General features: G+C 41.7%; 48 protein-coding genes. 28 read left to right on the forward strand and 20 right to left on the reverse strand.

The genetic code is table 11. The features are described from left to right. Window positions 1–8,512 (reverse strand): non-ribosomal peptide synthetase (locus AACX38_RS06385; protein WP_228863790.1); only part of this gene is annotated, 8,512 nt, incomplete at its 3' end. A gap of 545 nt (window positions 8,513–9,057) precedes the next feature. Beyond that, window positions 9,058–9,939 (reverse strand): DMT family transporter, encoded by an 882-nt coding sequence (locus tag AACX38_RS06390; protein ID WP_228863791.1) that lies wholly within the window; start codon window positions 9,937–9,939, stop codon window positions 9,058–9,060. Window positions 9,940–10,240: 301 nt separating this feature from the next. Between AACX38_RS06390 and AACX38_RS06395 the strand changes: the two genes are divergently transcribed. The 3 genes from AACX38_RS06395 to AACX38_RS06405 all read left to right on the forward strand — a co-directional run bounded on the left by AACX38_RS06395 (window position 10,241) and on the right by AACX38_RS06405 (window position 13,066). Next, window positions 10,241–11,578 carry an aminotransferase-like domain-containing protein gene (locus AACX38_RS06395; protein ID WP_228863792.1) on the forward strand — a complete coding sequence of 446 codons (1,338 nt, stop codon included), beginning with the start codon at window positions 10,241–10,243 and terminating at the stop codon, window positions 11,576–11,578. A 179-nt stretch (window positions 11,579–11,757) separates the two neighbouring features. Beyond that, window positions 11,758–12,507: an SDR family NAD(P)-dependent oxidoreductase gene (locus AACX38_RS06400; protein ID WP_228863793.1), complete on the forward strand. Its 750-nt coding sequence runs from the start codon at window positions 11,758–11,760 to the stop codon at window positions 12,505–12,507. A gap of 91 nt (window positions 12,508–12,598) precedes the next feature. Next, window positions 12,599–13,066 (forward strand): MarR family winged helix-turn-helix transcriptional regulator, encoded by a 468-nt coding sequence (locus AACX38_RS06405; protein ID WP_228863794.1) that lies wholly within the window; start codon window positions 12,599–12,601, stop codon window positions 13,064–13,066. A gap of 73 nt (window positions 13,067–13,139) precedes the next feature. Here the strand turns inward: AACX38_RS06405 and AACX38_RS06410 are convergent, their stop codons facing one another. Beyond that, window positions 13,140–13,643, reverse strand: a complete 504-nt coding sequence (locus AACX38_RS06410) for a GNAT family N-acetyltransferase (protein ID WP_228863795.1) — start codon at window positions 13,641–13,643, stop codon at window positions 13,140–13,142. 155 nt (window positions 13,644–13,798) lie between these two features. Here AACX38_RS06410 and AACX38_RS06415 point away from each other — a divergent pair, with 155 nt between their 5' ends. Then, entirely contained in the window at window positions 13,799–14,383 is a 585-nt protein-coding gene (locus tag AACX38_RS06415; protein ID WP_099122049.1) for a TetR/AcrR family transcriptional regulator, read from the forward strand. Between the two features lie 55 nt (window positions 14,384–14,438). Then, the gene (locus AACX38_RS06420; RefSeq protein ID WP_228863796.1) at window positions 14,439–15,554 is read left to right on the forward strand and encodes an alkene reductase; all 1,116 of its coding nucleotides are present in this window, start codon (window positions 14,439–14,441) and stop codon (window positions 15,552–15,554) included. Window positions 15,555–15,614: 60 nt separating this feature from the next. On the opposite strand, the gene AACX38_RS06425 is transcribed toward AACX38_RS06420, so the two are convergent. Next, window positions 15,615–17,036 carry a Na+/H+ antiporter NhaC family protein gene (locus AACX38_RS06425; protein WP_228863797.1) on the reverse strand — a complete coding sequence of 474 codons (1,422 nt, stop codon included), beginning with the start codon at window positions 17,034–17,036 and terminating at the stop codon, window positions 15,615–15,617. A 238-nt stretch (window positions 17,037–17,274) separates the two neighbouring features. Between AACX38_RS06425 and AACX38_RS06430 the strand changes: the two genes are divergently transcribed. From AACX38_RS06430 to AACX38_RS06445, 4 genes are all read left to right on the forward strand, one after another. Further along, the gene (locus AACX38_RS06430; RefSeq protein WP_228863798.1) at window positions 17,275–18,147 is read left to right on the forward strand and encodes a hypothetical protein; all 873 of its coding nucleotides are present in this window, start codon (window positions 17,275–17,277) and stop codon (window positions 18,145–18,147) included. Window positions 18,148–18,372: 225 nt separating this feature from the next. Then, window positions 18,373–19,554 (forward strand): DmpA family aminopeptidase, encoded by a 1,182-nt coding sequence (locus AACX38_RS06435; protein WP_228863799.1) that lies wholly within the window; start codon window positions 18,373–18,375, stop codon window positions 19,552–19,554. 62 nt (window positions 19,555–19,616) lie between these two features. Further along, window positions 19,617–20,468 (forward strand): SMP-30/gluconolactonase/LRE family protein, encoded by an 852-nt coding sequence (locus AACX38_RS06440; RefSeq protein WP_099122053.1) that lies wholly within the window; start codon window positions 19,617–19,619, stop codon window positions 20,466–20,468. Window positions 20,469–20,527: 59 nt separating this feature from the next. Further along, a complete protein-coding gene (locus AACX38_RS06445; RefSeq protein WP_228863800.1) occupies window positions 20,528–21,406 on the forward strand; it encodes an alpha/beta fold hydrolase in 879 nt (292 codons plus the stop codon). 45 nt (window positions 21,407–21,451) lie between these two features. Here the strand turns inward: AACX38_RS06445 and AACX38_RS06450 are convergent, their stop codons facing one another. Beyond that, window positions 21,452–22,390: an alpha/beta hydrolase family protein gene (locus AACX38_RS06450; protein WP_228863801.1), complete on the reverse strand. Its 939-nt coding sequence runs from the start codon at window positions 22,388–22,390 to the stop codon at window positions 21,452–21,454. Window positions 22,391–22,470: 80 nt separating this feature from the next. Between AACX38_RS06450 and AACX38_RS06455 the strand changes: the two genes are divergently transcribed. The 3 genes from AACX38_RS06455 to AACX38_RS06465 all read left to right on the forward strand — a co-directional run bounded on the left by AACX38_RS06455 (window position 22,471) and on the right by AACX38_RS06465 (window position 23,868). Next, window positions 22,471–22,875 carry a DUF1801 domain-containing protein gene (locus AACX38_RS06455; protein ID WP_228863802.1) on the forward strand — a complete coding sequence of 135 codons (405 nt, stop codon included), beginning with the start codon at window positions 22,471–22,473 and terminating at the stop codon, window positions 22,873–22,875. Between the two features lie 17 nt (window positions 22,876–22,892). Continuing rightward, the gene (locus tag AACX38_RS06460; RefSeq protein WP_228863803.1) at window positions 22,893–23,258 is read left to right on the forward strand and encodes a DUF7079 family protein; all 366 of its coding nucleotides are present in this window, start codon (window positions 22,893–22,895) and stop codon (window positions 23,256–23,258) included. Between the two features lie 73 nt (window positions 23,259–23,331). Next, a complete protein-coding gene (locus AACX38_RS06465) occupies window positions 23,332–23,868 on the forward strand; it encodes a metallophosphoesterase (RefSeq protein WP_228863804.1) in 537 nt (178 codons plus the stop codon). A gap of 94 nt (window positions 23,869–23,962) precedes the next feature. Here AACX38_RS06465 and AACX38_RS06470 read toward each other — a convergent pair whose 3' ends face one another. Further along, window positions 23,963–24,862 (reverse strand): LysR substrate-binding domain-containing protein, encoded by a 900-nt coding sequence (locus tag AACX38_RS06470; RefSeq protein WP_228863805.1) that lies wholly within the window; start codon window positions 24,860–24,862, stop codon window positions 23,963–23,965. Between the two features lie 130 nt (window positions 24,863–24,992). On the opposite strand from AACX38_RS06470, the gene AACX38_RS06475 reads away from it, so the two are divergent. Beyond that, entirely contained in the window at window positions 24,993–26,171 is a 1,179-nt protein-coding gene (locus AACX38_RS06475; protein WP_228863806.1) for an MFS transporter, read from the forward strand. Between the two features lie 64 nt (window positions 26,172–26,235). On the opposite strand, the gene AACX38_RS06480 is transcribed toward AACX38_RS06475, so the two are convergent. Next, window positions 26,236–26,685, reverse strand: coding sequence for a carboxymuconolactone decarboxylase family protein (locus AACX38_RS06480; RefSeq protein ID WP_228863807.1), 450 nt, complete (start codon window positions 26,683–26,685; stop codon window positions 26,236–26,238). A gap of 132 nt (window positions 26,686–26,817) precedes the next feature. Beyond that, window positions 26,818–27,648, reverse strand: a complete 831-nt coding sequence (locus AACX38_RS06485) for a PhzF family phenazine biosynthesis protein (protein WP_228863808.1) — start codon at window positions 27,646–27,648, stop codon at window positions 26,818–26,820. Window positions 27,649–27,849: 201 nt separating this feature from the next. On the opposite strand from AACX38_RS06485, the gene AACX38_RS06490 reads away from it, so the two are divergent. The 6 genes from AACX38_RS06490 to AACX38_RS06515 all read left to right on the forward strand — a co-directional run bounded on the left by AACX38_RS06490 (window position 27,850) and on the right by AACX38_RS06515 (window position 32,205). Next, window positions 27,850–28,818: a methyltransferase gene (locus AACX38_RS06490; RefSeq protein WP_228863809.1), complete on the forward strand. Its 969-nt coding sequence runs from the start codon at window positions 27,850–27,852 to the stop codon at window positions 28,816–28,818. 250 nt (window positions 28,819–29,068) lie between these two features. Then, window positions 29,069–29,710 carry a type A chloramphenicol O-acetyltransferase gene (catA, locus tag AACX38_RS06495; RefSeq protein ID WP_228863810.1) on the forward strand — a complete coding sequence of 214 codons (642 nt, stop codon included), beginning with the start codon at window positions 29,069–29,071 and terminating at the stop codon, window positions 29,708–29,710. A gap of 231 nt (window positions 29,711–29,941) precedes the next feature. After that, the gene (locus tag AACX38_RS06500) at window positions 29,942–30,379 is read left to right on the forward strand and encodes a GNAT family N-acetyltransferase (protein ID WP_228863811.1); all 438 of its coding nucleotides are present in this window, start codon (window positions 29,942–29,944) and stop codon (window positions 30,377–30,379) included. Window positions 30,380–30,434: 55 nt separating this feature from the next. Beyond that, window positions 30,435–30,695 (forward strand): hypothetical protein, encoded by a 261-nt coding sequence (locus tag AACX38_RS06505; protein ID WP_228858750.1) that lies wholly within the window; start codon window positions 30,435–30,437, stop codon window positions 30,693–30,695. Window positions 30,696–30,743: 48 nt separating this feature from the next. Then, window positions 30,744–30,884, forward strand: coding sequence for a hypothetical protein (locus AACX38_RS06510; protein WP_228863812.1), 141 nt, complete (start codon window positions 30,744–30,746; stop codon window positions 30,882–30,884). Window positions 30,885–31,266: 382 nt separating this feature from the next. Then, a complete protein-coding gene (locus AACX38_RS06515) occupies window positions 31,267–32,205 on the forward strand; it encodes a helix-turn-helix transcriptional regulator (protein WP_228863813.1) in 939 nt (312 codons plus the stop codon). Between the two features lie 79 nt (window positions 32,206–32,284). Here the strand turns inward: AACX38_RS06515 and AACX38_RS06520 are convergent, their stop codons facing one another. The 4 genes from AACX38_RS06520 to AACX38_RS06535 form a co-directional block, all read right to left on the reverse strand. Next, window positions 32,285–32,581 (reverse strand): hypothetical protein, encoded by a 297-nt coding sequence (locus AACX38_RS06520; protein WP_099122067.1) that lies wholly within the window; start codon window positions 32,579–32,581, stop codon window positions 32,285–32,287. A gap of 292 nt (window positions 32,582–32,873) precedes the next feature. Continuing rightward, window positions 32,874–33,161 carry a hypothetical protein gene (locus tag AACX38_RS06525; RefSeq protein WP_099124995.1) on the reverse strand — a complete coding sequence of 96 codons (288 nt, stop codon included), beginning with the start codon at window positions 33,159–33,161 and terminating at the stop codon, window positions 32,874–32,876. Between the two features lie 237 nt (window positions 33,162–33,398). Further along, a complete protein-coding gene (locus AACX38_RS06530; RefSeq protein WP_228863814.1) occupies window positions 33,399–33,692 on the reverse strand; it encodes a hypothetical protein in 294 nt (97 codons plus the stop codon). 195 nt (window positions 33,693–33,887) lie between these two features. Continuing rightward, complete coding sequence (locus AACX38_RS06535; protein WP_228863815.1) at window positions 33,888–34,184, reverse strand: hypothetical protein; 297 nt, start codon at window positions 34,182–34,184, stop codon at window positions 33,888–33,890. A 419-nt stretch (window positions 34,185–34,603) separates the two neighbouring features. Between AACX38_RS06535 and AACX38_RS06540 the strand changes: the two genes are divergently transcribed. From AACX38_RS06540 to AACX38_RS06555, 4 genes are read left to right on the forward strand one after another with little or no spacing between them, the layout of a single operon-like run. After that, complete coding sequence (locus tag AACX38_RS06540) at window positions 34,604–35,287, forward strand: ABC transporter ATP-binding protein (RefSeq protein ID WP_228863816.1); 684 nt, start codon at window positions 34,604–34,606, stop codon at window positions 35,285–35,287. Continuing rightward, a complete protein-coding gene (locus AACX38_RS06545) occupies window positions 35,280–36,488 on the forward strand; it encodes an ABC transporter permease (protein WP_228863817.1) in 1,209 nt (402 codons plus the stop codon). Before AACX38_RS06540 ends, AACX38_RS06545 begins: the two co-directional genes overlap by 8 nt. Further along, entirely contained in the window at window positions 36,481–37,914 is a 1,434-nt protein-coding gene (locus AACX38_RS06550; RefSeq protein WP_228863818.1) for a TolC family protein, read from the forward strand. Before AACX38_RS06545 ends, AACX38_RS06550 begins: the two co-directional genes overlap by 8 nt. Then, window positions 37,907–39,187, forward strand: a complete 1,281-nt coding sequence (locus AACX38_RS06555) for an efflux RND transporter periplasmic adaptor subunit (protein ID WP_228863819.1) — start codon at window positions 37,907–37,909, stop codon at window positions 39,185–39,187. Before AACX38_RS06550 ends, AACX38_RS06555 begins: the two co-directional genes overlap by 8 nt. Before the next feature lie 67 nt (window positions 39,188–39,254). Here the strand turns inward: AACX38_RS06555 and dkgB are convergent, their stop codons facing one another. Next, entirely contained in the window at window positions 39,255–40,061 is an 807-nt protein-coding gene (gene dkgB / locus AACX38_RS06560) for a 2,5-didehydrogluconate reductase DkgB (RefSeq protein ID WP_228863820.1), read from the reverse strand. A 278-nt stretch (window positions 40,062–40,339) separates the two neighbouring features. Between dkgB and AACX38_RS06565 the strand changes: the two genes are divergently transcribed. Beyond that, window positions 40,340–43,345 carry a non-ribosomal peptide synthetase gene (locus tag AACX38_RS06565; protein ID WP_228863821.1) on the forward strand — a complete coding sequence of 1,002 codons (3,006 nt, stop codon included), beginning with the start codon at window positions 40,340–40,342 and terminating at the stop codon, window positions 43,343–43,345. A 78-nt stretch (window positions 43,346–43,423) separates the two neighbouring features. Here the strand turns inward: AACX38_RS06565 and AACX38_RS06570 are convergent, their stop codons facing one another. From AACX38_RS06570 to ydeE, 4 genes are all read right to left on the reverse strand, one after another. Further along, window positions 43,424–44,413, reverse strand: coding sequence for an aldo/keto reductase (locus AACX38_RS06570; protein ID WP_228863822.1), 990 nt, complete (start codon window positions 44,411–44,413; stop codon window positions 43,424–43,426). Window positions 44,414–44,529: 116 nt separating this feature from the next. After that, on the reverse strand, window positions 44,530–46,308 hold the full coding sequence (locus AACX38_RS06575; RefSeq protein ID WP_228863823.1) for an ABC transporter ATP-binding protein: 1,779 nt from the start codon (window positions 46,306–46,308) through the stop codon (window positions 44,530–44,532). 158 nt (window positions 46,309–46,466) lie between these two features. Continuing rightward, complete coding sequence (locus AACX38_RS06580; RefSeq protein WP_228863824.1) at window positions 46,467–47,576, reverse strand: NAD(P)/FAD-dependent oxidoreductase; 1,110 nt, start codon at window positions 47,574–47,576, stop codon at window positions 46,467–46,469. A 21-nt stretch (window positions 47,577–47,597) separates the two neighbouring features. Next, window positions 47,598–48,794, reverse strand: coding sequence for an efflux MFS transporter YdeE (ydeE, locus tag AACX38_RS06585; protein ID WP_228863825.1), 1,197 nt, complete (start codon window positions 48,792–48,794; stop codon window positions 47,598–47,600). A 519-nt stretch (window positions 48,795–49,313) separates the two neighbouring features. Here ydeE and AACX38_RS06590 point away from each other — a divergent pair. Next, complete coding sequence (locus AACX38_RS06590; protein ID WP_228863826.1) at window positions 49,314–49,670, forward strand: hypothetical protein; 357 nt, start codon at window positions 49,314–49,316, stop codon at window positions 49,668–49,670. 81 nt (window positions 49,671–49,751) lie between these two features. Here the strand turns inward: AACX38_RS06590 and AACX38_RS06595 are convergent, their stop codons facing one another. Together AACX38_RS06595 and AACX38_RS06600 are read right to left on the reverse strand one after the other, a co-directional pair. Continuing rightward, window positions 49,752–51,380 carry an FGGY-family carbohydrate kinase gene (locus AACX38_RS06595; protein WP_228863827.1) on the reverse strand — a complete coding sequence of 543 codons (1,629 nt, stop codon included), beginning with the start codon at window positions 51,378–51,380 and terminating at the stop codon, window positions 49,752–49,754. A gap of 19 nt (window positions 51,381–51,399) precedes the next feature. Continuing rightward, entirely contained in the window at window positions 51,400–52,143 is a 744-nt protein-coding gene (locus AACX38_RS06600; protein WP_370630606.1) for an SDR family oxidoreductase, read from the reverse strand. A gap of 545 nt (window positions 52,144–52,688) precedes the next feature. Here AACX38_RS06600 and AACX38_RS06605 point away from each other — a divergent pair. Both AACX38_RS06605 and AACX38_RS06610 read left to right on the forward strand, forming a co-directional pair. Then, window positions 52,689–53,132, forward strand: coding sequence for an aegerolysin family protein (locus AACX38_RS06605; RefSeq protein WP_099122085.1), 444 nt, complete (start codon window positions 52,689–52,691; stop codon window positions 53,130–53,132). A gap of 183 nt (window positions 53,133–53,315) precedes the next feature. Next, entirely contained in the window at window positions 53,316–54,080 is a 765-nt protein-coding gene (locus AACX38_RS06610) for a DUF4184 family protein (RefSeq protein ID WP_228863829.1), read from the forward strand. An 80-nt stretch (window positions 54,081–54,160) separates the two neighbouring features. Here the strand turns inward: AACX38_RS06610 and AACX38_RS06615 are convergent, their stop codons facing one another. Next, a complete protein-coding gene (locus tag AACX38_RS06615) occupies window positions 54,161–54,382 on the reverse strand; it encodes a hypothetical protein (RefSeq protein WP_153043664.1) in 222 nt (73 codons plus the stop codon). Window positions 54,383–54,903: 521 nt separating this feature from the next. On the opposite strand from AACX38_RS06615, the gene AACX38_RS06620 reads away from it, so the two are divergent. Next, the gene (locus AACX38_RS06620) at window positions 54,904–55,356 is read left to right on the forward strand and encodes a YaiI/YqxD family protein (protein ID WP_228863830.1); all 453 of its coding nucleotides are present in this window, start codon (window positions 54,904–54,906) and stop codon (window positions 55,354–55,356) included. Window positions 55,357–55,548: the final 192 nt, after the last annotated feature.

Genomic DNA, 55,548 nt, shown 5'->3' on the forward strand with positions numbered 1-55,548 from the left:
ACCTCGCCTGTGTCGCTGCCAGCAGTCGGGTGACATTGGTATGTTCTACCATCACGCCTTTAGGCTGGCCGGTGGAGCCGGAGGTATAAATCACATACGCCAGATGGTGTGGAGTGAGTCCCTGCACTGTGGCCAGCGGATTGGTTTCCGGTACGTTTGCTAGCATGGATGAGGGCAGGTCATCAAGTCTGACAGTAGGTAATGCAAAATTGCCAGTGATTTCGCCCAGTGCGGTTTGCGTCAGCAACACCACGGGTTCGGCATCGGCCAGCATATAAGTTAATCGGTCAGCGGGATAGGCCGGATCAAGGGGCACATAAGCACCGCCAGCCTTGAGAATAGCCAATATCCCCACGATCATGTCTAAGCTGCGTTCGACACAGATAGCCACACGATCATCCGGTTTTACGCCCAATTCCATCAGATAGTGGGCCAACTGGTTAGCCTGACGATTCAGTTCGCCATAACTGAGCGTTTCCGCCTCCCACACCACGGCAATCGCTTCCGGCGTTCGAACAACCTGTTGTTCAAATAGTTCGTGGATCAAGGTATCTGGTGGGAAATCAGCCTGTATAGCATTGAAATTCTCCAACAGTAGCTGACGTTCAGCCACAGGCAGAATAGATAAATCAAGCGCAGGCCGCTGAGGTTCAGTCGTCAGCGTGTTAACTAATTCACTCAGGGCAGTATGCAGATAATTCACCAATCGGCAGGGGTCGGCATCCGCCACACTCTGAGCAATCAACGTGAAACCGTCCTCTGTATCATTCACTGAAAGGGTGATGGGATAGTTTGTCCTCTCTGCGGATGCCAGCAGGCGTATTCCTTCCCAGACAGTTTTCTCTGCCTCTGCGGGAGTTGATGAGCCATGACGATAGTTGAACAATACACTGAACAGCGGCATCGGCGGGATAACACCACTGCAATTCTGCGCCAGTGCCAGCGGAGCTTGTTCATGCTCCAGTAGGTTTGCCAGATTTTTGGCTGTCGCCTGCACGACTTCCAATGCACTGAAATTACTCAGGGAGACCCGGATCGGCAGGGTATTAATCATCATCCCCATCACCTGATCTGCACCGGCAGAACCTTGTAATCGTCCCAATAGCACTGTGCCGAATACCACATTTTCTTGTCCGCAGATTTTAGCCAGCACTTGTGCCCAGGCGACATGGAACAGCACACTCGCACTGATCCCTAAATACCGAGCCTGCGCGCGCAGAGTATGAGCCAGCGTTTTATCCAGTGGTAAACTGAATTCCGTCACATCAGTGCCATTGCCTTGCACATTAAGCAAACCAAAAGGCGCGGTGGGTTCATCAATATCCGCAAGCTGTTGACGAAAATAGTCTTCATGTACCGAAGCCGGTACGCTCAGGGCCTGAGCAATAAAGTTGCGGTATGGCAGTGGTGAAGTCAGTGCAATCGGCTGTCCCTGTACCCTCTGTTTCTGTAGTAGCTGTTGAACTTCATTCATGATCAACGACAGTGTTACATTATCGCAGACCAGATGATGGAAACTCAGAGCCAACAACCATTCCTCAGAAGCGGGAGCATAGGTAGTACAGGCAGTAAATAACGGAGCCTGACTCATATCCAACCGGTTAGTGATGTGGGACTGTAATTGCGACGGAATATTTTCTGCCGATGTGGGAACAAACGATGTCACCGGCAGTTTCGCTTGTCGCCAGACCACCTGTACCGGCTGGCTCAGTCCCTGCCAGCAGAAAGCTGTTCGCAGAATATCATGGCGGTCTATCACCTGTTGCAGAGCATTCAGAAAGGTATCCAGACGGGAACGGGTATCAAAAGCCAGCAGGCTATTTGATAGATAGGCATCACCATTTTCCTGTAACTGGTGGTGGAACAGAATACCTGTCTGTAACGGGGAGAGCGGGTAGATATCCTGTACATTAGCCATCCCCCCCGCCACAGTTGCAACAATCGTGTTAATTTCAGTTTGTGACAGCGTCACCAACGGCAGCATATCGGGGGTAATATGTGTGCAACCATCGGGAATACGATTGGCGGGAACAAAAATATCGGAAGTATCGTGTTGTGCATAGATTGCTTGCGCCATCTCTGAAAGCAATGGTGTGGCAAAAATGCTGCGCACCTCCAGTAAATATCCCCGACTGCGTAACTGTTCAATCAGACTGACGGCAATCAGGGAGTGTCCCCCGAGTTCAAAGAAATGGTCGTGACGACCGACCCGTTCCACGCCCAGTAATTCCTGCCAGATGTGTGCCAGTGCAATTTCCACGTCACCTGTTGGCGCTACATAATCCCGGGTGATCACTGCCGACAAATCCGGCGCGGGCAGCGCCTTGCGGTCGAGCTTGCCGTTGGGGGTCAGCGGGAAGGTATCTAACATGACAAAGGCATTGGGCAACATATAATCCGCCAGACTACTTTTCAGCTGCTCGCGCAGATCGGCTGCTTCCAGTGTCACATCAGGTTGTGGCACCAGATAAGCCACCAGACGTTGTTCACCCTTATCAGTCTTATGAGCGATAACCACCGCATCCCTGACACCTTGACAGGCGACTAACTGTGCTTCAATTTCCCCCGGCTCGATGCGGAAACCCCGGATCTTGACCTGAAAATCATTACGACCCAGATATTCGATATTACCGTCCGGTAGCCAGCGCCCCAGATCGCCGGTTTTATACATTCTGGCATCCGGCTGGGAACTGAACGGGTCAGCAATAAAGCGCTCAGCAGTCAAGTCAGAACGATTCAGGTAACCCCGGGCGACGCCAGCGCCACCGATATAGATTTCCCCCGTCACACCCAGAGGAACAGGTTGTTGTGTTTTATCAAGTAGATAAATTCGACAATTGGCGATTGGGCGACCAATGGACAACGTTTCAGCCGCATCGTGTAAGGCGCCACCATTGAGTGACAGAGAGGTCACAATGACAGTCGCTTCTGTTGGCCCATAGGTGTCTGTCCATTGACAGTGTTGAGTTTCAGGCAGGGATTGCCAGTCGGTAAGAGAGTGAAGGTTAGTTTTTTCCCCGCCAACCGTAATTGAACGCAGGGTCGGGCTGAGCTCACTGCGACCGGCTTTTATTTCCTGTCCCCACTGATGCCAGAAAGCGGTCGGTATATCGACAACGCTGATGGCTTTTTCTTGCAGGAAGTGGCCGAAAGCGGCATCCGGTATCTGAAGGTGAGGGGGTCGCAGAATTAAGGTGGCGCCCGTTGCCAGTGTCGGGAAAATTTCGGCCACGGACGCATCAAAGGCGATTGTGGCAAATTGCAGGACGCGATCTGCTGCATTAAGAGCGGTTATCTGACACTGGGCATGAATAAAATTCACCACATTACGATGTTCAACCATCACGCCTTTGGGTAGCCCCGTCGAACCCGAGGTATAGATCACATAGGCCAGATGGTGACTCTGTAATCCCAGTTGTTCCAGTTCAGGGTTAGCGACAGCGTATTTGGCGGCTCGATTCAGATAATCCGCCTTATCCAAGAACCAGACAGGGATATCATGGTTCAGAACCTGTGCCTGTAAATGCTGTTGGGTGAGCAGTAATTTAGGCGTACTGTCAGACAGTATATAAGCTCGTCGCTTATCCGGGTGATTCGGATCAAGCGGTACATACGCGGCACCGGCTTTTAAGATACCCAATACACCAATAATCATATCTGGGCTGCGTTCGATACACAGAGCGACCCGATCATCCGGCTGGATACCTGCCGCAATCAGGGCATGGGCCAACTGGTTGGAACGCTGGTTCAGTTCATCATAACTCAGTGTGTGTTCTTCACCCACCACGGCAAGGGACTCTGGTGTTAGCGCAACCTGCTGTTCAAACAGTTCGTGAATAAGGACATGCTGCGGAAAATCAGCTTGTGTGGCATTGAAATCCACCAGTAATTGTTGGCGTTCGGCTACCGGCAGAATGGGCAGCGACAACACAGGTTGACTGGGATGGTTTTGCAACGCCTCAGTCAGCCCACAAAGAGCGGTATACATATAATTCACCACCCGATTGGGGTCAACGCTGTTCACAGTTTGGGCAACCAGAGTAAAACCGTCCCCATGATCGTCCACTGACAAATCCAGTGGATAGTTTGACCACTCTTCAAAAGACTGCAGACGAACACCTTTCCAGCGGGGTTTATCCGTAGCATTTGATGGAGAATGGCGATAGTTAAACAGAGCACTGAACAAAGGCTGGGGAGGTGTCACACTACTGAAACGCTGGGCGAGAGCAAGTGGAAATTGCTCATGTTCCAGCAGGTCAGCCAGATCTTTTGCCGTTGCCCGAACCACTTCAAGTACAGTGTGATTATTCAGGGATATTCTGACCGGCAGGGTGTTGATAAACATCCCCATCACCTGATCGGCTCCTGTAGTGCCTTGCAACCGTCCGGACAGTACTGTGCCGAACACCACGTCATCACGTCCGCTGGTGTGGGCCAATACCTGTGCCCACGCGACATGGAACAGCACACTCGGACTGATCCCCAGTTGACGAGCCAGTGCGCGGAGGGTTTGTGCCAACGTGATATCCAGACACAATTGGGCTTCCGTCACATCTGTACCATCTCCCTGTACATTGAGCAGGCCGAAGGGGGCTGTGGGTTCGTCAATCTCAGCGAGCCGCTCGCGGAAGTAACCTTCATGCACTGAAAGCGGTATGTTCAGCATTTGGGCAATAAAGTTGCGGTATGGCAGGGGCGCGGGCAGGGACTCGACTTCTCCTTGTAATAATTGCTGGATCTCATTCATGATTAATTCCAGTGTCACATGGTCACTAACCAGATGATGAAAACTCAGCGCCAACAGCCACTCATTACTGGCCGGATCGTGGGTGGTACTGGCGGTAAATAAGGGTGCCTGACTGATATTCATTCGTTGAGCGATGTGCGCTTGTAATTGAGACGGAATATTCTGTACGGACGTGGGGATAAATGGTGTCACGAGTAACGGTGCCTGTCGCCAGACTACCTGAACGGGATGGCTCAGGCCCTGCCAGCAGACGGCAGTTCGCAGAATATCATGGCGATCTATTACTTGTTGCAGAGCGTTCAGAAAAGTATCCAGATGAGCGCGATTATCAAAAGCCAGCAGACCATTTAACAGGTAGGCATCCTCGTTTTCCTGTAACTGGTGATGGAACAGAATGCCTGTCTGTAACGGGGAGAGCGGATAGATATCCTGCACATTAGTTACGCCACCAGCCACAGTTGCAATAATCGTGTTAATTTCGGTTTGTGACAGCGTCACTAATGGCAGCATATCTGGGGTGATGGTTGTGCAGCCATCGGGAATAAGGTTCGGTGGGATAAGCATATCCAGCGTATCTTGCCGGGCCTGTATCGCCTGTGCCATCTCTGCCAGCAGCGGCGTAGCAAAAAAAGTGGGTATTTCCAGTGAATATCCTTGATTACGCAATTGTTCAATCATGCTGACCGCAATCAGCGAATGCCCGCCCAATTCAAAGAAATGGTCGTGACGACCGACCCGTTCCAGTTTCAGTAAATCCTGCCAGATTTCAGCCAGCATGGTTTCTACTTCACCCACCGGTGCCGCATAGTCACGGGTGATCACGGAGGATAAGTCCGGAGCGGGCAGCGCCTTACGATCGAGCTTACCGTTAGGAGTTAGTGGGAAAGTATCTAAAATGACAAACGCACAGGGGAGCATGTATTCTGCCAGATGTTGTGCAAGCTGTCGGCGCAGATCAATAGGCACCAGTTTCGTACCCGTTTCAGCACAGAGATAGGCTACCAGACGGGTATCGCCTTTGGTATCTTCACGGACCATTACGACTGCGTCCTGTACACCGGGACACTGCATCAGGCCTGCTTCAATTTCTCCCAATTCAATGCGGAAACCCCGCAATTTCACCTGAAAATCATTACGTCCGAGGTATTCCAGACTGCCATCTGGCAGCCAGCAGCCCAGATCGCCGGTTTTGTACAGACGGGCATCAGGCTCAGTGGAAAATGGATCGGGCAGAAAACGTTCGGTAGTCAGTTCAGGCCGATTCAGGTAACCCCGGGCAACACCTACACCGCCGATATGGATCTCACCACTGACACCAATAGGTACAGGATTACCCTGTTTATCTAGAACATACATTTGCGTATTGGAGATCGGATAACCAATCGGCACAAAATGGCGTTTATCATCACGCTGACAAGCCCAATAAGTAACGTCGATGGCGGCTTCAGTCGGGCCATATAAGTTGTGTAATTCCGTATTAAAACGAGAAAAAAAGCGTTGTTGCAATTCTGCGGGCAGAGCTTCACCGCTGCACATGACCCGCCGGAGGGAGGGCAAGGAATGTTGTGGTTTAACCCCCTGCACAAACTGCTGCAACATGGACGGCACAAAGTGCAGGGTGGTGATCCCTGTTTGTTCAATCAACTGGGCGAGATAGTCGACGTCTTTATGGCCTTCCGGCCGGGCCATCACCAGACAGGCTCCATATAGCAGGGGCCAGAAAAACTCCCAGACAGAGACATCGAAACTGAACGGGGTTTTCTGCAACACCCGATCTTCAGGAGTCAGTTGATAGGTGTTCTGCATCCACACCAGCCGATTACACAGGGCACGGTGGCTGTTCATTACCCCTTTGGGCTGTCCGGTCGAACCGGAAGTATAAATAACATAGGCCAGATGCTGTGAATTCAGCCCCTGCATGGTGGCAACCGGATTGGTTTCCGGCAGGGTCGCGAATATGGGCGAGGACAGTTCATTAAGTTTGACAGTAGGTAATGGAAACTCCCCAACGATTCCATTCAGTGTTGTTTGAATCAGTAACGCCACGGGATCGGAATCAGCCAGCATATAAGCCAGCCGCTCAGGTGGATAAGCTGGATCAAGAGGCACATACGCGCAGCCAGCTTTGAGGATCGCCAATAATCCCACCACCATCTCTAAACTGCGCTCGGCACAGATAGCGACGCGATCATCCGGTTGCACCCCCAATCCAATCAGATAATGGGCCAGTTGATTGGCCCGTCGGTTAAGCTCGTTATAACTGAGGGACTGTTCTTCAAATACCACAGCGGTAGCTTCTGGGGTAAGGGCTGCTTGTTGTTCAAACAACTCGTGAATGAGCGCATCCTGCGGAAATTCAGCTTCGGTATTATTGAATGTGAACAACAGGTTATGCCGTTCCATCTCAGGTAAGAGAGGAGCATGTTTAACCTTTGTATCCAGTGATATCACTGCGGCTTCAGTTAACAGTGCCAGCCGGGATTGAAGGGTGATAACTTCTTCATAACTCAGGTAATTACTGTCGTAGCTGAATGAAATGGTGAAGGGTTTATTTTCCTTTGCAGTTTTGGGGTTTGTAGAGACTGAATATTGGTGAATCGCAATTGAAAGAGGAAACATTACGCCACGATAGGTGCCTTTTAACGTTGTAGCTATATTTTCCATACTGACACAGACATCGAATGGCTCAAATGACAGGACGATATCAAAAAGTTGGCTACGCCCGGTTTTTTGTTTGATTTGTGTATGCTGATTGATTTCAGTAATAGGGAATCGTTGATGTTTATAGCAATGATGCAGCTCAGCCGCCGCTTTATTCATAATATCAAGAACAGAATCATCCGCATGAATAGTCACTCTGATAGGGATGACTGACGAAAACATACCGGGTGTCGATTTTTGTTTTTTATTTTTTCGGTTGTGGACGGGGATGCCTATAACAATCTCTTCGGTACCGTTAATACGAGCAAAATAGCAAGCTAAAATGGCATACATAAAATGAAGGACAGATAATCCATGAGTGGTTGCGATATTTTCTATCTGCTGAGAAAGTGTTTTATCCAGTTGCCAAAAGACGGGTTTAACAAATTCACTCGTGGCAGGCTTCCTTGAATGCGACAGTGGAAGCAGGGCTGATGGCAATGTTTCATAGCGCTTCTGCCAGAACTGCAAGTCTCGCATGTACAATTTAGAATTAAGATAGGCTTGATCTTCAGTAATAAAATCAAGATAAGAAGGAGCTATATCAGGCAAATTTTCCCCGATCGCTAAATGCCTGTAGTGTTCTAAAAGCGCCTTGATAATCAGTTTTAATCCCATGCCATCTGAGATCAAATGATGACAGCAGAATTGCCAGTACCAGCGGTTCTCACTGACCCTAAATAATCCGGTATGCCACAATTCATTATATAAACAAAACGGGCGTATAAAATTAGCGTGTATCTGCTGTTCGGCGCGGAATTCAGCATCAGTTTCCTGTGAAAAATCGTATACCGTTAAGGGAAGCGGGAGAGTCTCAACAAATGTTTGCCGAGACATCCCGTAAGTCTCAATGAGTTTTAAACGTAAAGCATCATGATGAGAAATGACGGCTTCCAGCGCCTGAATAAATAATGATTCGTCCAGCTCCCCCTCAAGAAAAATTAATGTACTGAGATTGTAATCGGAGGAGTTAGGGCGAGTCATTTGGTCTAACCAAATAACTTGTTGAGTAGAGCTTAGTGAGAATTCACCACATGATGGTTTGTGGTTACGTTGTGTATGCATTTTATAGCTCCAGAATCTCATAGATTAATCTGCCAGCTAAAAAACCTGGTATAATTCTTGCAATTACGAAATAACTCCTGCATTAACAGGTACAGATAGAGCGTTGTATTTTGTATACAAGTGCTTCATTCAGAACAAAAAGGTATCTAGGTTATTTCTTCAAGCGCGAGGATAGTGCTTAACTTGCATATCAGGATGCCAACGTAGGTGGCATTAATAAGACGTTATCAAAACTAAACCAATGAACTTAAACAGAAACAAAATAATAAAAAAATTATTATGTTTATTTTGTTTTACCCATGTATTCCGTAAGTCCAAAAAGGTAAAAGAATGAAGCTTGATCGGCAGTTTAATGTGGCAGGAGTAACGAGTGGTTATAATAAAATTACTTAATGTTTATAGGTAACGTTAACGTCTTATCAAAGCAGAGGGGAACTAAACGGCTGAATGTTCTATTGAGCCGAGTGTGATCTGACGGAAGGAATTCCAACACGATGAATACCACCTTCCCAAGAGGTAAGAAGATGGTTTCACCTTATCGGAGGCTATCTTGCAAATCGTCGGGAGCCAAAGACACAGAAAACTACACCAATCGTGACAATAACCATAAGGAAGCTTACAGATTCACCCAGCAAACTCGCAGCTAAAGCCAGCCCTAAAAAGGGTTGAAGTAATTGAAGCTGGCCGACAGCAGCAATTCCTCCTTGTACTAAACCGCGATACCAGAAAATAAACCCGACCAGCATACTGAAGAGTGAAACATACCCAAGGCTTATCCAGGCAGGCATACTGACGTTTTGAAATGTATCCGGCATATATATCAATGCCAGAATCAGCATTATGGGTAATGAGATGAGTAAAGCCCAGCATATCACCTGCCAGCCACCCAGTTCTCTGGAAACCTTTGCACCTTCCGCATAACCGAGCCCGCATACAATGACAGATGTCAGCATTAATAGATCTCCGGTCAGTGAAGCACTTGAATCCTGAGTAAATGCGAACCCCACAACCAGTGCACTGCCGATGACAGAAAATACCCAGAAAGCAGGCCGGGGACGCTCTCCTCCACGCCATACACCAAAGATGGCTGTTGCCAGAGGCAGTAAACCCAAAAATACAATGGAGTGAGCTGAAGTTATATATTGTAGTGCCAGTGCGGTGAGAAGAGGGAAGCCAACGACCACACCGATAGAAACGATAACCAGAGAAGCGATTTGTTCTAACTTAGGGCGCTTTTCTTTTAGAGTTAATAAGATGACCAGAGCCAATAAACCGGCAATGGATGCCCGGGCAACGGTCAGAAACACAGGGTCAAAATCCATTACTGCTACTTTTGTTGCAGGTAAAGAGCCACTGAAAATCAATACACCAAGAAAGCCATTAAACCATCCGTTCGTTCTATCCTGTTTCATGGTTAAACTTTTCATGTTTGTTCTGAAACCTCATGTAATTAGATTCTATACCAACTCAACTTCAAGATAGGTGTCTATCTCCCCGCACCGTGAGGCAATATAAGGACTCACCTCATATACCCGTTGTAACCTGGAGTTTATCGAGTATCTAACTGAAGCCTATAAATAAAATACTGACCAATCTGTGATAACGATAAATCATGATATTGCTCACATTCATGACAATCAAATTATTGTCATGAATACATTTTCGTACAAATCGCATATAAATCAGGCGTTATCATGAGAAATGCACTGCAACCGGAGGCTTTTTTTAATGGCACAATCTAGATATAAATTTATAGTTGATAAATTTGCTGCTGATATACGGATGGGCCGTTTGCCTCCCGGAACACGCCTGCCTACTCACCGACAGCTGGCTATCGATGAAAAGATGTCTTTAGTCACAGCAACCCGGGTTTATACCGAACTTGAAGCGATGGGACTCGTGAGTGGGGAGACAGGGAGAGGGACATTTGTCCGTGAAATATCATTACCTGCGGATTTGGGTATAGAACACCATGTAGCTTCAGATATGGTTGATTTAAGTTTTAACTATCCCTCTTTTCCCTCCCAGACAGAATTGTTACGAAATTCCCTCCGCCAACTGGCGACTTCCGGCGATCTTGAGGCGTTACTTCGTTACCAGCCACATGGCGGGCGTTTGCATGAAAGAACGGTGATAGCGCAATATCTGAAAACAAGGGGATTAAAGAGTATCACGACAGATAATACCCTTATTGTGAGCGGTGCTCAGCATGGTTTAGCCACAACAGTTATGGCTATGTTGAAACCCGGTGATGTAGTTGCAGTAGATACTCTGACTTACCCGGGTTTTAAAGCGCTGGCAAAGACTTATCATCTGGAACTAGTTTCAGTTCCTGCGGGTAACGAGGGGACTGATCTGGATGCACTGGAAAAGCTATGTCAGCGTCGGCATGTCCGGGCGTTCTATACCATGCCTACATTACACAATCCATTAGGATGGGTGATGAGCCGGCAACATCGGCAACGTCTGGTGGCGCTGGCCCGACAATATAACCTGCTGCTGATTGAAGATGGTTCTTACGCTTTTCTTGCTGAGAATGCACCGCCGCCCCTAGCGGAACTGGCTCCTGAATCCACAATTTATGTTTCTGGTTTTTCGAAAAGTATTGCGACCGGCTTACGCGTTGGTTTTATTGCTGCTTCGGTAGAAAAGATCCCCGCACTTGAAAGGATAATCAGGGTAACAACATGGAATACCCCTGCTTTAATTACCGCCATTACCTGTGAGTGGATCACTAACGGAATGATCACCCAGTTAGAAGAAGATAAACGTCATGATGCACAGGCACGTCAACTCATTGTTAAACGGGTCTTTAAAGGAATGAAATATATCAGCCATCCATCATCCTATTTTGTCTGGCTTCCGCTGGATGAGGGAGTAAGGGCAGATCAGGTTACAATGGCTTTAATGAAGGAGCATATATCAGTATCCACAGCCGAACCGTTTGCTACATCTTCATATGTGCCACATGCAATCCGTCTGGCTATTGGTTCGATAGAACAAAAATCCCTGCAAACGGTATTGGAAAAAGTAAAAAACATTATCAGCCTGTATTCGTGCTTATGAAATCCTGATTTTTAGTTTCCAAATAGAAACCAATATCCTGAAAACGTGGATATCATCCCCGAGAATTTTTTAATAAACACCAAAGATACTTTCCAAATGGAAACTATCTTGCTGACAAAAATTGTCACTATCGGCTGTTAAAGTCAGATAAATCCAGTAAAAATGATACGGAGGGATTTATGAGTTTTAACAGTCGGGTAGCTATTATTACTGGTAGCACTGATGGGATTGGAGAAAAAGTCGCGGACGTTTTATATGCAAAAGGAGCCAGTGTTGTCATTGCATCCAGATCTAAGCTTTCAGTTGAAAATAAGGCTAAATCCTTATCACCTGATGGTAAACGTGCTCTGGGTATTCAGTGTGATGTATCTGATCCAGCCCAAGTTCGCCGTTTAATTGATAACACAGTGAGTTATTTTGGCAGGCTGGATTTTGCAGTCAATAGTGCCGGAATAACAGGTGAACATAATAAAACTATACCAGAGCAAACACTGGAGAATTGGGATAGGGTTATTTCCACCACATTGAGCAGTGTTTTCTATTGCATGAAATATGAAATACCCGCGATGCAGAAATCAGGAGGAGGGGCGATAGTTAATTTGTCAGCCGTTAATGGATTAGCTGGTATTGCTGGCTTATCGCCTTACACCGTAGCAAAGCATGGTGTGATTGGTTTAACGAAAACCGCTGCGCTGGAATTTGCGTGTAAGAATATCCGGGTAAATGCAGTTGCCCCCGGTTATGTTAGTACTCCAAAGATAAATGAACTTCCAGAAGAAGTATTACACCGCTTTTCAGACTGCCACCCAATGAAAAGAATGGCTAAAATGGAAGAAGTTGCTGAATTTATTTCATTTCTTTTATCAGAAAAATCCAGCTTTTGCACAGGGGGGATTTATCCTGTTGATGGCGGATATTTATCACAATAATGGGGCGACTTGAGTCAAAACTTTAGACAGTGGCGGGATGATTTTCTCCTGCCATTTACCGTTAGCTGAATCACAGAAAGAAAAGCGTTATATGAAAACGGATAATCAGAACACTCATGATGTTGCGATAACACCTTTTGGAGATGCATTGAGCAGGCTCCAGTGCGTTCTTGTTGCAAGAAGAACGATGGTAAACCCTGAAGGCGTTTCCTGGGCTCAATATGATGTATTACATTTACTCCGGCAGCATCAATCCATGAACCCCGGTGTTATTGGTGAAAAGCTCGGTTTTACCCGCTCAAAAACATCAAAGATTTTACGCTCACTTAAAGATAAAGAGCTGGTTAAACAAGAATCGAGTGAGCATGATAAGCGCGAACTGGTCACTAAATTAAGCCCGAAGGGATTGGTATTCTTGCAGCGAACCGAAGCAAGTAGACACAATATGGCTGATATTGTCACATCGCATATGTCTCAGGGCGAAATTGCTATATTTACAGAGCTATGTCATCGGGCAGCAGATCTTTTATCCGCGAATACACTCATTCGTGAAGACTAAATCTTATGATGCAAAAATCACGTTTCGCTGTAAAAAACGGTTTGAAACGTGATAATTGGCTTTGAATTAACATTTAGATGAACAGACACATCAAGATATTATTGACGTATTTTTCTTCATTAATTTTTAATGAGATAGGTTCCGTCCCATATACCTTGAATCCCATTTTTTCATATAAATGAATCGCTGAGACATTCTCTTCAACAACAGCTAATGATAGCTTTTTAACGTTACTTTTTTTCAGCAATGTTATTAAGTTATCCATTAGTTTTTCGCCAATTTTCAAACCCCGATAATCCGGTTTGACATAAAAACCCCAGATAATTCCTTTATGTAAGGTTTTATAGTTGCTATTTTGCTGAAATCCAATCGTACCAATTAACTCATTATTTAAATAAGCGCCCAAAATCAAAGAACCCGTTATTCTGGTGATAAACTCCTGCTCACTTTTAGTTGATTCCTCTTGATACGTCGAACCAAAAGATTCGGGATTGATGTACAAAGATTCAAGCCGAAGTTCTCGGTAATCTTTAACGTCACTTTTTCCTAATACTCTGATAAGTGGTAACGATTCCATACCTGACACCTCAAATAGAAAAGGAAGATATGTGATAAACAAAATTTACCAGTCACGCATAAGAAACAGACCAATGCTATTTCATAATCAGTTGTGAAATTTATAAGACAAATAACTAGACGACCAGTCAGTATTGTGATTATGATAAAAGCATTATGAAAAAATCTGCATCAGACACAAGACAACATATTCTGGATGTTGCCAAATCAATTATCGCTCACAAAGGTTACACTGCCGTTGGGTTGGCCGAACTGGTCACCGCTGCCGGTGTCCCCAAAGGTTCATTTTATTACTATTTCAAATCAAAAGAAGAGTTTGGACAGATCTTGTTGAAGGAATATTTCAATGAATATTTGTCCAGGGCCAGAACGCTTTTATCCTCAACCGAAGGCACCGCTCGTGAGCGTTTGCTCAACTATTTTCGTGTCTGTTCTGAAATACAGACAACAGGCCAGCCTGAAGACAAATGCCTGACTGTTAAATTAGGAGCGGAGGTTTGCGACCTTTCTGAAGGAATGAGATCCATTCTTTGTCGAGGTACTGTCGACATTATCGATCAACTGACTCAATGTATTGAGTCAGGGCAGAGTGATAACTCTATCTCAGCGGATGTATCGCCTCGCGTACTAGCTGAATCACTATATCAATTATGGCTGGGGGCATCTCTTGTCGCTAAAGTAGCTAAAGATACTGCTCCATTTGACTCTGCCATAGAGATGACCCAGCGGCTACTATCGTAGCCGCATTTTTTTATCTTTTTTATAGACGACTGGTCAATTATTAAAAGGAAATGTTATGGCTGACAATAGTATTCGTACCGACCTTTTTTCACCGGTTAAGTTAGGAGAGATCGAGCTTGCTAACCGTATTGTTATGGCACCATTAACACGAACGCGTGTTAATGAAGAAGGTGTGCCGAACGAAATGATGGTGACTTATTATACTCAGCGCGCCAGCGCCGGTTTGATCATTTCGGAAGCAACCAATATTTCAGCACAGGGACGGGGATATGCCATGACCCCCGGCATCTGGACTGAAGAACAGATGACTGAGTGGAAAAAAGTCACTGATGCCGTTCACGCAACGGGTGGAAAAATAGTGATGCAATTATGGCATGTCGGCCGCTGTTCTCATGTTGATCTGCAACCTAATGGTGAATCGCCTGTAGCACCTTCAGCAATACAAGCAGGGGGAAACATTTATGTTGTAAAAGATGTCGCAGCAGGGTTGAAGGCTCCTTCTATGCCACGTGCCCTGAATACGGACGAAATCCCCGGCATTATCGAGCAATACAGGCACGCAGCAGAATGCGCCAAACGAGCAGGATTCGACGGTGTAGAAATTCATTCAGCCAACAATTATCTCTTGGAGCAGTTCATACGCGATTCAACCAACCATCGAACCGATCAATACGGTGGCTCAATTGAAAACCGGGTTCGTTTGGTTCTGGAAGTGGTTAAAGCTGTCACCGGAGTATGGGGAGATGGTCGGGTTGGCATCCGGTTATCACCAGTCACTACCGAAGTCGGCGAAACTCCACGTGATAGCAATGTTATGGCGACTTATAGCTACCTGATCCGACAGCTAAACTCATTCAAACTGGCTTACCTGCATTTTGTGGAAGGAACAACAGGAAAAGATCGTCTGATTCCTGAAGGTGTTGATTTGGATGCTCTACGTTCTCTGTTTGAAGGAGCTTATATCGGTAATAATAACTATGACTTCGAAATGGCTATTTCCCGCCGTTCGGAAGGAAAAGTTGATGCAGTTGCATTTGGACGTCCGTTTATTTCTAACCCTGATCTGGTAAACCGCCTGCGTTATAATATTGAACTGACTGGTCTGGATCGTCATACCCACTACGGTTCTGGAGCAGAAGGCTATATTGACTGGCCGACCGCAAATTATTAATTAGTTATCTGGCGGCTGGCTTATAAAGTAAAGCCGCCAGATTTTTGCCCGAAAAAGTACTCAGTAAGTAAACCCTAAATAGAGATAGATACTCAGTACAATACTGGCTGTCACAAGAGCGTAGGGCATTTGTGTACGGATATGTTCGATATGATCACAATCTGTTGCCATTGACGCCACTATCGCATCACCAGAAATGGGTGAAGTCATATCACCGAAAATGGAGCCGGAAATGGCTGCTCCAATCATATATTCCACCGGCATCCCGACCGAAAGGCCAAGTTGCACACCAATCGGGATCATAATCGCAAACGTTCCCCATGATGTGCCGGTTGCCAGTGACATAATAGCGCTGATGATAAAGATAAAACCTACAGAGAATCCGACAGGGAGTACACCATGTGTGATCTGCGCAATATAAGCCCCCGTATTCAGATCAGCCGAAACTGTTCCCATTAAAAATGCCAGAATCATAATAGAACTGATTTTCAGCATACTGGCATAACCAATATAAAGTTCTTCGAAAAAGGTATTAATAGATAAAATTCGGCGGCCTAAGAACCAAAAGAAAGAAATAACCGTACCAAACATCACTCCCCAATAAACGGATGTTGAGCCACTGCCTTTGCTGAAATCACCTTCGCCAGTAATATAGAGAGCGACAGGAACCATCAGCACAGTTGACAGAATAGGGATAAAGAAATTCAGAACACTGTTGCTGTTAGGGTGCTCAATAACTTCATCAGATTCTGTTTCCTTGCGGTTCAGTACTGGCGTCTTGTGTTGATGCAAAGCATTCTGCTCTGCTTTTTTCATGGGGCCCCAGGAAACATTGGTAAAAATATAAAATAATATGCTGGCAAGTGAGAGCCAGGCCATCAAATTATATCCCAGAGAATGTATAACAATATCAAAAGGCTCACCTGAAATTAGCCCATTGGAAATTTGCACTCCGACTATTCCCATCATGACTGCGCCCCAGCCATTAATCATTGCCAGCGAGCAAACAGAAACACCGGCAGTCTGAATCAGATAGGACATTTTTTCAGGGGAAACAGCATACTTTCTGGCAAGGTTTTTGGTCGATGCACCGGCCACTAATTGGTTGATGGAACTTTCGATAAAAATAAGAGCAGAAATAATAATCGCCAGAAATTGTACGTTTTTCTTACTTTTAATAATTTTAGTTCGGTCAGTTAATAGCTGAACCAAAGCCTGTACACCACCCGTGACAGTAACCAGCCGCATAATACCGCCAATCATTATCATAAAAATAACCGTTTTGGTATTTCCCGATGACGTAAAAGTATTAATTACCCCCTCGAGCGTACTTTTTATTCCCAATATAATGTTGTGATCGTGTATTACCGTGAACCCAACCAGAATCCCCAGCATCAATGACAACATCACTTGTCGGGTTAGAATGGCTAATATGATGGTCACGACAGGTGTAACAATCGTCCAGATTCCGTAGTCATGCATTTGTATTCTCTGATGTTTTTTTGTTGGTTAATGGATAAGGTAGGTTAAATATTAATGTAGATAGTGCTCTAATGTGAAGCCTAGCAATACAGAACAAGAATACCAGCTAATCGATATTTTTTTCTGTTAATTCAATATGATTGTGTAATTTTTTCTAATGGCCTATATTAATCCCGCAAAATAATCATAAGTAAAATTTATGTTTTTATCTGACTAATGGGATAGGAGAAAAGAAAAAATGATATCGCAGAAAAGATCGGATTTTAAGAATATAAATAAAACTCTGGGTATGTGTATAGCAGCCTTATTTTTCACGACAATCTCTGCTAAAACTGCAAAAGCAGATATCACAGCCCCAATTGTTTACCTTGATCGCCAAACACCTTCCGTATCACTTAATATCAATGGTAAAGAAATTGATAAAATTGAAATTGATACAGGTGCATCCAGTGCTCTTTATCTGCCCCAATCTGTCTTTGATTCTATTTTTACATCGCGAGACCATAACATTGAAACATCTCGTTCTGTTGATATTTTTGGTAATGAAACATTGGATAATGTAGTAGCAAAAGCAGTTGATATTACTGTGAATGGTAAAAAACTTTCAGGCATTGATGTTGAAGTATTAAAGCCGTGGGGAAACGGTATGTTAGATGATAATGGGCAACTTCGTATTAATGGCTTATTGGGGCTGGGTGTTGTCAAAAACAATACGCTGATTATCGACTATCCTTCAAAGATGCTCACAATTACCGATAATGCTCAAAACCTTCCTGACGGTTATCACTGGAAAAACATTCCATTCACTCGTAAAAATTACGGAATAGAGGTGAGTGTATCGTCCGGTAATAAAAAGTTAAATCATATGGTTATTGATACGGGTGCCAGCCATACTGTACTTTTTACCCGTTCAAAGGAGGGCTGTGTTGATTTTTCATTATTATGCCCAAAACGAACGATTATGACACCTGATGGCATTGAATTATCTGCATTTATTTTTCAGGTCCCTGATGAAAAAATAAATTTTGATGGAGTACTGGGTGATGATTACCTTTCAAATAAGGCTCTTGTTATATCTGATGATCAATTACTGATAGGTTCACCAAAATAATAAAAATTTACCTCTATTTTCTTATTGATTTCAAATTATCGTGTAATTTGAAATCAATTTATTACACCTTTAAAATTAAATAGTAATATAATGACATTATCAAATAGTATCAGCCGCATGATTATTTATAGCACTGTGCGTTGATATAAATCATGATTTAATTAAATGCTTCCATAAGTTAATAATGAAATAGTGATAACTAATTAATCACAACAAGGAGTATTTATGATAAAAACCATAAAAATGGTAACGTTATTTATCTCAATAATAATCATTTCAAATTCCTTCGCCAATAGTGAAACCAGAGCCAGAAATTTTGGCATTCCTTTTTCTGGCACAACCGGAAAATATAATGCAATTACCGATGTTAATGGTGTAACTGTTGGGTATTCAACCATGATCAAAGGTAATGGAAAACTGGAAGTGGGGAAAGGGCCGATAAGAACCGGCGTAACCGCAATATTACCCAGAGGGAAAAAATTCAGCCCAGTATTCTCCGGCATATTCTCTTTAAACGGGAATGGGGAAATGACAGGCAGCCAATGGATTCAGGAAAGCGGCTTTCTGGAAACACCAATATTAATCACTAATACGCACAGTGTCGGTGTTGTCAGAGATTCAGCCATCAGCTGGCTGGTTGATAACCATCTGGTATCACCGCTTAAGGATGATTTATTTTGGTTACTCCCCGTAGTTACAGAAACATGGGATGGGATATTAAATGATATAAATGGTATGCATGTAAAAAAAGAACATGTCTATCACGCATTGGATAGCGCTAAATCAGGAATGATAAAAGAAGGTAATGTCGGTGGTGGAACAGGCATGAACCTGTTTGATTTCAAGGGAGGCACAGGGACTTCATCGAGAGTTTTAGATAAAAAAGACGGCGGATATACTGTCGGGGTACTGGTTCAGGGAAATTTCGGATTCAGAGATGATCTCATTATTGCCGGGATTCAGGTTGGTCAAGAGATAAAGGATCTCATGCCGATATATCATGGAGATAAGAAAAAAATAAAGGATGCGGGTTCTATCATCGCTGTCGTTGCTACAGATGCCCCATTAGCACCTCATCAGTTAGAAAAAATCGCCAAAAGAGTCTCTCTCGGGCTTGCCAGAGTAGGTGGAGTGGCCAGAAATACCAGCGGGGAAATATTTATTGCATTCTCCACCGCGAATAACGATGCATTTTCCAGAGAAGATATAAAAACAATTAAAATATTACCCAATGACAAACTTGATCCTTTATATGAGGCAACGGTTAGTGCCACAGAAGAAGCCATTATTAATGCCATGTTTGCAGCTGAAACCATGGTTGGTAGAAATGGAAATACATCTTATTCCATCCCTAAAGACAGAGTTATAAAAATATTAAAACGCCATAACTTACTTAGTCGAAACTGAATCATTAATATTTAATTTCTGTGTTTTTATTTAAAAACTGCGAATATAAAGGAATAATAATAATGAAACCATACTTAGAATTACTCTGTTCTCCGGCTATTTGGGCGGAAGGCCCAGTTTGGCTACCAACAGAAGATGCAGTTATTTTCAGTGACGTAAAAGGGAATAAAATGTTTCGCTGGTCAGAAAATGATGGTGTTCATTTATGGCGAAAATATTCACATTTTGCCAACGGTAATACACTGGATAGAGAAGGGAGGATCATCAGCTGCGAACATGGCAGAAGAGGTATTTCCCGCACAGAAAAAGACGGAAGTGTTAACCTATTGGTTGAAAAAATTGACGGTAAAAGATTCAATTCACCCAATGATGTTATTGTACGTTCTGACGGGACAATTTGGTTTACTGATCCGCCCTACGGAATTATTAACGATAATGAAGGATATAAATCAGAAAGCCAGATTATCGGGTGCTACGTATATTGTTATGATCCTGCTGATAACAGTATTTCTATCGCAACCAGTGATACTCAACGACCAAACGGTTTAGCATTTTCTCCTGATGAAAAATATCTGTACATTGCCGATATGTCTATCGTCGATTTTCCCAGACATGGCAGACATGAACTACGTATCTATCCGGTACGGGATAAAGTATTGGGGATAGGTAAACATTTCGCGACTATCTCTCCAGGTTTTCCGGATGGTTTTTGTATTGATAAATCAGGTAATATTTATTGTAGTTGTGAAAACGGCGTTATCATTTTCGATAAATTTGGTACGAAAATAGATAAGATTGAAGTGCCAGAACGTGTATCAAACTGCACTTTGGGTGGCATTAAAGGTGACCAGTTATATATTACAGCGACTACGTCACTATATCGGATATCTGTAACTCAATTCATTAAAGGATGATGGAAGGGAAGAGTTAAGTTACTCCGAAATAGCAATTGGTAATTTATTTTGAGGGAAAAATGACAACATATAATGTAAATCCCGCGACAAGAACCGGTAACTTATCTCTTCCTGATGCTCGTACGCTTCACTGGTACGAGTGGGGGCCAATCACAGGTAAACCGCTTATTTTCTGCACCGGTGCTGGAATGAGTGGCTCACTGGGTTTCGGGGAACAAGAGCTGGAAAGATTGAATATCAGATTAATCGTGCCGGATCGCCCTGGGCTTGGGAATTCATCTCTACATTCCCATAAGACTTTAGTGAATTTTGCCCAGGATGTTGCTGAGATACTGAAGCTCTGCGGGTTACAAAAATGCATGGTTTTGGGTTTTTCTCAGGGAGCGGTATTCGCACTGACACTGGCAAAAATCTGTAAAGCGACAGGGCTGGCAATTGTAGCTGGGCAGGATCAGTTCAATTATCCCGCTACGCAGCAACTGTTAAATCAGGATGTTGTTAATATGGTGAAGCAAAGAAATGCCGAACCGGAAATGTTAAAACAGTGGGTTTCTCAGAATATCACTGCCGACTGGCTAATGAATTTTATTATGGCTCACAGTTCAGAAGTGGATTTGTCTTTGTACTCCCAGCCCGATTTTCTACAGGCTTATCGTCAGTGTTTAAATGAAGGTTTCTCCCAAGGGGCAGAAGGGTATGCTCAGGATCTACTGCTTACATTTGGGCAATGGCCTTTTGATCCTGAAGATATCACCTGCCCGGTACATTTATGGTATGGGAAGCAGGATGCCAGCACCGTTCACTCACCAGACTTTGGTGAAATTTTATCAAAACGGTTCCCACATGCAGAACACACTGTTTTCGATAATGAAGGAGGCTCTTTACTCTGGCGGCAATCAAAAGACATTCTTGAAAAACTGGTCTTAACATATGTATAAAATTGAGACAAGCAGCGCTTTTCGCGCTGCCTATGGCATTCATAACTACGAAGAAGAGCGGTTATTTTGCAACTGATACCAGTTTTGAATATCGTTAATAATCATGGCAGCATGATAGTTTCCATCTTTATCAATGAAATAATGGTCCAAACCATCATAGGCCTTGAAAGAAACCTTTGGATTATTAATATCAGCCATCATTTTTCTCGCCCCAGCTGCATCCACATTATTATCACCCATAGTCTGGATAACCAATAACGGTACTTTACTGGACTGGATCAAATTCTGATTATCAATTGACAATGACTCATACCACCAATTTGCCCCATGACCACTAACATTCATGCCTACTGGCATGTTCTGTTTTTTTACTTCTTTTGCAAATGTTTTAAAACTATCAACTTCTTTATCAAACATTTCTGCCGAAGTTTGATGCCTGATGCTACGAATAACATCATCAATAAAAAAACGTCCACCGCCATTCATGGCAATCGCCGCAGTAATAAAATCTGTATTTTTCTCTGAAACTATTAGATTGGTAACAATAGCACCCTCACTTCCACCCAGCAGAATAATATGACGATACTTGCTTTTTAATTTGTTTAATACAGCAAGATAATCTTTAACTCGTTTTAAGGGGGAGTCGTTCTGAATATAGGCTGGTGGACATTCTGAATCACTAACTTCAGCACCGTCTTTTCCAAAACTGCTATCAAGCCCTGTTTTTTCTAAAAGAAGAATATCGTTGGCAGGAAAAGCCGCACCAAAATTTTCTATCATTTTCTTATTATTGATAACACTACCACAATCAGAACCTTGAATCAGGACAAGAAGATCTTCAGAGTTTATACTATTTTTCTGTATCAAATAGTAAGTAATCTCTTTACCGTCATTTCCTTGTAAACTATAGCTTCTCTCTTCAGCCACGGACTGCATAGATATTGAGGTTAAAACAAGTACGATACAAATAAATATTTTTTTCATAATGTTCCGACCATTCTAATTAAGATAGGGTTGTATGAGGCAGGCCCAATATACGAATTAACAGATAAGGTAGCAATCTTATGGCAGCATTTCAGAGTCACGAAGTTCGTTCGGTATTTGAACATTATCCTCAAGAATATCAGCTGCCATTACTGAAGATAAGAGAGTTAATATTTGATGTCGCGTCAAAAACAGAAGGGATTGGCGTGATTACTGAAACTTTGAAATGGGGTCAGCCCAGTTACCTTACTCTTGAGACAAAGGCTGGAACTACAATCCGGCTGGACCGTTTCGGAGATACCCATGTGGCTATCTTTTTTCACTGCCAGACAACATTAATTGATACATTCAGAACACTCTTTCCTGAGTTAATTTATTCAAAAAACCGGGCAATAATTTTAGACCCTTACGCCGATTTACCAGTAAATGAGTTAAGCATATGTATTGAGATGTCACTCACTTATAAACTGAGGAAAAAGAGATAAAAATCAGGAGATACCCGTTGAATAATCAACTCACGGATATAGATTTGTGCGAAGCGCTATCAACTATCTTCGTAGAAAACGAAGTTGATTATGAAGAAATTGCTTCTGTCGTAAAATATTTTTCTGTTGAACATGTAGAAACTGTCTTTTTCGAATGGGTCGCGCCTGTATGTTACACCAATGGCTTTACTCCCGTGCCTTATATATGGACCTTTTTTGAACGCAAACAGCTTTGGGAAGACATTCAGTCTTTTCATAAAGAACGGGCTATGGCGGGGATAGTGAGTAAAATAAAAACAAATATAAAATTATTTTTATTACGTAAATATTTTGAAGATGATTGGAGAAAATTACAAAAATCACTGGCGGTTTTAAATCGTTAACTTATAAAATAAATGGGTAAATTAATATCTTTTGTTAGACTATAGCTCTTACTATAGTTAAAAGAAGATTTTTATGATTTATTTTACTTCCGATACCCATTTTTGCCACTCCAGCATCATAAACCTATGCGGTCGACCATTTGAAACTGCAAACCATATGAATAACTCCCTGATACACAACTGGAACGCGTGTGTTACTGACCGGGATGAAATTTATATTTTAGGTGATTTTCTTTATCGTGGCACCGGAGCAGATGCTAATAAAATACTCCGTCGACTTAATGGTAAAAAATATCTGATCCGCGGTAATCACGATAAATTTTTGAACGATCCAGACTTTGATATTTCGATGTTTGAATGGGTAAAAGACTACTACGAAATGGATTATCAAAAACAAAAAATTGTGATGTTTCACTACCCAATTCTCGAATGGCAGGGCTATTTTCGTAATGCGATTCATCTTTATGGTCACGTTCATAATGCAGGTAAAGATCCTGACCAATACAAACGATTAAGCATACTCGGACCCAGAGCTATTAACGTTGGTGTTGATGTTAATAATTTTTTTCCTATCAGTATTAACCAAGTACTGAAAAAAGCTCAAGAATAAGTATTCTATACTTTCAAGTTGTCTCTTTGCTGGCTGCGCTCGTTCACCCCAGTGTAAACATACGATTATCTATGTCCCTAGGGGTTAACGAATATCATAGCCGATTAAGGCACAAGCTATTATTTTTAATAAAATCAATAAAACAGCGTAACCGGGGTGAAAGCGTCTGGTTACGATAATAAACTGCATTAATCGGCTGTCTTTGCTCAAAAGTGACATGAGAAAGAACTTGTTTAAATTCACCGGACTCTCTCATCTCATGTGTCATAAAATCAGACATACATACGATACCAACTCCTTTTCGGGCCAGATTACATAGTACTTCACCACTACTTGCAGAAATAGTCGGGGTAATTTTGATCCCCTTTTTATCACCATGAAAGAGTGGCCATTCGTTGAGATTTTCTGGTGCAGTAAACCCGAGCAGACAGTGCTGTTGTAATTCGTCAACAGTTTTCGGTTCGCCAAAACGTTCCAAATAAAGAGGGCTTGCCAGAACTCGCAGCTTACTGTGACCTAACAATGTCGCGTGCAGAGAAGAATCACTCAGCGTTCCAATGCGAAAGGCAATATCAGTCTGTTTTTCCAGTAGATCCGTCACACCTTCGTAATTCGTCAGTTCCAGCGCTATCTGTGGGTATATTTCGTGAAATGGAGCAACCAGTGGTGTAATGACATGTAGTAGAAAAGGAGTTGCGGCATCTACTCGTAACGTTCCGGAAGGAATATCTTTGTGACTCAGCAAGACTTCTTCCGCTTCTTGCGCAAGTTTCACCACTTCCCGTGCTTTTTGTAGAAATGCAGCGCCTTCCTCGCTTAATTTTATACGCCGGGTAGTACGGTATAACAAAGTACTGTCCACTTTTTCTTCAAGCCGCAACAACGCTCGGCTGGTGGCAGAAATAGTGGACCCCAGCCATTCAGCCGCTGCGGTTATTGAGCCGCTGTCCACTACAGCAATAAACACCCGCATCTCTTCCAGAGTAATTTTCATTTTCGCCTTTCAGTCAAAAGTTTTTCTCATATTAATCAGTGTTTCTGCAAATATCAAACTGACATAATCACCCTCACTTACAGTGATGTCGTGTCAGCAATAACGCTGAGATTAAAGATATGAGGAAATTATGCGAACGAGCACCGCTCTGTTATCACTTTCTGTTGGGGCATTTGCTATCGGGGCTACCGAGTTTTCACCAATGGGTATGTTGCCGGAGATAGCTTCAGATCTGGCAATTTCTATCCCCACCGCCGGTATTCTGGTGATGGTCTATGCAATTGGTGTGATGTTGGGTGCGCCGGTAATGACCTTGTTACTGATTAAACGTTCCCCGAAAGCCGCTCTGATTTTTTTAATGAGCATTTTTACCGTAGGAAATATTTTGTCGGCGTTATCACCTGATTTCTCCCTATTACTTATTGCCCGTTTTGTCACCAGCCTAAATCATGGCGCATTTTTTGGCATAGGCGCCTTGGTAGCGACCCGAGTAGTCGAGAAGGGGAAGGAGGCCAGCGCAATTGCCAGCATGTTTATGGGATTGACTATCGCTAATCTCGGCGGTGTTCCGGCGATTACGCGTTTATCGCAGGTATTGGGCTGGCGAGAGGCTTTTTTCCTGATCAGTGTATTGGGATTCATTACCATGATTTCTCTGTTATTGGCGCTCCCACGAGGAATGCAGGGACAGCCGCTCAATTTACGCCGTGAACTACAGGTTTTATTGAAGCCTTCCGTATTGACGACGCTATTTTGTACGGTGCTTGGGGCCAGCGCTATGTTCACTTTCTATACTTATATTGTGCCAATGTTAATGACTCTCTCTCATGTCGCAGAAACACAGGTCAGTATAATGCTGGTGCTGGTTGGTGTGGGTTTTACCGTCGGGAATTATATCGGTGGTATTCTGGCTAATCGTTCCGTATCCAAAACGCTTTATGGATTATTTGCATCACTGTTCCTGATTATGATGTTATTTCCACAAATCGCGAAAGACACGATTACTGGCGGTATTATATTAGTGCTTTGGGGAGCGGCCAGCTTTGGTGTTGTCCCGCCATTACAGCTAAAAGTAATGCAGGTTGCATCTGAAGCCCAGTCATTAGCTTCTTCTGTCAATATTGGTGCATTTAATCTGGGTAATGCCATCGGTGCTGCATTGGGCGCAACTGTTTTATCACTGGGGCTAGGTTATGAAATGGTCAGTTATTCGGGTGGTTTTGTTGCGCTCGTTGGTCTGTTATTACTGCTGATAACAGACCAAAAAACACAATCACTGACATTATCGATTAACAAAAGAAAAGGGTAGTTTACTGTCTGCATACCCGCCTGAATCAGGCGGGTAGTACCATAGAAAAAGTACCATGGAAAAACTACGGAGCAACATGATATCTTCCGGCTATTCCTAACCTATTCAAGGCATTCATCATAATAGCCAACCACTCAATTGCCGCAACCTGTTTATCGCTCCATATCGATGCTGCTTTTTGATAAACATCATCGGGAATATGATCATTTTGTATTTCTGTTATCGCCTCCACTAATAACAGGGCAGCCCGTTCCTTTTCTGTAAAATATTCTGTTTCCTTCCAGGCTGGCAGCACGGCAACTTTATCGATAGATTCGTTCTGTTGTAAGGCATCCCGGGTATGCAACCTGACACAATATGCACACCCATTAATCTGGGATATACGTAATTTTAGCAGATGGCAAAACCCTTCTCTGATACCGACAGACACAGCTGATTTATCGATTTCAGCATTCACTATTTTCAGTTGTTGATAAATATTTGGGAAACTTTGTACTAAAGAAACTCGTGTCATCATGTTTTCCTTTTAAACTGCAATTAGATGGAAATAATCCTAAGATATATAGGTTTCACTTTTTGACACTTTTAAACATTTCTACTGAAAAAATTGTTAGTACTTTATTTATCAACACGGTTGTTTGTTTACTTAATCTAATTCAACCATACCACTGATACAGTCAACTACATCACCCGAAACCCAGATGCCATCATCATCTGAAGTAATATAAATCCAGCCATCTCGTTCAATACATCGTCCTTGTCTGGCGGTATAATTTGCTGGCAATTTCCCATGTGGTATCAACCACTGAGCAAAAGCTGCATTCAGACTGCCAGTCACCGGATCCTCTTCAGAAATTGAACCACATAAGCCTCTAACTTCCAGACTTACCTGATTTCCCTCAGGATAAATTGCACACAAACCAATCTCATAGTTTTTCAGTGGTGCATAATCAGGTTGTATTTCCAAAAGTTTATCGACAGACTTCAGTAAAATACCAAGCCAGCCGGGACCATTATCTATCCACTGACACAATTCAACATCATCAGCAGTAATACCAAGCCCTTTCAGAATAGTAGCAATTATGTCATCAGCTACATTGCCTGTTCTTGCCAGCGGAGGGGCCATAAATGCCAACCGTCCGTTGAGCTGTTTGATAGTAATTAAACCTGCTTCACATTCCTGAATAATCGTTGCTTTATCTTTCTGATTATTGGCTTTCTGCCATACATAACAAGAACCTAGTGTTGGGTGCCCAGCAAAAGGCAGTTCGCCCGCAGGAGTAAAAATTCTGACCCTGTAATCTGCACCAGGATGAAGTGGTTTAAGTAAGAAAGTGGTTTCACTCAGATTGGTCCATTTAGCAAACTGAGCCATTTGCTGCTCAGTCAGGCTATCTGCACCAACAACTACAGCCAGTGGATTACCCTGTAATTTTTTATCAGAAAAAACATTAACCTGTTCAAATAAGAATTTCATTATTCACTCTATTTTATAATTTAAACCATCAACAAATAAGTCTCTATTTTTTAGAGCACGGTATAATTTCAATAAAAACACACGTTAAGTTGCGTATTTTTATGATATTCAAAAATAAGATAAAAAAGACTTGATCTCAAGTTAACCTGAGGTTTTAGAGTATGACACACTAATAAATGGAGATAAATAAGGAGAATGATAATGCCATTGGATATAATTACTGCCTATCGTAAATCAAATGCATTATTTTCCTTTGTTGACAGTAAAGCACCATTATATTTAAGTACTGAGAAGGGTAAAACAGTGGAACAACTTGCTAGGCTATGCAATGTCTATCAGGATAGGTTTCACAGCCTATTGAATTATATGAAAAAACTTAATATCTTAACAAAAAAAGAGAATAAGTTTTATCTTACTGAACAATGGGCATCACTCAATGATCAGAATAGCTTTGAAACACTATATATCAAGTTCGAATTAGATCCCGTATTCTGGAATACTTGGTCACAATACAGTTCGTCTTTAAAAAAACCGAATAAAAAATCCGCTTTCGAACTTACCCATCACGAGTCATTTTTTGACTATCTTAATCATGAAAAGAATAAAGATATTAAATTAACTTTTGATAACTTAATGGGAGAAATGACGAATAAAACCAATAATCATATTATTGATTACATTCCTCTAGATAGTATTAAAACATTGATTGATATCGGAGGGGGAGTGGGTAATTTCGTAAAAAACATAAAAACTCACCATCCACATATTCAGTGTCATGTCATGGATCAATATAATTTCACCAGAAAAGAATTAGAAGAAATTACTTTTATTAATGGCAATTTCTTTTCTGAGATTCCATCCGGCTATGATGCTTATAGCATAAAAAATGTATTGGATGATTGGCCAGATGATCAGGCTATCGATATTTTAAAGAATTGCCATACAGCAATGCGAGATGATTCAGTTTTATATCTTATCGATATAATTAAAGAACCACATGAATCAACCTCATTTGATTTATACATAGATACCCTTTTGTTAGGGAGAAGACGGTATCAGTCCGACTTTGAATTTATGGTAAAACAAGCTGGGTTATCTATTAAAAATATCTATAATTTAAATTATTCCACAGAGAATGGAAATTACTATCTTTTTGAAATTAAAAAATAAATTTACTTTTAATACTGCGCTCCAGCCAGGGAGACAGCTCTGATTAAGTTTTTTTCATCCCGGAGGGGTAGTAATAAAGATAGTATTACTATGACCTCCGGCGATTAACGATTGGTATTTTTTCGCTTAAATGATAATGTGACTGCCATTCAAAACATACAAAGGATTCATTAGGTGTCATCAATCCAGACAGAGATAATTCCCTTCTAATTAATTTTATTATTAACATACTTGATTAGAAGGGAAAAAAATGAATTACACAAAAATAGATCTTAACACGTGGAATCGTGGAGAGCACTTTGCGTATTATCGCCATAGTGTTAAGTGTAGCTTTAGTCTGACGACGAAAATTGACATTACGGCTCTGTGTTTATCCTTAGCAAAAACACATTATAAATTTTACCCCACTATGATTTATCTGCTCACCAAAGTCGTCAATCAATATCCTGAATTCAGGTTGGCGATGAAAGATGAGGAGTTAATTATTTGGGACAGTGTTGATCCAATTTATACTTTTTTTCATAAAAAAACTGAAACATTTTCTATATTGTGTACGACATTTTCACCTGATTTGCCACAGTTTATGATGAATTATTGTGCTGATATTGAACGATATGGTGATAATACACGTCTTTATCCACAAACAGAGAAACCGAAAAATCACATTAATATTTCCTCAATCCCGTGGATAGGTTTTGATGGTTTCAACCTGAATATTCTAGATATCACTGATTATCTTGCCCCTATTTTTACAATGGGGAAATATCAGCAAGAGGGTGGGAAAGTATTGTTACCATTATCGGTGCAAGTACATCACGCAGCCTGTGACGGCTATCATGTCGCTTTATTTATTAAAAAATTACAGGCATTGTGTAATGATGCATTGATGTAAAGAAAAAATATCAGGCCACTATTCAGTGGCCTACTTACAAAATGGGGCTAATACTAATTGATTTTATCTTAATGGTTATTGACTTTTTATCAAAATTAAATCAATTTGCTATTGCCATTACCCCAGTTACTGAGAATTCGCGTTTAAGCTGAATACTTAAAAAAACAGCATTAAATTAATATCACCCTACTTTTAACTTCTCTGAATTATGAACCCATATTGGAGCAGCATATGCTGATTACCTTAACTGACGTAACTAAGAATAATTATGAAGCAGTTTGCGATTTATCAGTAACTGACGAACAACTTTCTTATGTCGCGGAAAATGTATATTCCATCGCTCAATCAAAATTTTATCCTTCATATCAAACACGTGCTATTTGTCTGAATGGGGAACCCGTTGGTTTTTTTATGTGGGTACCCGATGCCGACAAAAGGATAACAATTTGGCGGTTTATGATAGATCAAAACCATCAAAAGAAAAATATTGGACGCAAAGCACTAGCGTTAGCAATTGATGAAATCGGGCGTACAGATCAGTTAGAGGAAATAGCAATTTCTTATAATCCTAAGAATCTCATTGCAAAGAATCTTTATGCCAGCGTTGGTTTCGTCGAAGTTGGTATGGATGAGGAAGTTGGAGAAATGCTAGCGGTTATCAGGATTTAAGTGCGAATATTTAGATCTCAACTAAGATTGGTTTATACACACATAAAGGTTTGTTATGAAAAAATTAATTATCACTCTTATTTATTTAATACTAACTATTTCTGTACCATCAGTATATGCAAATACAACTCACGGCAATGCCAATGGCGGCAATGGACTGAATGGGGGAGACAGAGACGGTACAGCAGGATTGCCGGGATGTGATGGTGGAACAAACCCATCGGCAGATGGAAAATTTTATCTTCCCGGAACACATCAAGAATGTAACCCCAGTGAGGAGGATGCCAAAAAGGTTAAAAAGCCCGCTAAAGCATAATGGCATATAACTGATCGAAAATTTTATTTATCCCATTCGGAGAAAGAAATGAAAATCATTCGCCATATACTGAATAGTCGGTTGGTAGGATATGTTATAGGAGGAATAGGCGCCATTCTTTTTGGAGTCAGTCACATTCTAACGTTAGAAGAAGCAGAAAAATTCAGTAATTCACCACAGAAAAAATAACAATTAAATTTCAAATAGATACTTAATTATTCAGATGGGAGACCTAGTCTCCCTATTTACAGCACCTCGGAAACAAAAATATCGAACCTATGATCACACGATCGGATTATGGTAATTTTTAATAAATTAATGAGGTCACTATTATAATGTAGTGTTAATGGTTATGGCATTTTTTGGGTTTGAGTATGTATGCGATAAATTCATTAAGATCCTTGAGTTTTTTGAAAAAAATAATTGATATAGCGATATATAACTATCTTCATCCGAGGGAGCAGAGATCCTCGGTACCTAAATTATCCCCCTAATTTTTATTTTTTATCTGGACTAATTCTGCTTCTGCGTTATATAAGTTGCCCTTCCTGATACCTTTTAAGGATTTTCAATGAAGAAAACATTGTTATTGCAACAAATGCAGCTCTTCTTGCAGGGAAGGCAGAAAGTGACCTTAAAAGAACTGATGCAAGAGTTTCAGTTATCCCGTAGTAGTGCTTTACGTTACATTTCAGCTTTAGAAGAATTGGGCGTTCCTTTATATTCTGAGCGGGGGAGAAATGGTGGATACGTTGTTGCTCCAACATACCGATTAGCACCAATCAGATTTAGCGCGGATGAAATTCATGCAATGTTATTTGCGATTTCAGGTATGCATGTTCTGCAATCCACCCCGTTTAATCTGCAATTTCGTAGTATTTCTGAAAAATTAAAGCAAGTATTGCCTCAGGATGAAAAAGTAAAAGATGAAAAGTTACGCAAATGTCTGGGGGTGCGAACTGTCAGACAGCTCAATCCAATTAAACATCTTGATATGTTACTCAATCATATTTTTCAACAGGAAAATCTGGAAGTAATATACTGCGATAAAAAGGTTTTTCTTTACCCCATTGCGATGTGGTTTGAGTCAGGAAAGTGGTTTTTAGCTGTATTTGATTATGAAGCACAAGATTTACGTGTGTTACGCTGCCATTCAATCCAGTCATTTCACCCTGCAGCAGGGGAATTCGTTGCTCCCGAAAATATTCGTTTAACAGATTTCAATCTATCTAATTTTGAAAAATTAAGGCAGAAGCAACAACAACATTATTTTGAAATAACGATAAAAAGATCCGGTATTGACCATTATCATAGCAAATCATTTTCACATATCTCCCTGAAATTAACCGATGATGGAGCACTAATTTCTGGTTATTATCATCAGGAAGAATTGGGTTATCTGCTTGACTATATAAATGGTTTTTCTCGACATCTGATTGATATAAAACCAAAAACATTAAAAATAATGTATATTGATGAAATTCAGGTGCGTTTAAATCAGTTGGAATAAGATGCGATTATATGCGTCACATAAAATAGGTAAATTAAGAAAACCTAAAAGCCTCTTATTAGAGGCTTTTAGGGAAATATTATATTTCTTTGCCTTCATAGTAACCTACATAGCCTTTACCACAATGTGATGCTACCGGCTTTATGCCTTGCAAATGATACTGAATTTTTCCATCTGTGAATACGCTTTCAAAAATGTGATTCTTACGCACTTCATACACAACATATACTGTTCCATTTGTACCAGTATAAGTTCTGCCTGAGCTATAACAGTCGTTATAGGTAAAATCTTTATTTGCTGCTGATGCAGTTGCAATTCCGCCAGTTAATGCAAGACCAGCTACCAATGCTCCGCCTACTAATAATTTTTTAAACATAATAAAACCTCTAATTCAACATTATAATAACTTTTTATTTAAATTTATCACTTACCAAATATTCTTTGATAAGATGCGATAAATATAAATCATCATAAGAGGAGTTTACTATTTCAAAAATTGGAAACAGTGTATGTTTTTATATTAAATTTGAAATTGGAGTGATTAAAAAATAGCAAATAAGATTGGGAAATAAAATAACCAAATATAATTATCCATAACAAAATCAAAAAACCCCGTTATATTAACGAGGTTTATTAGCATTCTGAAGTGCTGTAACGATAGGGCTTACCTATGATTTTACACCTTCATATTTACCAACATAAACGTTCATTCCACAAACGTATAATTTTTTAAATCCTTTCAAATGCCATTTGAATCCATCTTCATTGCGCACATCAAGGAAAACAATTCCATCTTTTACTAGGTATTTAGTATATACGCCATTTTTATACTCTATAGGAGATGAGTGGCAATTATTCCAAGGGATATCTGTGCTGTTTGCTGATGCAGTTGCAATTCCGCCAGTTAATGAGATAACTGCAGCCAATGCTCCACCCACGAAGAATTTCTTCAACATAAAACCTTCCTTTAATTTTTTTCAGTTTATTACTTATCAAATCACATTTTATAATACTCGGTAAATGTAAATGACTAACAGAGGATTTTACCATTTCAAAATTTATAAACGGTGTATGTTTTTATTTTATATTCGAAGTTTGGAATTTTTATGAAGGTTCATTTAAATGAATCAGAAATGGAAATAAAAAAAATTTTTTACAACCCCCTTCGAGAAAGGGGGTTTTTGGATAGGGTTTTAATTTCTTACACTATTACCAATATACACAGCAGCCCAAGCTGTATTTCCTGCTTTATCTACACAGCTAAACTGAGGCCCCTGATAAAACCATTGTATATCTCCATACAGCGTATTTTGCTGTATAAATCCTTGAGGGAAATTTCGGTTCGGTTTAACAACTACTCGGGCGTAGTTCGGCTTTGTAGAAATATATACAGATTCACTTGGACACAGGTTTTCAGCTGCTGCAGTTGCAATTCCACCGAAAGATGCTGCTGTTAATGCTCCAACTATTAATAATTTCTTGAACATCAAAACATTCCTTTAATGGTTTTTCAGTTTATGATCTAAGTTTATAATTCATCAAATTACATTTGATAATGAGTGCTAAATGTAAATGATGAGCAGATGATTTTACCATTGCAAAATTTAGATACAGTGTGTGTTTTTTTAAAGCTTAACCCATCTCAAGAAATTCCAATTAATTAACTGGACAAAAAATGCAATTTAATTAGCTCTTCTTTCATATAATCCCGCATATTTAGTTTCTCCATTGCATGTTAATACTGTATATCCTTTGTAATACCATAATTTACCCCAATAATTTGTTTGATTATCAAATTGGAGTTGGTTTTTCACTAAATAAAAATAGGCTATAGCTCTATTATCATAATTCCTTATATAGATTTTTTCCCCGGATGATGTTCTACACTCCGGACCGTCAGGTATGCCTGCTAATGCAGAACCAACCCCAAAAACTAATGTTGCAGCTAACGCTCCAATTTTTAAAAATCTCTTCAACATAAATATTCTCCCATAAGAATTTTAAATTTAAATATATTATTCGTAAGGTATATCAAATAATGCCAGCTAATTCTAAGTCACCATCAGATGGTGTAGCAACTTTAAAATTTATACATTACCTATGCCTTTCTTTCTGGATTAGAAATTCAACTTCAAATATCATAATTTATGGCATGTGATAATAACGCTATTATTAACGGTAAGTAATTAAATTAGTTGTGGCCTCAATAAGAAGGCTTGAGTGATATTTACTCAGCGTATTTTATGTTGTTATTTAACCTTTACTTCCTTAACATATTCAGAGCTAGCTTTCTGAGTAATATTAATTTAGATATTAAGATGTGAGGAATATTATAAAAACAATGGGTGCTGTAATAAATTTTATTCATTCTCCAGAACCGATATCACCTGTTATTAATATGCAAAAACTAACTCGTGTTTATCAACATGAAGAAGAGGGGCAGGTTTCTATTCTGAAAAATATTACCGCACAGATTTATGCAGGTCAGAGTTGCGCTATTGTAGGTTCATCGGGTTCTGGTAAAAGCACTTTGCTCAATATTCTGGGTTTGCTGGATAAACCCACTTCTGGAGAATATTTTCTTTGTGGCGTTGATATGTCATCAGCAGAAGCTGATGTGCGGGCCAGAATGCGCAATAAAGAAATCGGCTTTGTATTTCAGAGTTTTCATTTATTAGCAGGAATGACAGCGACAGAAAATGTCGCGTTACCGCTGCTTTATCGGGGGATTTCAGCTTCGCAGGCTCATAAAATTGCCAGAGAAAAATTGGGTTTGGTTGGGCTTTCACACAGAGAAAGTCATTACCCGGCAGACTTATCTGGCGGTCAACGACAGCGTGTCGCACTTGCCAGAGCATTAGTCGGAGAGCCTTCATTGCTGCTGGCTGATGAACCTACCGGTAATTTGGATCCGCAAACAGCAGAAGAAATTTTATCGTTACTTTCCACTCTTCACACAGACAATGCGATGACTCTGGTTGTAATAACCCATGATGCGATGGTAGCGAACCGTATGCAGCGCGAATTACGTATGAGCGATGGTCAGTTGCATGAGATCAGAGGAATGACAATGCATGCATGATAAAAGCCAGTCTAATAATTATGGCATGTCAGTATTTATGATGTGGCGGGAAGCCTGGCGTAATTTAATGGCTACGGGTAAAAGTTCTTTGCTTGCTTTATCCGGGATTGCGATTGGTTGTGCATCTGTCGTGGCCTTTCTGAATACGGGGCATAATGCGACCATTGCAGCGCTGAAGATGTTCAGCGGGCTGGATATTAATGTGATCACAACTAATTTCTATTCTTACAATCATGGCATTGATAGTGAAGACATTAAAATAGACGCGCTGAAAACGGCTATTCCGAGTTTATCTTCCGCAGCACCCTGGATCTATTATTCTTCTCCTGTGCGTTATAACGGTAAAACAGAACACTTTACCCTGATAGGCTCCACGGCCGCACTTGAGGAAGTTATGTTATTACAATTGCGGCATGGGCGATTTATCTCCGATTATGATCGTCACTCTCCTTATCTGGTGATGGGCAATGATGTCGCCGTTTCTCTCGTGGGAGAAGATACATCCCAAATACTTGGCAAGCAGATTCAGCTTGGTAATTATCTGTATACCGTGATTGGTATTTTTGAAACAAAAGGGCAAAACCCTATTTTTCCTTTTTCTCTGGATTCCGTTGTCGTGGTTCCTCTCGAAGCCATGCGTAAAATATCACAACATGCTCAGCTGAATGGCCTGATTTCCCGTTCAGCCACAATCGCCACAATAGAAGCAGATGCACAAAGTTTGTCTGCGTTTTTTAAGAATAAGTTTCCCGAGGTTGAAATTGACGTTCGCGTTGCTCAGCAGTTGTTACAAGGGCAGACGGAGCAGGGTAAAACCTTTACTTTTATGTTGATCGGGCTGGCAGGTATCTCACTTCTGACTGGCGGAATTGCGATTTCTAATGTGATGTTGATGAATGTTTCTGCCAGGCGAAAAGAAATAGGGTTGCGTATGGCTTTAGGGGCAAGAGCACAGGATATCCGACGCCTGTTTTTGTATGAAGCAGCTGTATTGACTTTTACCGGCGCAATACTTGGTACTTTAGTGGGGATTATCGTTGCCTTCCTTTTTGTCCTTTACTCCGGTTGGTCATTTTCTCTGGCTCCGCTATCCGTCCCTTTAGGAATAGGAAGTGCCGTTATAGCGGGGCTTATCTCCGGCTTTTATCCTGCTCATAAAGCCTCACAAATGGAACCTGTACAGGCATTACGCGATGATTAAAAAGTATTTCATTTATGGTGTTCTGACTCTATTTCTCTGTTTTTCCCAGGCAGGAGTTTCTGAATCTGATTACAGTCTGGATCGTGAAAATACCGGAGAAGTCATCGGCCTGTCGCTGAGTGATGCTATATCGCTGGGCTTACGGAATAACTATGCCATTCGTAGTGTTTATCTGGATCGTATCACTCAGAAGTTTGATTTACGGGTAGCAGAAGACCGGTTCACCCCAAAATTGCAACTGAGCGGGCGTTATATTACGGGTAAAAATCAGGCAGAGAATTTCAGCAAAACCAGCCTGTCTCCTAACGCCACATTACTAACCCCTTTGGGGACACGTTTCACGCTGTCATGGGCGCGTGAGCACAATAAGTCAGGAATAAGCAGCCTTCACAATGATGGCGCAAGTATTACTATGATACAGCCTCTTTTACGAGGAGCCGGAACAGATGTGAATAATGCACCGGTTTTACTGGCAAAACTCCGGGAACAAACCAACCGTCTGAATTTAAAATCAACAATTTCCGAGTCCATTACACAAATTATTCTGGCCTATCACGCGTTACTCCGTACGCAGGAGCAACAGGCTTTATCTGCCGCTTCTCTTAAACGTATGCAGAAACTGGTAGAGACGAATAAGGAATTGATTGATGCAGGCCGAATGGCTCAGACAGATATCATACAGACACAGGCAGATCTGGCGATGCAGGAACTCTCAGCAAAAGAGGCTGAAAATAATGTTCATGCAGCAAAACTGACACTCCTGAAGCTACTTGCTCTGAACCTCAAAACGCCTATCCATGCAACAGATACTCTGAAAGGGACTTATGTCAGACTGGATGTTGAACAATCAATTAAAAAAGCACAAGCTCAACAGCCGGCTTATCTTACTCAACTACTTTCTGCAAAAACCGCCGATATTCAGTTATTGCAGGCCAGAGATAGCCAACTCTGGGATTTATCACTGGTTGGCGGAACCTCCCAGTATCGTTCCTCTTCTGCTGACACCCGAAACTGGGAAAATTATATCGGTATCCAACTGGATATCCCAATCGGGGATATGACAAAACAACAAGCGGAAGTTCAGGCCAGAGTCGATGTTCAGAAGCAGGCATTATATCTGGAAGAAGCCAGAATCAATCTGGAGCAGAGAGTAACGAATGCCATCCGTGATACTGAATCACGCTGGCAAGAATATCAGCTGGCCATAAAGGCCAGTTCACTTTCGCAACAAAAACTTGAAATCGAAAAGGAAAAATTACAGGCGGGAAGATCCAGCAACTTTCAGGTACTGAGTTTTGAAACTGACCTGAGAAATGCGGAAAATGCCCGCCTGAATACGCTTATCCAGTACCTCAATGCTCAGGCTGAACTGGATCAAATTCTGGGTACAACACTGGAAAGCTGGGAGATAACAATTAATGAATAAACACTCAGTTTTTAACTACTCCATGATTAGGCGTTATCGGTGGGTCATCACGGGTGTGCTGGCGGCTATCGTCTGTTTTTGGGCTTTATTTTCTTCAGGGGGGTTATCCTCAGAAAAATCTCCCGCTCAAGACGCTGTACAGTGGATTGCTATAAATCCCTCTCCGATAGAAAAACGACTGGACTTGGTAGGTAAACTTCAATCCGGACGCCTTGAAACTATCCCTGCGCCATTTGAGGGGATTATCCAACAAGTTCTGGTTAAAGAAGGGCAGCAGGTTTCCCCAAACCAGACCTTAGTCACGCTTGATACCCGAAAAATTGAAATAGAAATTCGACAGGCTCAGGTGGAAATGATTAAAGCCTCCTCTGCGGTTGAAGAATTACGGGACTGGGAAAACAGTCAGGAAGTCATTCGGGCCAGAAGGAACGTCGAAAACGCGAACCACATGGTAATGGAGCTTAAAAATAATCTGGCAAAAACACAGGCGCTTTTTTCACGGGGAATTGTCCCGAGAATGGAAGTTGAAAACCTTGAACAACAACTTCGTCGGCAACTGACGGAACTTGCTTCAGCGAAGGATGATCTTATATCTACCCGACAAAAAGGCAGTGTCAGTCATGTACAAGTGGCAGAAATGGAGCTTAAAAATGCCACAAGCCGTTATCAGGCGTTACAGGAACAATACGTAAATAAGGAAATAAAAGCACCATTTTCTGGTGTCATCCTCAAAGCACAGCAGGGAGAAAAGGGCAAATCATTCGCAATTCAGACAGGTGTGCGGGTCACAGAAGGTATGCCTTTGCTGGAAATTATGGATACAACTCAGTTTCAGGTATTAGCGCAAGTTGAAGAAGCGGATCTCGTCAAACTAAAGGAAGGGCTACCAGTCAAAATCAGCGGCGAAGGGTTTTCTGGCTATTCTATGGATGGAAAACTTGAAACTATCGCTATGCAAAGCTCAGGTAACGATCAGCCCGGAACAGCAGTTTATTATGATGTAGTGATCAAAGTGACATCACCCATAAACACGAATTATCTCATCAGGCCCGGTATGAGCGCTAAAGTCAGTATCGTTATTTATCACAATGAGCAGGGAGTAGTGATACCCGAAAAAGCGCTGTCACGCGACAATGATGGGAATTTGAGCGTAAGCTGGCGCCCGGATTTAAAAAATCAGGCAACTTCCCGCCAGATAACGGTCGGTGAGGCTATGCCAGAAGGATTAGAAATTCATGGGCTGGAAAAAGGATTTATTGCATTATCTCCCTGAAAAATGAAGCTCATTAGTATAAACAGCCCGTTATTGGGCTGTAATATATAGACAGAGACGGGGATAATTAGTTATCCCATTGAGGGGCTAAACCTTCCGGATCAGCGATACGCTCATTACGTTCAAGGGTGGCTATAGCAGCCATATCTTCTGCATCAAGTTTTAGCGCCGTCGCTTTCAGGTTATTTTGTAAATTTTCACGTTTAGTTGAAGATGGGATTACGCTATAACCTAATTCCATTGCCCATGCCAGACTAACCTGAACGGGGCTCGCCTGATGTTTTGCTGCGATACGTCTGATAACCTCATCCTGAAGCACTTTGCCATACGCAAGGGTCATATAAGAAGTGACGTGGATTCCGTGCTCTTTCGCCCAGTCTGTTACATAACGGTTTTGCAAATAGGGGGAAACTTCAATCTGGTTAGTTGCGATATTTTCGGCACCTACCGCATCAATAGCCTGTTGCATCAGAGTAACGGTAAAGTTTGAAACGCCAATTTCGCGTGTCAGGCCCATTTTTTTCGCTTCCAGTAACGCACTCATTGTTTCTTCAAGACTAACCGCATTATTTGGCGACGGCCAATGAATTAATGTCAGATCAACATAATCCGTGCCTAATTTAGCGAGACTTTCTTTGAGGCTCGGTATCACTTTCTCTGCGCCCATATTATCAGTCCAGATTTTAGTCGTGATATAGATATCCTCACGGGCTACGCCACTTTCTTTAATGGCCTGACCCACTGCTGCTTCATTCTCATAAATTTGTGCGGTATCAATCGCTCGATACCCTAATTCAATAGCATTTTTTACTGATGCAATAACAACATCATCTTTCAGACGAAAAGTACCTAATCCAAATGCGGGAACAGACATAATCAACCTCGTATAGTATTTGATATTTGTGATTACGGGTTAAATTATCCCTGAAAAAGAGAATTATTCATAAATTTTTCTCAATTAATTTTTTAATTAGAAAAAATATAATTTTTTGAAATGCGTCGCAAAAAAAGGATGAAAAGCATAAAGCATCGTAGAGGTGCTTGTATTCGAAAGAGACAACGTTCATGATTAAAATAATCACATAAAGTGATAGTTTTAACATGTTATCGAATTAATTAATAAAATTATCCCATCGCCTTGTAGGGGGTTGCATGTTGTCTCATTTCCTAAAACAGGTCCAGAATTATCCGGAAAAAATCGCTATTTTCACACCTGAAAAAGAACTTAGTTATCGAACTCTTAAGTTGCATTCAGCGACAATCGCAGGCTCGCTGCGATCTCTCGGAATAACCCATGAAGTGCCTGTTGCCATCTTGTTGCCTCCTGGCATAGAACAAATTACGAGTCAGATTGCTATTCTGATGGCTGGTGGAAGCTGTGTACCTCTTGATCCAAATGTCCCTCCGGCACGCTTAAACGATATGCTGGAAGATCTGGCTGTGAAGTGGACGATTACCGATTCTCCAGAGAAATTTTCCCAGTTAAAAACGACATTCGTTTCATTTTCTGATTTGCTTGCAGCGGGAGAGGAGTTAGCTGATACCGATATTGCTTGTCTGGCCCCAACTCATCGAACTCATGTACTTTTTACCTCTGGTACAACTGGTAAACCCAAAGGGGTACAGGTTGAGAGTAAAGGCATCATGCGAGTGATTGTCGATGCGGGATATATAAATATCACTCCGGAAGACCGCGTAGCCTGTACCTGCAACTCCACATTCGACATATCATTGTTTGAGGTCTGGGGAACGCTGCTCAATGGTGCAACAGCTTTCATTCCTCCCAAAAAAGATGTGCTGGACATCGAATATTTTCAGTCTGAACTGACGAACCAAGAAATTTCTATTGTTTTTGTTGCGGCAACACTTTTCAATCTGATAGCAAAAACATACCCTCAGGCATTCCGTGAAATTCGCTATCTTGTGATAGGGGCAGAAGCGCTCAATGCTCACACGGTGAAACTTGTTCTGGAAGCAGGCGCGCCGCCCCAGCATATTCTTAATGGATATGGCCCAACTGAAAGTACCATATTTGCGCTTTCACACGATATCAGGCTGGAAGATCTGGTGGATGGTAGTGTTCCTATCGGAAGCCCCATAAACCATACCTGTGCATTTGTTTTAGACGATAATATGAAGCCTCTGGCACCCGGCAATTTGGGGCAGCTCTATCTCGGTGGAGAGGGGCTTTCACGAGGTTACTGGAATCGGGATGAGCTGAATGCTGATCGCTTCGTGCATGTTTCTATTCCCGGATATCCCCAGCCAATACGGCTTTATAAAACGGGCGATCTCAGCTGGCAGCGTGACGATGGTGTCTTTATGTACTCTGGTCGTATGGACAGTCAGGTGAAATTACGTGGTCATCGTATCGAGCTGGAAGAAATAGAAGTTCGTCTTCTGGAAAGTAAAGAAGTCCGACTGACCAAAGTTTGTGCTGTGAAACACGAAGATCACGAAGGTGAAGACGATTTTCTTGCCGCTTTTGTTGTACCGCTTTCACCCGAAACGTTCGATAAAGAACGGATTATACATGAACTGGAGGAATATCTTCCTGCATATATGCTACCTCGTATTTTCGTCATCGAAGATATTCCGACGACACCGCACGGAAAAGCAGACCATCGTAAATTAATGGCTTTGCTGGAAAAACCGGCACCATCAGAGGAGCGCCCGGCAGGTTTTAATGATACCGAGTATGCAGTATTTCGTATCTGGAGCAAGATCCTGAATCATAGCGAGATTTCCCTTGATGATAATTTCTTTCAGATAGGAGGAAGTTCCTTGCAAGCCGCGCGCCTTGTGATTGAACTTGCCCGCCAATTCAACCAGCATTTTATGGTACAGACCCTTTACGAAGTACCAAACCTTCGACAACTTGCTAAAATTATTTCACAAGGAAACACGCTTCCTATACTGGATGATGAAGTTAAGGAATGGCTATACGATGGGCAACTTCCAGCAGATATCAAACCATTACCTGAAGCACCTCAAAACTGGGCAGAGCTTGCCAGTCCCACCATTTTTCTGACGGGTGTGACCGGTTTTCTTGGGGCATTTTTCTTACGTGAACTGCTCACCTTCAAGAAGATAAAAGGGAATATAAAAAATATAATTTGTCTCGTTCGGGCAAAAGACGACGATACAGCATTTCAACGTATTGAAAGTACGCTCTCCAAGTACGGATTATGGGAATCTTCGTTTGCAGGACGTATTAAAGCTATCGCGGGTGACTTATCCCAATCAAAATTAGGGTTAAGTGACAAACTCCACCATGAATTGGCTAATACATGTGATGTCGTTTTTCATCTGGCAGCGAATGTTAACTATATTCATCCTTATCGCATCCAGCGAGCATCTAACATTGAGAGCACACTGAACATTCTTCGTTTTGCCACACAAGGTCAAGCCAAAGCGGTGCATTACGCTTCAACGATAGCCGTATTTGGTCCGGTGGGATTATTGAACGCGAGACCCCGGGTTTACGAGAATGATAGCCTTATACCTTATATTGAAGGTCTTAAATACGATATCGGCTACGCACAAAGCAAGTGGGTTGTTGAACAACTGATGTTGCAGGCACGGGAACTAGGTATCCCATTATCTGTCTATCGGCCTGGTTTTATCATGGGGGATAGTGTTCGCGGTGTCGGTAACCCGAATGATTTTGTTGCGCGCCTGATAATGGGATGTATTGCTATCGGAGCCTGCCCGAAATTACCACTACAGTGGAAAGAATTTGTGCCTGTTGACTATGTCAGTGCTGCGCTCTTAACTATCGCTGCGGATACAAAGAATCTGGGACAGGTTTACCACCTTGTTCCTCCGGAAAGAGAACAATCCGTTAGTGTTGATAAGTTCTTTCATCTTCTGGAAGAATGTCACGGTTCTCCGCTGCAATCACTTCCTTATAATGAGTGGGTCTCGAAACTAACTTCTGATCCTCACTTGCACGACAACGCGCTGTTACCCTTATTGCCAATGCTTTCTGAGCGTGTTTATCAGCAGTTAACACGCTGGGAAGTCAGCGAAAATATGCCAATTTACGACTCCAGAAATACCAGCCTGGCATTGGCTAATGCAGGACATTCGGTGCATTTCACCCCGATGGGAAAAGAGCTACTCTCAAAATATCTTACTTATTATCTTCCCAACTAACATTTTTCTGATGAAGCATAAACGGGGCTATATAACACAGCCCCGTTCAGCGTTTTAACTTGAAAAGGAAAATTATCCTTAGCCATTCAGAAGACCTTGACTCACATCTGGATAGCGATCTCCAATAGCCATATTTTGTGAAAATGTACTGGAGAGTTCATCCAACACGCCTTGTGGAATATTTATGTCTACTGCTTTCACATTTTCCTCAAGATATTTTCTACGCTTGGTGCCCGGAATAGGGACAATGTTTTCGCCTTGAGCAAGAACCCAAGCAAGTGCAAGCTGTGCCGGTGTGCATCCAACTTGATGAGAGAGTGTTTTAACAATGTTGACCAGTTCGAGGTTTTTGTTGAAGTTATCTCCCTGGAAACGAGGGCTGGTACGGCGATAATCATCTTCAGAAAGCTGATTGATATTTGTTAATGAACCGGTAAGAAAGCCACGGCCAAGTGGGCTGTAGGGGACTAGGCTCACATTGAGTTCATTACATGCTGCAATAATTTCCTCTTCCGGATCACGTGTCCAGAGAGAATATTCGCTTTGAACTGCGGTAACGGGATAAATTTCGTACGCACGGTGCAGAGTTGATGCAGACACCTCAGACAAACCGATATGTCCAATTTTACCCTCTTTGACAAGCTCAGCCATAGCGCTGACTGTCTCTTCAATAGAAGTCTGTGGATCTACACGGTGCAAATAATACAGATCGATATAATCAGTATTCAGCCTGCGAAGGCTCCCTTCAACAGATTGTTTTACATACTCTTTTGAGCCGTTAACTCCTCGTCCTGTTACATTGTTTGGATCCCGAATGATTCCGAACTTAGTTGCCAGAACAATCTTGTTACGGACTTTATTGATGGCTTTACCGATGAGTTCTTCATTGAGATAAGGTCCATACATATCAGCTGTATCGAAGAAGTTAATACCCAGATCAATAGCATGGTGAATCGTTGAAATTGATTCTTTATCATTTGTAGCACCATAAAATTCACTCATACCCATACATCCAAGTCCAATGGATGAAACTTTAGGGCCTTTATTACCTAATATGCGAGTTTTCATAAATAATTCCTTATTTCAATGATGGGTAATGAATATTTTTCAAACAATTTAATTATGGCCAACAATTGTTAAATGACCTACAACCCTTAGGCAGCTCATCATCTGAAAATTGAATTTTAGGTTGGCTCAGCGGTACGTAACAGCTCTGCATAGATGCCATCTTTTTCGACCAACTGTTGATGGGTTCCCCATTCTTTTAACTGACCATCCTTGAGCACCAATATTTGATCCGCATGACGAATAGTAGAGAGACGGTGCGCAATAGAGATGACTGTACGTTCGGATGCCATTTGTGCCAAAGCGAGAGAAATTGCCTTCTCGGTTGTGTTGTCAAGCGCACTGGTTGCTTCATCAAGCAGCAGAATTGGCGGGTTACGCAGGATCGTCCTAGCCAGCGCGAGGCGCTGTTTTTCTCCGCCTGAAAAGCGATAGCCACGTTCACCAACCTTGGTCTGATAACCTTCAGGCAGCGAGACGATTAAATCATGGATTTGTGCAGTACGCGCGGACGCAACAAGATCCTCATCACTGGCCTCTGGGCAAGCAAAGCGTAAGTTTTCTGCGATACTCGTATTCATGAGAAATGGCTCTTGTGTGACTACGCCGAGTACGTTGGCAAGTTGTTCAAAGCTCATCTCTCGAAGGTCAATGCCATCAATGGTAATCCGACCTTGACTCGGATCAACGAGTCGGGCCAATAGATAACCGAAGGTACTTTTACCTGCACCTGTCGGTCCGACTATAGCCACATGACTCCCTGCCGGGATATCTATTGACACATTGCATAAGCTTGACATGTCAGTACTATCGTAGCTAAAACTGACGTTTTCAAATCGGACATGACCACGTGGACCTTCATTACTGAGATCTCGAATCTGAGCAGGCTCTACAATATCGGGAGGGGTGTCTAAGTATTTAAAAATACGTGTAAATAGTGCCCGTGTCGTGCGCAGTTTGACTGCATTTTCCAACAAATTCTCTAAGGGCCATAACAATTGTTCCTGTAGTGCGATCAAGGCTACAAGCGTGCCGATGGTCACTGGCACACCTTGTCCAATCAGCAAACCGCCCAATAGTAATGTCATCGCTGGCATCGCACCGAGTAGGAGTTCAATCACCGACCATGACCACTCACCGGCAGTATGTGCACGCACTTCTAAATGCAAGGCTTTGGACGATGCTTTTTCAAAACGCTGGATAAGAAAAAAACTGCGTGCCAAAGTACGCGACAGAATAATACCCGGCGCTGATAAGGTTTCTTGTACGATAGCTGACATATCTGCATGACCATCTTGTTGTTGATGCGTCAGGCGTTCTCGCATGAGGCCGACTTTGTGGCTTAACCAAAGTGATGGCGGCAAGACGGCAAAGGAAAACAGTGCGAGTCGCCAGTCCAGCAATAGCATCGCGATGGCGGTGGTTACGGTAATGGTGGCATTACGGATGATTTCGGTCACTGTATTGCTGACGACAGATTGCAGTCCGCCAATGTCACTAGCGATACTTGATTGAATTTCGCCGGTTCGAGTTCGAGTAAAAAAGGCAAGAGAAAGTGTTTGCAGATGCCCATAGAGCCGTACCCGCAACCCGTGCATAATGGCTTGACCTATCTGGGTAGACAAGATCATTTGTGCCGCATTAATCACTGCGTTTAGTGCGGTAATCACAATCAGACCTAATGCTAACCAGACAAGAAGCTGTATATTTTGTTGCGGTAGTGCAGTATCAATAATTTCGCGTAATAAAAAAGGTGCAAGAACGCCGATACCAGCCCCAATAACGATGAGTAAACCAATAAAAATAATACGCCCTCGCCAAGGTTTAAATAAGGTCAGAATGCGTTGCAAAGAAACATGGCGTGCAGAAAGTTTTTCGTAGTCGTTAAAATTATCCATAAACTTTATTATCCAAGTTTTCACTCAATTAATAGTGCTTTTTCCAAAAGGCCTGATGCTTTCTAAGAAGTAGGGTAGTTCAGTTTCAGCTGACTGTATGTAGTCGAATTTTGGCATTCCACGAAGTCATCTTCTGGAAATGATATTCAGATAAAGGATTATTTGTTTTCAGGAACAAAACGGGCAATCCGGAAGGGTTTTAATTCCGCCTGTTCAGTTCCATTTGTAATCTCTTCTTGTGCCAGCCGACACATCAATGGTGCAAGTGTAATTGCTGTATGCATACTGATCATATATAACCCTTGATAATCAGCCACTTTCCCAACGATAGGCATTCCATCATCTGGCATTGGACGTATACCAACGGAAGCCTGTTCTAAACATAAGCTATCACTTCCTATAAAAGACTCCTTTATGAGAGTTAGGGCTTTCTGAGCAATACACATAGCACTATGCTCCGGTTGATCACTTATATAATCTTCTGCTGCAAGCAGCCTTGTTCCTGATACCGGGCGCACTTCTAAATCGGGGCTTGAAATAATATGGCGTACAAAAGGAATGTTAGCCTGATGCTGATATTGCACAATGATAGAAGGGGAGGAAGACAGGTAAGCGGTTTCTCCCAGTGTTTCCATCAGAGAAATAGTACCGACACCCGCTGTTAGCACTATCTGTTCAGCATGGATGGCTTTCTGTGACGTTGTCACGCCAGTGATCTGTTTTCCATTATGGTTAATGGAGGTGACTTCTGTTTCTGGCAGATAAGTCACCCCGTTGTTTATGGCTTCCTGCAAAAGAAATTGCGTTGCGTGAATAGGATCGACCGCACCTTCTTCCGTTGCAAAAGCTGCAATATCGGGATAGGAAGAAAGCTGCGGTTCTAGCGTCAGAAGTTCATCTTTTGTCAGAGCTGTAATCTTAAAGCCGGATTTATTATGATCATCAATAAATTGACGGGTTGCATATTCAGTTTCTTGCCAGCTGATAGCACCAGACCAATTCACATTTAATTTTCCGTTTGTCTGCTTATCCAGCTTATGCCACTCATTCAGTGCTTGTTGCCTGAGTTTACGGTCAGCACCGGGCCTGCCATAAGAAACATTTAGCCATGCGAAGGACTGTTTAGTTACACCGTTACCCAACAGACCTTTATCAATAAGGATAATTTTTCCTTTGTCGCCACTAGATAAATAGTGATTAGACAAATACCATGCCAGTGTTGCACCGACAAAACCTGCACCAACAATAACAATTCTATTCTCTTTCATTGTTACGGCTCACCGATATAATTATGATTGACGTGGCTGAACAGCACTCAATGGCTTGATACTCATTCCTTTAAGCATACTTAACCATGCAAGAACGACAAGTCCCATCTGGATGATAAATAACAAATGAGGTGGGAATTCGGTGAGTACAATACCGCTTAACATCGGACTAAATGCGCCGCCAAGAAACCCCAGCGTCTGAGCTGAAAAATAACTCGATTTCATGCCTTCCGGTGCAATATTATCAATCAGCATATACTCACCCGGCGCATAAATTAGCTCGCCTAGTGTGAAAATAACGGCTGCAATCCCCCAAAGGTAAAGGTTTTTGTCCGCGAACATAAATACCGCTATGCCTATAAAGAAAAAGACACTACCTAATGTCATCAGTTTTTTCAGATTTTCCGGACGAATACGCCTACCCACCGCATACTGTAAAGTCACTACCACCGCAGCATTAATTGGTAATACAACACCGATAACGGCTTCAGCTGAGGTGCTATCAGCAACGGTCAGGACATATTGTGAGATCCAGACGTTAAAAGAGCCGAATACCAGTGAGCCAAGAAAAGTTGAAAGAATAAACCATATCAGTGCGCGATCTCGTAGCATCACTGCCGGATCCCACTTTGTGGCTGGATTTTGATTATTTCCTGCAGTTCTGACTCGTTGAACATAGCGCTGGATAAAGACGATAGGGAAAGCAGCAGAAAATGCGGCTAACCAAAACGGAAAATTGGCACTGTACATCAAAAGCCATGTACCGATTGGTGGACCGATAGTCCAGCCTATATTAACAAAGGTATAGTTCAGCGAAAAAATTTTCGCTTTCGTTGACGCCGACAAGGTATCGGCAAAATAACCTTTCAGTACTGTCGCAAATATTGTATAGGCACAATTTATTAGAGAGAGAAAAGCGACAACTAAACCTGCATGATTAACCAAAGGGATCGCAATAAAACCACAGATAAATGCGATAATAGCTAACAGCATGTAGTTTTTTTTATCAAATTTGTCGGCCAGAATTCCAAACCCAAGACTAAAGAGTATACCTATAGTCAAAGCAATGCTTATCGCAAACCCGACCTGATTAACAGGCATCTGATACTGACGGGACAGATAGATGGCCATAAACGGAATTGTTGCTCCACGCCCTATAGTCAAAAGCAAAGAAGATATCAGTAACACACTGGTTGATATGTTTGATTTGGAAAACATGACACGCCCTGAAATGATTTTTGTTACACCATTGTTAATAAATAGCTAGGCTACAGTGTTTTTTAACTCTAGGAAATACTTCAGACAGGACAAAAGAGTGAAAAGGGTAAAAACGGCATTTTGCATCATATATGTGTTCATTAGTAAGTGGAAGATACGAAATAACGTGTGCCGATAATTCAGAATAGATAATTATGCTGTTGGTTTTTACAGTGGTTTTTGATTAAACATAAAACCATTATTCCAACGTAGATTAGTTTTGTTTTCGGGCTTGAACATGTTATAACCACAGTGTTTTATTTCACATCTAAAATGTCCAAATCTGACAAACTCACTCTTTCAATTAATCCATTGTGTAAAAGACTTTCCGAACAAATGATTTTTCTTCGTTATAGGTATGTCTCTAATTAGTCTTCTTTGCAGTAAAATCAATCGGTAATATCAATATCACATTTTTTACATCGTTAGACTCCAAGTTCGTGAATGATACTTTTTCGACATATAATCCGGGAGAATACAATGAGAACATTGATTTACGCCATTTCCATTTTTTGCATGTCTTCAACCTTAGCATTAGCCTGTTCAACACATTCAACTTTTTATTTTGAAAACAAAAATGCCAAAGTGAAAGCATCACACATTTGCCCGAAGGGAGAACTCCCATTTCATTCCCATCAACATCCACGAGTCATCGTTTCTGACCGGGATGGTGAACTTGATGTGGTTTATGAAAGCGGTAGAACTGACAAAATTATTTTGAAAAAAGGCATTCCTGTTTATCTGGATAAAAAACAAGGTTTAGAGCCTCATAAAGACATTAATCCGGGGACTCATCTCCTGAATATTACGGTTGTCGAACTGATGAGCGCACAATAAAGTCAATATTTTTCGACCGCCCCAGAAGGAAAAGCGGGGCGGTTGTAAGTCAGTCAGTACGGATTATTCGTAGTTACGTAACTAACCTTTAAGCTCTCTGGCGCATTGCTGGAGGCTCTGAAATGATGTAAAGCGAATATTATGATGTTCCCGATGGGATTCGTTCGGTTCGTATGTACGATCAATGTTAGAGAAACGCGACATCGCCTCACTAACACTTTCACATATCCCTCCGGCAACTGCGCCCAAAATGGCGGAGCCAAGTAAAACCGGTTCACTTGCCTGCGTTGCAATGACTGTTATACCACAGGTATCTGCAATGAGCTGGCGGACTAAAGAATGCTGACCAGCACCTCCGCTGATAACAATATTGTCAATTGTGGCGCCTGATTTTGCTTGTGCTTCGATTATTTGTCTTAGCCCGTAACCAATACCACATATACCGGCAATATAAAGCGAAAGGAGATTATCGAGGCTATCCTCCATCCCTAATCCAGCTATGACAGCACGTGCATGAGGATCAGCAAAAGGTGCTCTGTTTCCCAGAAACTCCGGAACAACATGTATGCCTTCTGCCAGTTCTACAGATTGAGAGGCTGATTGTGTTTTTTCCAGAACCCTATCAGCTAAAAAAACCGGCAAAGATTTGTGTTTTTCTTTTGCCATCGCTTTGGCTGCTATTGCGGCAGGGTGCAAAGACAATAGTTGATCAATGGCGGCCCCGGCTGCACTTTGTCCACCTTCGCTGAGCCACATGCCGGGTACCATTGCAGAAAAGTATGGCCCCCAGACACCGGGTATAAATACCGGCTCCAGAGTTGTCGTCATCGTACAGGAAGAGGTGCCGAATACATAAGCCATATTACGTGTTGCATCACCATTGATACCAACTGTCCCGATTCCTCCTGCATGCGCATCAATCATTCCTGCGGCAACAGGTGTTCCTGCCAATAATCCCATCTGTTTTGCGGCACTTTCTGTCAGACCCTGACCACAAGGCGTACCCGGTTCAACAATGCTCTGTCCAATACGATAAAAATTTTCATCTGCCAGTTCAGATAGACCAATTTTCCGGAAATAATCCGCATTCCAGCGCTTTTCATGTGCAAGGTAAGTCCATTTACAGGTGACAGTACAAGTAGAGCGGGAAAGGGAGCTGGTGGATTTCCAGGTCAGGAAATCTGCCAGATCAAAAAATTGCCATGCGCTATCAAATGATTCTCGGTGATTTTCTTTCAGCCAGAGAATTTTGGGTGTTTCCATCTCCGGAGAGATTTTACCGCCGACATAGTTGAGAACAGAGTGATCTAACGCATTGATATGCTCTGCCTGTACTGTTGCCCTGTGATCCATCCAGACAATAATATTACGATTCGGATCCTTACTCTGGCTGACGGAAATTGGCTCCTGATCTTTCCCCAGAACAACCAGTGAGCAGGTAGCATCAAAACCAATACCAGCAATTTGTTGTGGGACACAGCCAGAGTGCGACATGACTTCCCTGATGCAATAGCAGACGGCATCCCAGATTTCACGGCTGGACTGCTCGACAAAATGGGTGTTGTCACGATAAAGCGTGATATTTCGTTTAGCTGATGACAGCATGTTACCACTCATATCAAAAATACCGGCACGGGCACTGCCCGTACCGACATCAACACCAATGACCACTTTGCCGCAGTCCGGTCTATTTTCTAGATTAATGTTCATGCTTATCCTTGCTACGTGGCTAGAGATCTACACTGTTTGGCAAAATAACCAAATCACGGATAGTGACATTTCTCGGGCGAGTTAGCATAAATAGCACAGCTTCCGCCACTTCAATAGGTTGCATCAGGCTACCATTTGCCAGTGCTTCTTTCATTTTCGCTTTAGGCCAGTCATCCAATAGGGCGGTGACTACAGGCCCCGGAAGTACGGCACCAACACGCACGCCATGCTCAGCCACCTGACGATGGGTAGAGTGAACAAATGCCTGAACTGCAAATTTAGAAGCGGTGTAAATAGGCTCCCAGACCACCGGAACCACACCAGAAATAGAACTCGTAAATAATACATCGCCAGATTTTTGCTCAATAAAATGGGGTAACACAGCACGTACACTACGAAATGCGGCATTAATGTTCAGGTTGAGAACCTTATCCCAAACATCGGGGTCACCTTCAGCAACAGGCCCACCAATATATGCACCTGCATTAGCATGGAAAATATCAAGACGCCCAGCTTTTTTCAGTATCTCATTAAGTATGCCGTCAACCTGTTCTGGCTTCATAAGATCAATAACCAGCGGGATGGCATTTTCACCGAGTTCAGAAACGAGTCGCATCAGACGCTCTTCGGCACGATCAATAAGAACCACTTTGGCACCGGCCTTAATAAGTGTACGTGCACATTCAAGACCGATACCTGATGCTGCGCCTGTGATAGCAGCGACTTTATTTTCCAGCGAGATAGCCATAAAAGAAAACTCCATCAATTTTTTTGTAGGGATAAGAGGATATTGCTCAATCAATGTAGCAGTATTGCGACTTTCCCACTTTAGTGTCAATCTGGGGATTTGAGATTCAAAGACGCACGGAATGGTAATTCTGATTAGCTACGTAATTTAAAATTCATGATGTAAAGAAGTACTGCCTATAGAAAAAGATAAAGGAGAGAACATAAATAACATCTCTTTTATTTTTTGTGTTTTTTAGAGGAGAACAACAAATTAATTTCTTTAAAAAAGATAGATTTCCTAATTTTTAATAGAAAAAATTATACTTTTACCCATCCATGCTATAATTAACAGTGTGTGGAGGGGGTAAAGTTACACTATAAATGTTGAATTCACCCATATCATCATTTTAAAAATCATTTTTTAATCTTTAAATTGATGGTGTAATCGTAACGTAACATCCAGCTTCATTAATATTTAAATCAATAAAATACAACAATCTTCCACTTATAATAATAGAGATGATTTTCTCTAGCTAGCTAACGCCAATGTTTTAAAAAACATTAAAGGAGTTAATTATTATGAAAAGAATGTCATTTAGGATATTAATTTTTTTATTATCGATATTTAGTTTTTCTGTTTTTTCTACACATGCAGATCCTTCTGCAAGATCAGCAGACATTACCATTTATAACAAAACAAATAAAACTCTCAGAATATCATCAATGGAGTTGTTTCATGGTCAGTGGGCACATGAGCCACCATACAATATTTTCTCCAATAGTTCTGGTTATTTTCGCTCAGAATCTAATGGGTTTCTCACTGGTACAGAGGGAATAGTAGAGTACAAATTCAGAGATAATAGTTCTACTTTTACTATTCATTGGGATATTCCGTATTTATGGATTTTATCCAATTCCTATGAAATCAATTCATCTTCTGCTTCATACAAGATATCCCGCGAAGGAGGAGATCATGGAAATAATGTTCACGTAAAAATTACAATAGAAAATGCTGCTAATTGAAAGTTCCTCTCATTTTTATGAATATAGCAATTAATTGAAATGCTCATAAAACAAACTGAGCTGACTCAAAATATTGAAAGATATGAGTCAGCTCTTTAATTGTTAATGATTAAAAGTAATGATAATATTCATTAAACAATATTTAACTCCCATAAACTTTTATTTTTCTCAGGAACACCTATCATGCCATGGACATTTTCACACCCCGCAGCTGTTTTCCCTTTGAAAAATCTTCCGGGAGGTAAGTTATTACATTTACCAGCGCTAATTACTGGTAGTTTGTCTCCCGACCTTTTTTATTCTGTTGGATTATATGATATTGCAACAACTGCGCATGATTTATTCGGATGGTTCTATACTGCTTTACCTTTATGTTTATTGATATTTTTAATTGTACATCTATTATCGCCTTCTTTATCCAGCCTTTTCCCAACATCCCTATCTCCGAATAAACATTCGGGTTATAAGGGTTTGTTTATTTTTGTTTTTTCGTTATTTTTAGGAGCCGTCACCCACATTATATGGGATTCATTCACTCATGAAACAGGTTTTTTTGTCAAAGAAATTCCGTTATTGCAATTTCATCTTTTCCAATCTATTACTAACGGGCCGGGAGTCGGCGTCTATAAGATACTGCAACATCTCAGTTCATGCTTAGGGTTGCTGTACATTGCCATAATATACTGGCGCTATCAAAAAAGATTGAACATCACTGAGCAGAAAGAAAACATAAAAAAGCTTTCTCGTCTGATCGTTATTAGTTTTATCTCAGGTCTCTTTGTATGCCCGATAGCACTATTTTTGTCCTGGGATATATCAGGAATCAATATAGGTAAATTTATTTTTAAAGAGCTCACTTTATCTGTTCCTGTTTTTTCTATTATTTTGGTGGTAATGGCATTATGGGTAAAATATCAGGAATGGTGTACCTATCGAACCAAAAAGTAATTAACCACATCCCTGCTTAAGAAGATATGTGGTTAAATAATATCTTCGTCAAAAAATGGAAATAAAACCACTTAACGCGTTTAAAATCTACGATACACTTCTTTTGTTAGAACGTTCACAAGAATGTTTTCACCAGTAGGAAACATTCCAAAACGAAAGCACAGAGCCAGCCTTTTGTTTTTCAGTATATTCTTATCGGATGTATTAAATTGCCAAAGCTCCACCATACTAAATGAGTCAGTAAATCCAGCCTGGATTAATTCAAGCGCTTCTTTTTGGGCATCTGTCAGGGTAATTTTCATGGGCGCGATTTTGATCTGATAGGAATGAAAAATCAAGCATCTTCAATGACGATGGGTATATACACACAATAAATTTCAAGGTGCGTCGCTGCGAAAGAAGTTCATCTCTGGAAACATAGATAACGATGTGACTGGGTGAGTAATCGCAGCCAACAAAGAGGCAACTTGAAAGATGAACTGTATAGCACATTTTATGCTGAGTTTTATCGTCATATAGTAATGCTTCCATTACAGATTTTAAGCCCTCTCTTACCCGCGAGATTGTGTAAAAGCTATCACTAAATGCTTTTTGTCCACATTATCTGTGGATAAAGTAGTAGATAAAAATGTGGATATACAGGCTATTCAGTGTGGGATGGAGGAAAAGGGCAAGTTTATCATCTGTACAAAATTGAATCAAAAAAGCAATGGGAGACGAAAGCCCTGTTTAAGGTTAATATAATCCCACTAAAAGGTTTGATTATTTGAAAATAGTCGGAATATTTTGAATTGAAGAAAGATGAAATTGAGAGGAATCTGTTATGCCTATATGGGTAGATGCCGACGCATGTCCTAAGGTGATAAAGGAAGTATTATATCGCGCGGCAGAACGTGAAAAAATACAGGTTACATTCGTCGCCAATCAACGATTAAGCGTTCCTGCATCTGCTTTTCTACGTACTTTACAAGTTCCTGCTGGGTTTGACGTCGCTGACAATGAAATTGTTCGTCGTTCAGAAAGTGGTGACCTGGTGATTACAGCGGATATTCCTCTTGCTGCTGAAGTGATGGAAAAGGGGGCTATCGCACTTAATCCGCGCGGGGAGCGTTATAGTGATGCGACAATACGTGAGCGCCTGGCTATGCGGGATTTTATGGATACAATGCGAGCAAGTGGAATTCAGACAGGGGGACCAGCTACGCTAAACCAACGTGATCGTCAGCGATTCGCCAATGAACTGGATAAATGGCTATTGCAGCAAAAAAAATCCTGAAAATAAAAGTAACTACCTCCAGATAAAAGGAAAAGGCACGGACTATTATTAAAAGAATTATCACGTAGGCCTTTTATATTTTTGATAATTGCCACTTAATAACCACCTGCCAAGAGTAGGTGGAACCTTTCATATAAAAGAAAAATATCTGTTAAATTATATTTACACACAATTATGTGAATTAAAGCACAT

It is taken from the genome of Xenorhabdus sp. PB30.3 (assembly GCF_963895965.1).
GTDB lineage: Bacteria > Pseudomonadota > Gammaproteobacteria > Enterobacterales > Enterobacteriaceae > Xenorhabdus > Xenorhabdus stockiae.

Bases quoted from the DNA above. Each gene is read 5' to 3' on its own strand.
- AACX38_RS06430 (WP_228863798.1), top strand. From the start codon at position 17,275: ATGATATCGCAGAAAAGATCGGATTTTAAGAATATAAATAAAACTCTG.
- AACX38_RS06475 (WP_228863806.1), top strand. From the start codon at position 24,993: ATGCGAACGAGCACCGCTCTGTTATCACTTTCTGTTGGGGCATTTGCT.
- AACX38_RS06580 (WP_228863824.1), bottom strand. From the start codon at position 47,576: ATGAAAGAGAATAGAATTGTTATTGTTGGTGCAGGTTTTGTCGGTGCA.
- AACX38_RS06545 (WP_228863817.1), top strand. From the start codon at position 35,280: ATGCATGATAAAAGCCAGTCTAATAATTATGGCATGTCAGTATTTATG.
- ydeE (WP_228863825.1), bottom strand. From the start codon at position 48,794: ATGTTTTCCAAATCAAACATATCAACCAGTGTGTTACTGATATCTTCT.
- AACX38_RS06490 (WP_228863809.1), top strand. From the start codon at position 27,850: ATGCCATTGGATATAATTACTGCCTATCGTAAATCAAATGCATTATTT.
- AACX38_RS06600 (WP_370630606.1), bottom strand. From the start codon at position 52,143: ATGGAGTTTTCTTTTATGGCTATCTCGCTGGAAAATAAAGTCGCTGCT.
- AACX38_RS06405 (WP_228863794.1), top strand. From the start codon at position 12,599: ATGAAAACGGATAATCAGAACACTCATGATGTTGCGATAACACCTTTT.
- AACX38_RS06485 (WP_228863808.1), bottom strand. From the start codon at position 27,648: ATGAAATTCTTATTTGAACAGGTTAATGTTTTTTCTGATAAAAAATTA.
- AACX38_RS06530 (WP_228863814.1), bottom strand. From the start codon at position 33,692: ATGTTCAAGAAATTATTAATAGTTGGAGCATTAACAGCAGCATCTTTC.
- AACX38_RS06590 (WP_228863826.1), top strand. From the start codon at position 49,314: ATGAGAACATTGATTTACGCCATTTCCATTTTTTGCATGTCTTCAACC.
- AACX38_RS06425 (WP_228863797.1), bottom strand. From the start codon at position 17,036: ATGCATGACTACGGAATCTGGACGATTGTTACACCTGTCGTGACCATC.
- AACX38_RS06520 (WP_099122067.1), bottom strand. From the start codon at position 32,581: ATGTTTAAAAAATTATTAGTAGGCGGAGCATTGGTAGCTGGTCTTGCA.
- AACX38_RS06540 (WP_228863816.1), top strand. From the start codon at position 34,604: ATGCAAAAACTAACTCGTGTTTATCAACATGAAGAAGAGGGGCAGGTT.
- AACX38_RS06505 (WP_228858750.1), top strand. From the start codon at position 30,435: ATGAAAAAATTAATTATCACTCTTATTTATTTAATACTAACTATTTCT.
- AACX38_RS06395 (WP_228863792.1), top strand. From the start codon at position 10,241: ATGGCACAATCTAGATATAAATTTATAGTTGATAAATTTGCTGCTGAT.
- AACX38_RS06570 (WP_228863822.1), bottom strand. From the start codon at position 44,413: ATGAAAACTCGCATATTAGGTAATAAAGGCCCTAAAGTTTCATCCATT.
- AACX38_RS06535 (WP_228863815.1), bottom strand. From the start codon at position 34,184: ATGTTGAAGAGATTTTTAAAAATTGGAGCGTTAGCTGCAACATTAGTT.
- AACX38_RS06565 (WP_228863821.1), top strand. From the start codon at position 40,340: ATGTTGTCTCATTTCCTAAAACAGGTCCAGAATTATCCGGAAAAAATC.
- AACX38_RS06595 (WP_228863827.1), bottom strand. From the start codon at position 51,380: ATGAACATTAATCTAGAAAATAGACCGGACTGCGGCAAAGTGGTCATT.
- AACX38_RS06420 (WP_228863796.1), top strand. From the start codon at position 14,439: ATGGCTGACAATAGTATTCGTACCGACCTTTTTTCACCGGTTAAGTTA.
- AACX38_RS06525 (WP_099124995.1), bottom strand. From the start codon at position 33,161: ATGTTGAAGAAATTCTTCGTGGGTGGAGCATTGGCTGCAGTTATCTCA.
- AACX38_RS06455 (WP_228863802.1), top strand. From the start codon at position 22,471: ATGGCAGCATTTCAGAGTCACGAAGTTCGTTCGGTATTTGAACATTAT.
- AACX38_RS06450 (WP_228863801.1), bottom strand. From the start codon at position 22,390: ATGAAAAAAATATTTATTTGTATCGTACTTGTTTTAACCTCAATATCT.
- AACX38_RS06620 (WP_228863830.1), top strand. From the start codon at position 54,904: ATGCCTATATGGGTAGATGCCGACGCATGTCCTAAGGTGATAAAGGAA.
- AACX38_RS06400 (WP_228863793.1), top strand. From the start codon at position 11,758: ATGAGTTTTAACAGTCGGGTAGCTATTATTACTGGTAGCACTGATGGG.
- AACX38_RS06515 (WP_228863813.1), top strand. From the start codon at position 31,267: ATGAAGAAAACATTGTTATTGCAACAAATGCAGCTCTTCTTGCAGGGA.
- dkgB (WP_228863820.1), bottom strand. From the start codon at position 40,061: ATGTCTGTTCCCGCATTTGGATTAGGTACTTTTCGTCTGAAAGATGAT.
- AACX38_RS06410 (WP_228863795.1), bottom strand. From the start codon at position 13,643: ATGGAATCGTTACCACTTATCAGAGTATTAGGAAAAAGTGACGTTAAA.
- AACX38_RS06390 (WP_228863791.1), bottom strand. From the start codon at position 9,939: ATGAAAAGTTTAACCATGAAACAGGATAGAACGAACGGATGGTTTAAT.
- AACX38_RS06435 (WP_228863799.1), top strand. From the start codon at position 18,373: ATGATAAAAACCATAAAAATGGTAACGTTATTTATCTCAATAATAATC.
- AACX38_RS06465 (WP_228863804.1), top strand. From the start codon at position 23,332: ATGATTTATTTTACTTCCGATACCCATTTTTGCCACTCCAGCATCATA.
- AACX38_RS06575 (WP_228863823.1), bottom strand. From the start codon at position 46,308: ATGGATAATTTTAACGACTACGAAAAACTTTCTGCACGCCATGTTTCT.
- AACX38_RS06605 (WP_099122085.1), top strand. From the start codon at position 52,689: ATGAAAAGAATGTCATTTAGGATATTAATTTTTTTATTATCGATATTT.
- AACX38_RS06550 (WP_228863818.1), top strand. From the start codon at position 36,481: ATGATTAAAAAGTATTTCATTTATGGTGTTCTGACTCTATTTCTCTGT.
- AACX38_RS06500 (WP_228863811.1), top strand. From the start codon at position 29,942: ATGCTGATTACCTTAACTGACGTAACTAAGAATAATTATGAAGCAGTT.
- AACX38_RS06615 (WP_153043664.1), bottom strand. From the start codon at position 54,382: ATGAAAATTACCCTGACAGATGCCCAAAAAGAAGCGCTTGAATTAATC.
- AACX38_RS06440 (WP_099122053.1), top strand. From the start codon at position 19,617: ATGAAACCATACTTAGAATTACTCTGTTCTCCGGCTATTTGGGCGGAA.
- AACX38_RS06480 (WP_228863807.1), bottom strand. From the start codon at position 26,685: ATGACACGAGTTTCTTTAGTACAAAGTTTCCCAAATATTTATCAACAA.
- AACX38_RS06510 (WP_228863812.1), top strand. From the start codon at position 30,744: ATGAAAATCATTCGCCATATACTGAATAGTCGGTTGGTAGGATATGTT.
- AACX38_RS06470 (WP_228863805.1), bottom strand. From the start codon at position 24,862: ATGAAAATTACTCTGGAAGAGATGCGGGTGTTTATTGCTGTAGTGGAC.
- catA (WP_228863810.1), top strand. From the start codon at position 29,069: ATGAATTACACAAAAATAGATCTTAACACGTGGAATCGTGGAGAGCAC.
- AACX38_RS06555 (WP_228863819.1), top strand. From the start codon at position 37,907: ATGAATAAACACTCAGTTTTTAACTACTCCATGATTAGGCGTTATCGG.
- AACX38_RS06445 (WP_228863800.1), top strand. From the start codon at position 20,528: ATGACAACATATAATGTAAATCCCGCGACAAGAACCGGTAACTTATCT.
- AACX38_RS06610 (WP_228863829.1), top strand. From the start codon at position 53,316: ATGCCATGGACATTTTCACACCCCGCAGCTGTTTTCCCTTTGAAAAAT.
- AACX38_RS06415 (WP_099122049.1), top strand. From the start codon at position 13,799: ATGAAAAAATCTGCATCAGACACAAGACAACATATTCTGGATGTTGCC.